We start from the raw sequence: 57,671 nt of genomic DNA on the forward strand, positions 1-57,671 counted from the left end.
TTTTCAGGCTGTACCGCTGCAACAGCCAGATCAGGCGATACTTCAACAGGCCAGCGATAGACACCGTGTCCACTCTTCTTGCCCAGACGCCCCGCCAGAGCGAGCTCCTGTTGCAGCAAAGACGGCAGAAAGCGGCGATCCTGCCAGAAGGCGTTAAATACCGAACAGGTAACGGCAAAGTTGACGTCCTGACCGATCAGATCGGTCAGCGCCAGCGGCCCCATAGGGAAACCGCCGCCGTCGCGTAGCGCCGCGTCAATCACTTCCGGCACGGCGACCTGTTCCTCCAGCGCACGCCAGGCTTCGGCGTAAAACGGGCGCGCCACGCGGTTGACGATAAAGCCCGGCGTGGAGCGGCAGCGTACCGGCTGTTTGCCCCAGGCGCTCACGCACTGGCAAAGCTGCTCCACCACTTCCGTGGAGGTGGCAAGGCCGCTGACGACCTCGACCAGCTTCATCACCGGCGCCGGGTTAAAGAAATGCAGCCCCGCCACCCGTTCCGGGTGCTTAATGCCCGCCGCAATGGCGGTAATGGAGATAGACGAGGTATTACTGGTCAGCAGCGTCGACGGCGAGCAAATCTCTGCCAGCTCGCTGAACAGCGCCTTTTTAATCTCAAGACGTTCGGACGCGGCCTCAATGATTAACTGCGCATCGGCTAGTTGTGTTAATTCGGTTGCTGACGTAATGCGTGCCAGCAGCGCCTGCGCCTGCTCGGCGCTGACTTTGCCGCGGCTAACGCGGGCGTTGAGGCGCTCGGCAATGCCGTCGATAGCGCGGGTAATCGCCTCAGACGAAATGTCATACAGCCGCACCGCGTGTCCGGCACTGGCCGCCACTTCGACGATCCCGGCCCCCATGGTGCCGCCGCCAATCACGGCGATGGTGTGAAGAGTCTGGCTCATGGCTTATTTCCCGCTGAACTGTGGCTGACGTTTGGCGAGGAAGGCGCTGACGCCTTCGCGATAGTCGTCGCTGCGACCGGCCATGCGCTGGTAGTCGCGCTCAAGCTCAAGCTGCTGATCCAGCGTATTGGTTTCGGAAAGCTGCAAAGCTTTCTTAATTAACCCCAGCCCATAGGTCGGCTGCGTAGCAAAATGACGCGCCATGGCTAACGCGGTGTCTTTCAGTTCAGCGTCATCCACCACCTGCCAGATCATCCCCCACTGCGCGGCCTGTTCGGCGCTGAGGTTATCGCCCAGCATCAGTAAACCTACGGCGCGAGCGCGGGTGGTCACACGGGGCAGCAGCCAGCTACCGCCGCAGTCCGGCACCAGGCCAAGCTTGCTGAAGGCCATCACAAACTTCGCCGAACGCGCGGCCAGCACGATATCGCAGCCCAGCGCTAACGTTGCACCCGCCCCGGCGGCCACGCCGTTAACGGCGCAGATAACCGGCTTCGGCAGCGCGGCTAAACGACGCACCAGCGGGTTGTAAAAGCGTTCCACCGACATGCCCAGATCCGGCGCGGGGCCGCTTGGGTCAACGTTACGGTCATTCAGATCCTGTCCGGCGCAAAAACCGCGACCGGCACCGGTAATCAGCAGGCAGCGAATGGTGTCGTCACGTTCGGCCTGTTTCAGGCAGTCGGCGAGCTGCTGGTGCATCACGTCATTAAAGCTGTTGAGTCGGTCCGGGCGGTTCAGGGTGATGGTCATGACGCCCTGTTCCACTTCGCTGAGAATGAATGCGTCCACGATTAGCGTCCTTTAAATTCCGGGGTACGTTTTTGTAAAAAAGCGGCGATACCTTCACGGCGGTCGTCGGTGCCGCTCAGCACGGTAAACAGCTGGCGTTCCTGTACAAGACCGGCCTGAAGGCTCACCTCGTGCGCCAGACGCAGCGACTGCTTTGCCGCACGCAGCGCCAGCGGCGAGTGGCGAGCGATGTTTGCAGCCAGCTTCAAGGCATATTCATCAGAGAGGTTCGCCGGGTGAATGTCGCTCACCAGCCCAGCCTGCTGTGCGCGTTCGGCATCAATGCTTTCGCCGCTCAGCACCATCCGGTTCGCCAGCGCTTTACCAACGCTGCGGATAAGCCGCTGCGTACCACCCGCCCCCGGCATGGTGCCGAGAGTAATCTCCGGCAGGCCAAAACGGGCGTTATGGCCGGCAATCACCAGATCACAAAGCAGCGCCAGCTCGCAGCCCGCCCCCAGCGCATAGCCGTTCACCACCGCTATCAGCGGCTTGTTGAAGGCATCGATGCGCGCCCACAAACGAGGACGAATATCGTCGAAGGTGGCGGGCAAGTCTTTTTCCGCTATTTCGTTGAGATCGGCACCGGCAGCGAAATAGCACGGGTTACCGCTAATCACGCAGACGCTCACGCAGGCGTCTGCAGCCGCACTTTCCAGCGCGTCGGCTATCTGCGTCAGCAGCGCGTTGTTTAACGCATTACGCGCCTGCGGACGGTTCAGGGTCAGTTGCAGCACACGGTCATGACGGGTAATCAGCAGTTCGCTCATGCCGTCCCCCGCGCGTCAAAGTCGACCACCACATCCGCGCTTTTGGGCAGCGCCTGGCAGCTCAGCACATAGCCCGCCGCCACTTCATCGGCTTCCAGGCTATAGTTGGCGGCCATTGCCACTTCGCCCTGCACCACTTTGCATTTACAGGTGGCACAGACGCCGCCTTTACAGGCAAACGGCAGGTCTGCGCCCTGACGCAGCGCCGCATCAAGAATGCTGTCATCTTCGGCGTTCAGCGAAATCAGGCGATCGCGGCCGTCCTGGCGAATAGTCACCGTGCGGCCTTCAGCCTGCACGCCGGTGGCGCGTTTCACGCTGGTGCCCGGCGTATTGAAGCGCTCAAGGTGAATAGATTTTTCCGGCACGCCCAGTTCACGCAGCGCCACTTCGGCTTCGTCCATCATCGCCGACGGGCCGCAGATAAACGCATCATCAAAACGGCTGAAATCAAGCAGCGTTTTGCCCAGCGCATGCAGCTTGTCGCCGTCAATGCGCCCTTGCAGCAGGTCGCTGTCCATCGACTCCTGGCTGAACAGATGCACCACCTGCAAACGCTGCGGGTAGCGGTCTTTCAGGTCGGCCAGCGCCTGACGGAACATCATGCTGTGGCTGCTGCGGTTGCCGTAAATCAGGGTGAACTGACTGGCCGGTTCGGTCGCCAGCGTCGCTTCAATAATCGCCATCATCGGCGTAATGCCGGAACCGGCGGCAATCGCCAGATATTCCGCTTCACGCTCGGCCTGCGGCTGGTAGCCAAAGTGCCCCTGCGGCACCATCACCTCAAATTCCATACCCTGCTGAATATCGCTCTGGGCATAGCGGGAGAAACGGCCGCCGTCGATGGCTTTGACCGCCACGCTGATTTCTGACGGCGAACGGCTGCGGCAGATGGAGTAGCAGCGGCGTAACTCTTCCCCGCCCAGGCGGGTTTTCAGCGTCAGGTGCTGGCCCGGACAGAAGGCGTACACGCTACGCAGCGCGTCGGGAATGGCAAAGGTAATGGTGACCGAATCACGGGTTTCCGGCTCAACGTTTGCCACGGTAAGCGAATGAAATGTTGTCATCGCAGCCTCAAATACATTTAAAGTAATCAAAGGGTTCACGGCAGCTATCGCAGCGATACAGCGCTTTACAGGCCGTGGAACCGAATTCACTAATCAGTGAGCTGTGGGTGCTGCCGCAGCGTGGGCAGACCACATCCTTTGGCATCTCGCCGGCGTGGCAGGCATGGGCATGCGGCGGGCTGATACCATACTGGCGCAAACGCTCGCGGGCATCAGGGCTCATCCAGTCGGTGGTCCATGGCGGATCGAGCTGTAGCACAATATGTACCGTCGTGTAGCCATGCGTGGTCATCACCGTACGAATCTCACCCAACAGGTGCTCGGTAGCCGGGCAGCCCGAGTAGGTTGGCGTAAAGCCAATCACCCAGCCGTCGCCGAGGCGTTCAACCCGGCGTACCATCCCCAAATCGGTAATGGTCAGCACCGGCACTTCCGGGTCGGGGATCGCGCTTAACAGTCCCCACACGGTGCGCACTTCGGCGGGCGCGATATCGGCAAGACGTTGCATAGCCACCTCCTGTTACCACTGCTGTCCAGGGTACGAACGCTGTAAATACTGCATTTCTGCCAGCATCGGACCGAGATGCTCACTGTGCAGCCCCTGCTTACCGCCGCTGCGGAACGCCGCCTCCTGGGGAATTTGCAGGCCGGAATCAAGCAGCGCGGTGTGGACCGTTGCCTGCCATTCCGCCTGGAGCGTGCGCGGATCGACGGCGATTTCCTGCTCGCTCAGGTCAATTTCCAGCGCATCGGCAACGAACAGTTCACCGGTATAGCGCCACAGGTTATCGACTGCCTGCTGCATACGCTGCGTCGAGAGCGCGGTGCCGTTGCCCAGACGTTCCAGCCAGCCGCGGCTGAAGCGCTGGTGATAACGCACCTCTTTCAACCCTTTGGCCGCAATGGCGGCGAGCTGCGCGTCGCGGCTATAGACCAGACGGCTGAACAGCGCCACGTGCCAGACGTCGATAAAGAACTGGCGGGCAATGGTGTCGGCAAAGTTGCCGTTCGGCTGTTCAACCAGCAGCAGATTGCTGAACTGGCGTTCATCGCGGCCGAAGGCCAGCGTGTCTTCGTCGCCGTTACCGTTCAGTTCGGCGGCGTAGCTGAGAAAATTGCGCGCCTGTCCCAACAGATCGAGACCGATATTGGCCAGCGCCAGGTCGATTTCCAGCTCCGGTGCGTGGCCGCACCATGCGCCTAAACGCTGTGCCAGGATCAGGCCGTTATCGCCCAGACGCAGGGCATAGGTTGCAACGGGATTGAGAGTCGTCATCGTTGCCTCACATATGTTCCATGCCGTCCGGCACGGTGTAGAACGTCGGGTGGCGGTAGACTTTGCTTTCTGCCGGGTCGAAGAATTCATCGCGATCTTCCGGCTGCGAGGCAACGATTTCACTCGCCTTCACGACCCAAATAGAGCAGCCTTCGCTGCGGCGGGTGTAGGCATCACGCGCGTTTTCCAGTGCCATTTGGTCATCGGCGGCGTGCAGGCTGCCCACGTGGCGGTGCGACAAACCCTGTTTGCTGCGGACAAACACTTCGTATAACGGCCAGTATGTTTTGCTCATCTTTTTTTTCCTCAGGCGGCATCGCGAGCGCGTTGTTTTTCGGCATGAGCCAGCGCGGCTTCGCGCACCCATGCACCCTCTTCCCAGGCCTTACGCTTGGCGCCCAAACGTTCGTGATTGCAGACACCACGACCGTTGATGACCTCATTAAATTCCTGCCAGTCGATCTCACCGAATCGGTATTTCCCCGTCGCTTCATCAAGCTGCAGATCGGCATCCGGCACGGTCATGCCGAGGATTTCAACCTGCGGAACGGTGTTATCCACAAAGCGCTGGCGCAGTTCGTCGTTGGAATGCAGTTTGATTTTCCACGCCATACTGCGGGCGCTGTTCGGCGAGTTGTCGTCGCTCGGCCCGAACATCATCAGCGCGGGCCACCAGAAACGGTTGATCGCATCCTGGAGCATCTGCCGCTGTTCTTCGCTGCCCGCCGCCAGCGCCATACAGGCTTCAAAGCCCTGACGCTGGTGGAAGCTTTCTTCTTTGCAGATTTTGACCATCGCCCTGGCATACGGGCCGTAGGAGGTGCGGCACAGCGCCACCTGGTTGACGATCGCCGCGCCATCGACCAGCCAGCCGATCACACCGATATCCGCCCAGCTCAGGGTTGGGTAGTTGAAGATGGAGGAGTATTTCATCTGCCCGTCGAGCATCTTCTGGTACAGATCCTCACGCGCGCAGCCCAGTGTTTCCGCCGCGCTATAGAGGTACAGGCCGTGTCCGGCCTCGTCCTGTACTTTTGCCAGCAGAATGGCCTTACGCCGCAGCGTGGGTGCGCGGGTTATCCAGTTGCCTTCTGGCAGCATGCCGACGATTTCCGAGTGCGCATGCTGGCCAATCTGGCGGATCAGCGTCTTACGGTATGCATCCGGCATCCAGTCCTGCGCCTCGATGGCGGTGTCCTGCGCGATGCGCTGGTCAAAGCGTTGTTCTTCTGTCACGTCATCACCTTATGATTCCGATAATTTAAACAAATCAATTTTTATGAATCACTTTGTTTTGTAAAAGTTACATCTTAGTTAAATAAATCCACAAATTTTGTTTGTTGATTTTGCGATACTTGTCGCAAATGGTTTTTGTTTATTCAGTAATAACAGTTATATAACCAATGAAGACAAAGTGTTCGCGATCTCATTGTTAATAAATTATTAAAATCCCTCTTGCATTTTGTGATTCACAAAATAACTATTTAAAGAGAAATTACGGAACACATCTGGAGATTAACGATGCAGCAGTTAGCCAGCTATTTATCCGGCGCCTGGCAGACCGGCCGGGGCCGCACCCGTACTATCCACCACGCCATCAGCGGCGAACCGCTTTGGGAAGTGACAAGCGAAGGACTGGATATGGCGCAGGCGCGCCGCTTCGCCATCGAGCACGGCGGCAAAGCGTTACAGGCAATGAGCTTTATTCAGCGCAGCGCGATGCTAAAAGCGGTGGCGAAGCATTTAATGGAACTGAAAGCCGATTTCTATGCCATATCCGCGCAAACCGGAGCAACACGCGGTGACAGCTGGGTCGATATCGAAGGCGGCATCGGCACGCTTTTCACTTATGCCAGCCTCGGCGGGCGTGAGCTGCCGGATGATGTGCTGTGGCCGGAAGATGAGCTGATTCCGTTGTCCAAACAGGGCGGTTTTGCCGCACGCCACGTGCTGACCTCCAAATCCGGCGTTGCGGTACATATCAACGCCTTTAACTTCCCCTGCTGGGGGATGTTAGAAAAGCTGGCGCCGACCTGGCTTGCCGGCATGCCCGCGATCGTTAAACCGGCGACCGCCACCGCGCAGCTGACGCAGGCGATGGTCAAAGCCATTGTCGACAGCGGGCTGGTGCCGGACGGCGCAATAAGCCTGATCTGCGGCGGCGCGGGCGATCTGCTGGATAATCTGGATAGCCAGGACGTAGTGACCTTTACCGGCTCTGCGCATACCGGACAGCAATTGCGCGTGCATCCGAATCTGGTGGAGAAATCTGTGCCCTTCACCATGGAAGCGGATTCGCTGAACTGCTGCGTACTGGGCGACGATATCACCCCGGAGCAGCCGGAGTTTGCGCTGTTTATTCGCGAAGTGGTGCGCGAAATGACCACCAAAGCCGGGCAGAAATGTACCGCCATTCGCCGCATTATCGTGCCGCAGGCGCAGGTGAAAGCCGTCAGTGAAGCGCTGATTGCCCGCCTGCAAAAGATAGTAGTGGGCGATCCGGCGCAGGAAGGCGTGAAGATGGGCTCGCTGGTGAATAACGATCAGCGTCAGGACGTGCAGGATAATGTGAATCGTCTGGTTGAAGCCGGATGTGAGGTGCTGCTGGGCGGAAAGGCAGATCTGAGCACCGCTGGAGCTTTCTTCCCGCCAACGCTGCTGTTTTGTCCGCAGCCGGATGAAATTACCGCGGTACATGCAATTGAAGCCTTTGGTCCGGTCGCCACGCTGATGCCGTATCAGAATACCGAGCATGCCATGACGCTGGCGCGCGCTGGTGAAGGCAGTCTGGCAGGAACGCTGGTGACGGCGAGCGGCGAACTGGCGCGAGAGTTTATCCTCGGTGCAGCCCGCGCCCACGGGCGTATTCAGGTGCTGAACGAAGAATCCTCGGCGGAATCGACCGGCCACGGCTCTCCACTGCCACAGCTGGTCCACGGTGGGCCTGGACGTGCAGGCGGCGGTGAAGAGCTGGGCGGTCTGCGTGCGGTGAAACACTACATGCAACGCACTGCCATTCAGGGCAGTCCAACCATGCTGGCCGCCGTTAGCCAGCAGTGGGTACGCGGCGCGCAGGTCACGGAAGATCGCATTCACCCGTTCCGCAAATATTTCGAAGAGATCCAACCGGGCGATAGCCTGCTGACTCCGCGCCGCACGCTGACCGAAGCGGATATCGTCAATTTTGCCTGTTTGAGCGGCGATCACTTCTACGCTCATATGGACAAAATTGCAGCGGCCGAGTCTATTTTCGGCGAACGCGTGGTGCACGGCTATTTCCTGATTTCCGCCGCTGCCGGTCTATTTGTAGACGCGGGCGTTGGCCCGGTTATCGCCAACTACGGTATGGAAAATCTGCGCTTTATCGAGCCGGTTAAGCCGGGCGACACTATCCAGGTGCGTTTAACCTGCAAACGCAAAACGGTGAAACTTCAGCGCAATGCCGAAGAAAAAGCGACTGGCGTGGTGGAATGGGCGGTGGAGATTTTCAATCAGCACCAGCAGGCGGTGGCGCTGTATTCCATTCTGACGTTGGTTGCGCGTCAGCATGGGGATTTCCCGGCTTAAGAACCCGGTGTCGCTTCGCGCGACCAGACTTGAAACAAAAAGCAAAAAGCCTGCTTAGTTTCCTGAGCAGGCTTCTTAAATATGGCTCCTCTGACTGGACTCGAACCAGTGACATACGGATTAACAGTCCGCCGTTCTACCGACTGAACTACAGAGGAATCGTTGTGGAGGCTTATCTTAGCGGCGAAAAAATTTTTGTCAAACCTCATTTCTTCGAATGCGAATCAATTGATGCTTCTCTCGACAGTTTGTTGCATTTACAGACATTTTAAATAGAAAAAACTTTGCAGCTTTTTTGATTCTCCCTCATCATTTGAAATGAGGTTTCAACTTTCTTCGTTAAGGTCCACTTTGAACGTCTCCGCTGCCTTACGCCAGGTCGCTTCCCGCACGCCCTGGTATGCCAAACGCAAGAGTTATAAGGTTCTCTTTTGGCGCGAAATCACTCCGCTGGCTGTCCCCATTTTCCTGGAAAACACCTGTGTGCTATTGATGGGTGTTCTGAGTACCTTCCTGGTAAGTTGGTTGGGAAAAGAAGCAATGGCCGGTGTCGGACTCGCCGACAGTTTTAATATGGTCATCATGGCATTTTTCGCCGCCATCGATCTGGGTACCACCGTAGTTGTAGCATTTAGCCTCGGGAAACGAGATCGTCGACGGGCCAGAGCCGCAGCCAGACAATCGCTGGTGATCATGACAATTTTTGCTACCGTGCTGGCAGCGGTCATTCACTATTTTGGTCAACAGATTATTGACGTTGTTGCAGGTGAAGCAACGCCAGACGTTAAAGCTTTGGCACTTACCTATCTGGAGCTGACGGTGCTCAGCTACCCGGCGGCAGCCATTGCGCTGATCGGCAGTGGCGCACTACGTGGAGCCGGAAATACTAAAATACCGTTGTTGATTAACGGCGGTATGAACATCCTGAATATCATCATCAGTAGCATCCTGATTTACGGAATCTTTTCCTGGCAAGGTCTGGGATTTGTGGGAGCAGGCCTGGGACTGACCATTTCGCGCTACATCGGGGCGATTGCCATCATCTGGGTACTGATGATTGGTTTTAACCCCGCGCTGCGAATTCCCTTCAAAAGCTATTTTAAGCCACTCAATCTCGCCATTATATGGGAGGTCATGGGGATCGGCATTCCGGCAAGTATCGAGTCAGTGCTGTTCAATGGCGGTAAACTTTTGACGCAGATGTTTGTTTCAGGCATGGGAACCAGCGTTATCGCCGGGAACTTTATTGCATTTTCTATCGCCGCGCTTATCAATTTACCGGGGAATGCTTTAGGTTCCGCGTCGACAATCATTACCGGCAGGCGTCTGGGAAATGGCCAGATTGCCCAGGCTGAAATCCAGCTACGGCATGTGTTCTGGCTGTCGACGATTGGGCTAACGGCAATTGCCTGGCTAACCGCACCTTTCGCCGGGGTGATGGCCTCATTTTATACCCACGATCAGGATGTAAAAGAGGTCATAGTCATCCTGATTTGGCTCAACGCAGCATTTATGCCGATATGGGCAGCCTCCTGGGTGTTACCAGCGGGCTTTAAAGGTGCGCGAGATGCACGTTTTGCTATGTGGGTATCGATGCTGGGCATGTGGGGCTGCCGCGTAGTCGCGGGCTACACTCTGGGTATCGTATTAGGATGGGGAGTGGTCGGCGTTTGGTTAGGTATGTTCTTCGACTGGGCCGTGCGCGCTGCGTTATTTTACTGGCGTATGGTCACAGGCCGCTGGTTGTGGAAATACCCACGCCCCGAACGCGAAAAGTGCATAAAACAACCGGTTGCGTCTGAATAATCGGCGAAATGAGGAATATTTCAGCAAACGATCGTATTTATCCATTCAGGCTTTGACAACGCTGAGCGGCATCGCTAATATTCGCCTCGTTCAAACGATTCCTCTGTAGTTCAGTCGGTAGAACGGCGGACTGTTAATCCGTATGTCACTGGTTCGAGTCCAGTCAGAGGAGCCATATTTAAGAAGCCTGCTCAGGAAACTAAGCAGGCTTTTTGCTTTTCTGCGATCCCATTAGCCAGGTAGAGCGCTTCACTTCACACCCAGACTTTTCCATACTGGCGACGATAGAAGCCCGTTTCTCACGGGCTTTTATTGTTAAATCTGATAATCAATCACCGCTTCATCTGGCTCCATCGCCTGACGCTTAATTTCATCGACGGATAACCCTGCGTTGCATAGCTCGATGAATCGCCAGACGTAGTTGCGCTGCAGTTGTCCGCGTTTAAGCCCTAGCCAAACGGTATTTGCATCAAACAAATGCCGGGTATCCAGACGGGTTAACGTCCCCTCTTCCTGCTCGCCGCTGGATTGCTCTGCCACCAGCCCAATCCCCAATCCCAGTGACACGTAAGTTTTAATCACATCCGAGTCCTGGGCACTGAGAATAATATCAGGTATCAGCCCCTTGCGAGCAAACGCCTCATCGATGCGGGAACGCCCTGTAATCCCCTGACGATAGGTAATTAACGGCCAGTGAGCGATGGACTCCAGCGTTAGCGGAGAAGCCTTCACTAATGGATGGTCATGAGGAACAAGCAGGCTGTGGTGCCAACGAAACCAGGGAAAAGCCACCAACAATGGATCGCTGCTCAGCCGCTCACTGGCAATTCCGATATCTGCCCCGCCATTTTGTAGCAGGACATCAATCTCCTGTGGTGTGCCCTGAATAAGTTCCAGACGCACCTCAGGGAACAGCTCACGAAAGGCTTTTATCACCGCAGGCAAGCTATAGCGTGCCTGGGTATGCGTGGTGGCAATCGTCAGAACGCCGGACGTGTCATTGGTAAACAGATCCGCCAGTCGACGAACATTGCTGGCCTCATTCAGAATACGCTCGGCAATGATCAGCAAGGCTTTACCCGGTTCAGTCATGCCCAACAGACGTTTACCGCGACGGATAAAAATTTCGATGCCAAGTTCATCTTCAAGTTCACGAATGTGTCGGCTGACGCCCGACTGCGAGGTGTACAGTATATTCGCGACCTCCGTCAGGTTGTAATCCTGACGGGCCGCCTCGCGGATTATTTTGAGTTGCTGGAAATTCACGTTTCACTCCGGGCACATCAGACATTACGCTATTGTTAAAGTCTGATGCCCGGCATAACAAATAATAAAAACCTGCATCTTATTCCTCGTGGGAATAAGGTTTAGCTGACCAGTTGCAATTCGCGATTTTCCAGCGCCGGACGGCTAACCAGCGACAACAGGATCTCCTTCACTGCCTGCGCCTGGGGCGACAAGCTCCCTCTGGCTGATACGTTCAACGATAATGGCAGATTCATCGATGGGGTTGTGATGCGCGCCATCCAGCCGTTCGCTGTATTGCATAATGAACGGGCGGCCGACTCGGGCAACACTGTGACGCCCATACCACTGGCAATGGCGGCCGTCAGGGTGGAGATAGATTCAATTTCGCCAATCACTTTAGCCGTTAAGCGACGTAGCGAAAAAGCTTCATCCACGCGCAGGCGAACCGCGCTGTAATCCCGTGGCAAGAACAAATTCATCTGCGCCACCGCGGCTAAATCGACGCTTTGCCCCGGGCACTCACGCGTGCCGACCAGATACAGATCCTCTTTAAGCAACGGTTGACTGCTGATGCCCGCCACGGGTGAACGCTCATAGAGCACTGCCATATCTAATTGCCCGCTGAGCAGCTTGTCATTCAGCACTGCCCCACTGTTTTCATGCAGATAGACCTGCACATCGGGCAGTTCGGCACGTAGCGTCTGTAATAACGGCATGGTAATGGATGACGCTGCTGTCCCCGGCGAAAGGCCGATAGAGACCTGGCCTGTCAAGGTCTGTCCCACGTTATTAACCGCAAGTTGCGCCTGTTCACACTGACGTAAAATCGTCCGGGCGTGGGTATATAACACTTTTCCTGCTTCCGTCGGCGTGACGCCACGCTTGGTACGAATCAGCAATTGCTGATCAAGCTCACCTTCCAGCGTAGCGACCTGCTGGCTCAGCGCGGGTTGCGCAATGTGCAATACTTCCGCTGCCTGGGTCAGGCTACCAATATCGACGATTTTCACGAAATATTTCAGTCGTCTAAAGTTCATTTTGCCTCCTGTCGGAATACCAGAACCCGTGCTGGCAGTCATTGAATTCAGGATTGCAAGATACTTGCCACTTTCGTCTAAAACGGTGTTTTATGGTTAAAGCCGCACAAAGTCAGGAGTAAAAGCGAAGGAAGATCATTCTGCACACCGAAATATCTCATTCAGGCTGCCCTGGAAGAGGTAGACACGCACCAGAATGGGGCAAAAGCATAAAAAGACGGAAAGATCGCCGCTTTGCTGATTTTGTCAGCAAACGAACACACAAATGTATTTACCCCTTTGACAAGCCTCACCACCCTCGCTAATATGCGCCTCGTTCAAACGATTCCTCTGTAGTTCAGTCGGTAGAACGGCGGACTGTTAATCCGTATGTCACTGGTTCGAGTCCAGTCAGAGGAGCCATATTTAAGAAGCCTGCTCAGGAAACTAAGCAGGCTTTTTGCTTTTATGCTATTGCTCATTGCGCATTGCGCATATCAAAGCCACAGCTCAGTCTGGCCAACACTTCATTCATAATGACCGCAGGTATTTGTTCCAGGCGCTTGCCGTTCCGAGGTTCAATATCAATAGTTCTGGACTGATCACGGCGAATAACGCCCGTCGTTTTAGTGCCCGCATCATCCAGTTAAACGCTAACACCAGCAGCATGAGCAAGGTTTCCGCCACTGGTGACAGGAACTGAGGTGTCCGATTCTCACTCACAACAGACATGGTCAGATGTCATTCCAACCAGCACATGCCAAAAGCAGACTCCTTTTCCCGTCTAATATCCACATCATAAGATTTTTATAAAAAACAATGCGTTAATACGTTCAACGTAATACAATTATATTTCCAATTGTAATGATAACCATTCTCATATTACTATAATCGCGTGATAATTAACTTTTGATACATTCCGCATGTCTGACCACGCCACTACCACTGCTTCCTTTACGCTCGAGTCGCTTTATGGCGCACATCACGGCTGGCTGAAAAGCTGGCTGACGCGCAAACTCCAGTCCGCCTTTGATGCAGATGACATTGCCCAGGACACTTTTCTACGGGTAATGGGCAGCGGGTCGCTCTCGACGATCCGCGATCCGCGCTCCTTCCTGTGCACTCTCGCCAAACGGGTAATGGTCGACCTGTTTCGTCGAAACGCGCTGGAAAAAGCCTATCTGGAGATGCTGGCGCTGATGCCGGAGGCGCTCGCGCCTTCGCCCGAGGAACGTGAGAGTCAGCTCGAAACCCTGCAACTCATCGACAGCATGCTTGACGGGCTGAGCGGAAAAACACGCGAAGCGTTTCTCCTTTCGCAGCTGGATGGTCTGACCTACAGCGAAATAGCGCTAAAGCTTGGTGTTTCGGTCAGTTCAGTGAAAAAATATATGGCAAAGGCTATCGAACATTGTCTGCTGTTTCGTCTGGAGCACGGTCTGTGAACGCTTCTATCACCGATTCTCGCCGTCAGGCTTTGCGCTCGGCATCACACTGGTATGCCGTATTGAGCGGCGAGCGTGTCAGCCCACAGCAGGAAGCGCGCTGGCAACAATGGTATGAAGAGGACAAAGATCATCAGTGGGCCTGGCAACAGGTTGAAAACCTGCGCAGCCAGCTCAGCAGCGTTCCGGGCGATATCGCCAGCCGGGCGCTGCACGATACGCGTCTTACACGTCGTCATGTCATGAAAGGGCTACTGCTGCTGCTCGGCGTGGGCGGCGGCTGGCAGCTCTGGCAATCTGAAGCCGGAGAAGGTCTGCGCGCAGACTACCGCACCGCCAAAGGGGCTGTCAGCCATCAGCGGCTGGACGATGGCTCGCTGCTGACGCTCAACACGCAAAGCGCCGCGGACGTTCGTTTTGATACGCGTCAACGCGCTGTCCATCTCTGGTACGGCGAAATTGCTATTACTACCGCAAAAGACGCGCAGCAGAGACCTTTCCACGTTGTGACCCGCCAGGGCCAGCTCACCGCGTTAGGCACAGAATTTACCGTCTACCAGCAGGACAACGTCACACGCGTTACCGTTCAACAACACGCGGTTGAAGTCTTACTGGCAAACCGTCCGCAGGAAAAACGCATCGTCAGCGCTGGCGAGAGCCTGCAGTTTAGCGCGTCTGAATTTAGTGCAATTACCTCAGCGGATGATGAAAGCGCCGCCTGGACGCAGGGCATTCTGAGCTTTAGCGATAAACCTCTGGGTGAAGTGATTGCCACGCTGAGCCGTTATCGCAACGGCGTGCTGCGTTGCGATCCGGCGGTGGCCGGGCTGCGCCTGAGTGGCACGTTCCCGCTGAAAAATACCGATGCGATTCTGGATATTATTGCCCAGACACTTCCAGTGAAAATTCAGACTATTACGCGATACTGGGTCAATATTTTGGCACTGTAAGAAAAATAATTCTCATTTTCATTGTCCTTTTTCCCCTTCTCATTCGACTCATAGCTGAACACAACAAAAATGATGATGGAGAAGGTATGACGCCTTTACGCGTTTTTAGCAAAACAACACCTTTGGTTAACGCCATTCGCCTGAGCTTGCTGCCGCTGGCTGGGCTCTCGTTATCCGCTTTCGCAGCGCAGATTGATATTGCACCAGGCTCACTCGATAAAGCGCTAAACCAATATGCCGCACGCAGCGGAATTACCCTGTCTGTTGATGCCAGCCTGACGCGCGGCAAACAGAGTAACGGTCTTCACGGTGACTACGACGTCGAAACCGGTCTGCAACACCTGCTGAACGGTAGCGGCCTGCAGGTGAAACCACTGGGTAATAACAGCTGGACACTTGAGCACGTACCAACACTGCAAGAAGATTCCCTGACCGTGGTGGGCGACTGGCTGGGGGATGCGCGCGAAAACGACGTATTCGAACATGCCGGCGCGCGTGACGTTATCCGCCGTGAAGATTTCGCCAAAACCGGCGCGACGACCATGCGCGAGGTGATGAACCGCATTCCTGGCGTTACCGCCCCGGAGAACAACGGTACCGGTAGCCACGATCTGGCGATGAACTTTGGTATTCGCGGCCTGAACCCGCGCCTGGCCAGCCGTTCAACGGTACTGATGGACGGTATTCCGGTGCCGTTTGCCCCTTACGGCCAGCCGCAGCTTTCCCTGGCACCCGTTTCGCTCGGAAATATGGACGCCATCGATGTGGTACGCGGCGGCGGTGCCGTACGTTACGGGCCGCAGAGCGTGGGCGGCGTGGTGAACTTTGTCACCCGCGCCATTCCGCAAGACTTCGGGATCGAAGCCGGCATGGAAGGCCAGCTCAGCCCAACGTCCTCACAAAATAATCCCAAAGAGACGCACAACCTGATGGTGGGCGGCACGGCGGATAACGGTTTTGGTACCGCCCTGCTTTACTCCGGCACCCGCGGCAGCGACTGGCGCGAGCACAGCGCGACGCGCATCGACGATCTGATGCTGAAAAGCAAATATGCGCCGAATGACGTGCATACTTTCAACAGCCTGCTGCAATACTACGACGGAGAAGCCGACATGCCCGGCGGCCTGTCGCGCGCGGATTACAACGCCGACCGCTGGCAGTCCACGCGCCCTTACGATCGCTTCTGGGGGCGCCGCAAGCTGGCAAGCCTCGGCTATCAGTTCCAGCCGGACAGCCAGCATAAATTCAATATTCAGGGCTTCTACACCGAAACCCTGCGTAGCGGCTACCTGGAACAGGGCAAACGCCTCACCCTTTCACCGCGTAACTACTGGGTACGCGGCATTGAACCGCGCTACAGTCAGAGCTTTATGGTGGGTCCTTCCGCGCACGAAGTGGGCGTGGGATACCGCTATGTGAGCGAGTCGACGCATGAAATGCGTTACTACACCGCCACCAGCAGCGGACAACTCCCGTCCAGCGCTAGCCCATACGATCGCGACACCCGTTCCGGCACCGAAGCGCACGCCTGGTATCTGGATGACAAAATCGACATTGGCAACTGGACTATCACACCGGGTATGCGCTTTGAACATATCGAGTCATACCAGAACAACGCCATCAAAGGCACACATGAAGAAGTGAGTTACAACGCCCCACTTCCGGCGCTAAACGTGCTTTATCACCTGACTGATAGCTGGAATCTTTATGCAAACACTGAAGGCTCATTCGGCACCGTACAGTACAGCCAAATTGGCAAGGCTGTGCAAAGCGGCAATGTGGAACCGGAAAAAGCGCGAACCTGGGAGCTCGGAACCCGATACGACGATGGCGCGCTGACAGCGGAAATGGGGCTGTTCCTGATTAACTTTAATAATCAGTACGACTCCAACCAGACCAACGACACCGTAACCGCACGGGGTAAAACGCGCCATACCGGGCTGGAAACCCAGGCCCGCTATGACCTCGGCACGCTGACGCCAACGCTCGACAACGTTTCGGTCTACGCAAGCTATGCGTATGTGAACGCCGAGATCCGCGAGAAAGGCGACACCTACGGCAACCAGGTGCCGTTCTCGCCGAAACACAAAGGCACATTGGGCGTGGACTATAAACCGGGTAGCTGGACGTTCAACCTGAATAGCGATTTCCAGTCCAGCCAGTTTGCGGATAACGCCAACACCGTGAAAGAGAGCGCCGACGGCAGTACTGGTCGCATCCCTGGCTTTATGCTCTGGGGCGCACGCGTAGCTTATGATTTTGGTCCGCAAATGGCAGACCTGAACCTGGCGTTCGGCGTGAAGAATATCTTCGACCAGGCGTACTTCACCCGCTCTTATGACGACAACAACAAAGGCATCTACGCAGGCCAGCCGCGCACGCTGTATATGCAGGGGTCGTTGAAGTTCTAATTCACACCGATTTCGTTGGCCGGGTAAGCGCAGCGCCACCCGGCTTTCAGGAGCACCGATGTTCACATTTATCCGCACACTTTTCGCCGCTCTGCTGCTGGTCACCAGCCACGCTTTTGCCGCCACGGTTCAGGACGAACATGGCACCTTTACGCTTGATAAAACGCCACAGCGGATAGTGGTACTGGAGCTGTCGTTCGCGGACGCGCTGGCTGCCGTCGATGTCAGTCCGGTCGGCATTGCCGACGATAACGATGCCACGCGCATTCTTCCCGAAGTTCGCGCCCATCTGAAACCCTGGCAGTCTGTCGGCACGCGTGCGCAGCCGAGTTTAGAAGCCATTAGCGCGCTGAAACCGGACCTGATCATCGCCGACAGCAGCCGTCATGCGGGTATTTACAGCGCCTTACAGCAAATAGCACCGGTGCTGCTGCTTAAGTCCCGCAATGAAACCTACGCTGAAAATCTACAATCTGCGGCCATCATCGGCGAAGTCGTGGGAAAAAAGACACAGATGCAGTCACGTCTGGCGCAACACCAACAACAGATGTCAGCGTGGGCCAGCCAGTTGCCAAAAGGCACGCTGGTGTTATTTGGTACGTCCCGGGAGCAGCAGTTTAACCTTCATACGCAGGGGACCTGGACCGGGGGCGTCCTGACCTCTCTGGGGCTGAAGGTACCTGCGGCGATGGCTGGTGCGTCTATGCCGTCCATCGGCCTGGAACAGCTGCTGGCGCTCAATCCTGCATGGCTGCTGGTCGCACATTATCGCGAAGAGAGCATCGTGAAACGCTGGCAGCAAGACCCGCTGTGGCAGATGTTAACGGCTGCGCAAAAACAGCAGACGGCGTCGGTCGACAGTAACGCCTGGGCGCGGATGCGCGGCATTTTTGCGGCCGAACGTATTGCCAGCGACACGGTAAAAATCTTCCATCACCAGCCTTTATCCGATGTGAAATGACAGTTCTCAGACATCCGGCGTTGCAATGGGGGCTACCCCTTGCCGCGCTTATCGCAGTTTTCTGGCTGAGTCTGTTTTGCTACTCGGCCATTCCTGTTTCTGGCGTTGACGCCATTCGCGCCCTGCTGCCGGGCCACGCGCCGACGCTTCCACAAACGCTGGTGCAAAACCTACGTCTGCCGCGAAGCCTGGTCGCCATTCTGATCGGCGCAAGCCTGGCTCTCGCGGGAACGCTGCTGCAGACTTTGACGCATAATTCAATGGCATCTCCTTCGCTGCTCGGTATTAACAGCGGCGCGGCGCTGGCGATGGCACTGACCAGCGCGCTCAGCCCCGTGCCCGTCGCGGGTTACTCCATCGCCTTTATCGCCGCCTGTGGCGGCGGCGTAAGCTGGCTGCTGGTGATGACCGCAGGCGGCGGATTTCGCCATACCCAGGACAGAAACAAACTGATCCTCGCGGGTATCGCGTTCTCGGCGTTTTGCATGGCCCTGACCCGCATCACCCTGCTGCTGACGGAAGATCACGCCTACGGCATTTTTTACTGGCTCGCGGGAGGCGTATCCCACGTACGCTGGCAGGAGTTCTGGCAGCTTTTCCCGGTGGTGGCAGCTGCTATACCGGTGGTGTTGCTGCTGGCCAATCAACTGAATCTGCTTAACGTCAGCGACAGCACCGCCCGTACGCTGGGGGTGAATCTGCCGAAGCTGCGTTTAATCATCAACATTCTGGTGCTGCTTCTGGTCGGTACCTGCGTCAGCGTGGCCGGCCCGGTGGCTTTTATCGGTCTGTTGATGCCGCATCTGGCTCGCTTCTGGGTAGGATTCGACCAGCGCAAGGTCCTGCCGATGAGCATACTGATGGGCGCCACGCTGATGCTAGTGGCGGATGTTCTGGCCCGCGCGCTGGCCTTCCCTGGCGAATTACCCGCGGGGGCTGTGGTGGCTCTGATTGGTGCGCCCTGCTTTGTCTGGCTGGTTAGGAGGCGTGGTTGAAAATTGTGTTAGTCATTTTTATCGCCCTCGCACTGGCAGGATTTTCGCTGCTGTCTCTGCAAATGGGGGTGATCGCCGTTCCCTGGCGCGCCCTGCTGACCGACTGGCAGGCCGGGCGTGAGCATCATTACGTGTTAACGGCGTACCGCCTGCCGCGACTGCTGCTGGCGTTGTTTGTCGGTGCAGCCCTCGCGGTGGCAGGCGTTCTGGTACAAGGGATCGTTCGTAACCCTCTGGCGTCGCCGGATATTCTCGGCGTAAACCATGCCGCCAGCCTTGCCTCTGTGGGCGCACTGCTTCTCGTACCGTCACTGCCGGTGATTGCTCTGCCGCTGCTGGCCTTTGCCGGTGGCATGGTGGGCCTGATCCTGCTGAGAATGCTGGCGAACACCAGCCAGCCGATGAAGCTGGCACTCACGGGTATCGCGCTGTCTGCCTGCTGGGCCAGCCTGACGGACTGGCTGATGCTTTCGCGCCCGCAGGATGTGAACAGCGCTCTGCTGTGGCTAACCGGCAGCTTATGGGGCCGTGACTGGAGCTTTGTGAAGATTGCCGTCCCGCTGCTGATGTTGTTTCTGCCGCTGAGCCTGGGTTTTTGCCGCGATCTCGACCTTCTGGCACTGGGCGATGCGCGCGCCACCACGCTCGGTGTGTCGGTGCCGCGTATCCGGCTCCTGGCTTTGCTACTGGCCGTCGCCATGACATCTACCGGCGTGGCCGTCTGCGGCCCAATTAGTTTTATTGGTCTTGTGGTGCCGCATATGGTGCGCAGTATTACCGGTGGGCGTCACCGCTGGCTGCTGCCCATATCGGCCATGACAGGTGCGTTGCTGCTGGTGGTTGCCGACCTGCTGGCGCGAATTACTCATCCCCCGCTGGAGCTTCCGGCTGGCGTACTGACCGCCATTATCGGTGCACCGTGGTTTGTCTGGCTGCTTGTGAGAATGCGATAAATGACATTACGAACTGAAAATCTGACGGTCTGTTACGGTACAAACAAGATCCTTGATGGCGTTTCACTCGCCCTACCAGCGGGGAAGACAACCGCCCTGCTCGGCCCTAACGGCTGCGGGAAATCGACGTTGCTAAACTGTTTTTCACGGCTGTTAGCGCCGCAATCCGGTGGCGTATTTCTCGGCGATAATGCCATCAACACGCTCTCATCACGCCAGCTAGCCCGCAGGCTGGCGCTGCTGCCCCAGCACCATTTAACGCCAGAGGGGATCACCGTCCAGGAGCTTGTTTCGTACGGTCGCAACCCGTGGTTGTCACTCTGGGGGCGCCTCTCCGTTGAAGACAATGCGCGGGTCCAAGATGCTATGCACCAGACCCGGATCCAACATCTTGCCGACCGACGGTTAACCGATCTTTCCGGCGGTCAGCGCCAGCGCGCCTTTCTGGCGATGGTCCTGGCCCAGAATACACCCGTCATACTACTCGATGAGCCAACCACCTATCTCGATATCAATCACCAGGTGGAACTGATGCGGTTGATGGGCGAACTCCGGGCTCAGGGGAAAACGGTGGTCGCAGTGCTGCACGACCTTAATCAGGCCAGCCGGTACTGCGATCATCTGGTGGTAATGGCGAACGGACATATTATGGCGCAAGGCACACCAGAAGCGGTGATGAACCCTGGATTGCTGAGAACCGTATTCAACGTGGATACGGAAATACACCCCGAACCAGTATCTGGTAGGCCGATGTGTGTAGTTAGGTAAATGACACAAGCTGTAATGTTACCATGGTCTCAACAGGTCGCCTGTCATATCACTTGCGCTGTGATGACTTCACTCTGCCCAGGTAACATTTCAACTGTTCTGAGCTGAATAATATTGCAGCGTTCTGTCATCAATCATCATGCGTTTAGGACCAGTCAAAACCATGTTAATCATCGGTTCATAAACTGCAGACAGGCGGTGTTCAGGGATTACTCTCGGCACCATAGCAACCCGTGAAATGCAGGTTTCGGTAAGCTGATTATCCGTGGCTAATGCAAGTTCTCGTAACTTCGGTAATTTTTGCATTTAACGAGTGATAACACGTCGCTATAATGCGGGCATTCTCAGCGCTTCAACAATGATATTAAACGCAGCCGAGGATTTCAGCCGGCTGGTGTAATACAGATAATACCCCGGGAAAGTGATAGTGAAGTCGTCCAGAACGGTGAGCAGTCGGCCAGAGGCGATATCATCCTGCACTAATGCCTGCGGAACATAAGCCAGCCCGTAACCGTCAAGACAGGCCTGATGAACCTGATTGATGCCGTTAACGATAACCTGCCCCTGAACGCGCAACTTTTGCTCTTGCCCGTTAATTAAAAACGTCCACGGCAAATTCTGTCCATGAGTGGGTAACTGTAAATTGATACACGGCAGCGTCAGCAATTGTGCGGGAGTTGTCGGGAAATCCTGTTCCTGCAGACACTGAGGCGAGGCTACGACCACCATACGGTGTTCCGCGCTAATCGGAATGGCCACCATATCCTGGGCTATCAGGCCACCTCGCCGTACACCGGCATCAAAACGCTCTTTGGCGATATCAACCAGGCCATAATCCGTGATCAGTTCCAGGTGAATATCAGGATAGTTCTTCAAAACCGGCGCCAGTTTCGGCCACAGAACCTGCTGGATAGCGTATTCATCGGCGGATATACGTATTTTTCCCGCGGGTTTATCCCGCAAGTCAGCAAGCTGATCAAGACCGGTAGAAATTTCTTCGATAGCCGGGCCAATCAACTGTGCCAGACGCTCTCCCGCCTCCGTCAGAGTCAGGCTCCGCGTCGTGCGATTAAGTAACTTTAGCTGCAGACGCGCTTCAAGATTCCCGATAGTCTGACTCACCGCCGACTGTGATGTCCCTGATTTCACTGCCGCCCGCGTGAAGCTTCCCTCCTGAACAACCGTCAGGAAGGTGATCAGGTCGTTAAGATTCTCTTTCATTGATTAATAAGCCACGCTAATAACTGACATCAAATTATCCACGCTAATCAAATGAACTGTCCAGTTCTATCATCATTTCACCGTCACAACACACGTCGACTCCGGGGGGACAAAATGATGAAATCCATTCGCTTTACCAATGCCGAAATCACCATGGCGGGGAATCTGTTCCTGCCCGAGAATTTTAACGAATCCGCATGCTATCCAGCTATTGTGGTCGTTCACCCGAGCAGCGGCGTCAAAGAACAAACGTCAGGCCTGTATGCTGAAGAACTGGCGCGTCATGGCTACATTACCCTGGCGTTTGATGCCGCTTATCAGGGTGAAAGCAGCGGAGAACCTCGTCAGCTTGAAAACCCATATCACCGGGTGGAAGATATCAGCGCAGCTATAGACTATCTGGTGGCTCAGCACTGCGTCGATGAGCAGCGAATCGGTGTCGTTGGCATCTGCGCTGGCGGCGGCTATGCCATTCACGCCACCATGCTGGATCGCCGAATTAAAGCACTTGGCACCGTCAGCGCCGTTAACTATGGCGACATGTATCGCCAGGGATGGGAAGGCAATCAACAGCCTGCATCATCCCTTGAACTTCTGCAAATGGCTGCGGAACAACGTACTGCGGAGGCAAAAGGCGCAGCCACTGGCTATCTGCCCACCACCCCAAGCTCCGTAGAGGAGGCACAAAACAGGGATTTTGCTGAGGCTTATGAGTATTACCGTACGCCACGAGCGATGCACCGAAACGCACCCAGTCGATTCACCACTCGTAGCCTTGCTCAGCTGGTTACCTATGATGCCTTCAACCTCGCCAATATTTTTTTGACTCAGCCCATGCTGGTAATTGCGGGCAGCGAGGCGGAAACGCGCTGGATGACGGAAGAGATTTATCAGCGAGCCGCAAGCCAGAATAAAAACCTGCATATCGTTAATGGTGCTACCCATATCGCCATGTATGACCAGCCTGAATATGTGTCGGAAGCGGCAGTCAAATTTGTCTCTTTCTTCGCAGAACACCTGTAGACCCACGCCTTGCCCACCGGGCTACCACTGACCAGAGAACGACATCATGAAATATACCCTTATCACCGGCGCCAGTTCAGGCATCGGCAAAGCCCTTAGCTATCAGTTCGCTTCTCGCGGCTACAACCTGATTCTCACCGCCCGGCGCGAGGACGAGTTGCAGAAACTTAAACAGGATATTGAAAGCCGGTATGCGGTGCAGGTCATCACAAAACCGTGCGATCTGGCTCAGGAAGGCCAGGCAGAACACCTGTATCGCCAGTTGGCTGATTTCGATCTCGTTATGCTTATCAATAATGCGGGGTTTGGCGATTTCTCCATGCCCTGGGATATCGATTTAGCGAAAGCGACCCGGATGCTGGATTTAAATGTTAAGGCCCTGACCACGCTCTCCCTTCTGTATACACGGGATTATGCCGATCGGGAGGCGACGCTGATTAACGTGTCATCCGTCGGCGGTTATTCACTCTTTGATATCGCCGTTACCTATTGCGCGACTAAGTTCTTTGTTGCCGCATTTACCGAGGGACTGGCGCAGAATCTGCGTGACAAGGGCAAAAAAATGCGGGCTAAGGTGATCGCGCCAGGTCCAACACAGAGTGAATTCGTTGTTCATTCTTCAGACAATGGTGGCATCAGTGGCGATGGATTGTTTGCCGAGGACTCATTCATTACCGCGGAAAAGCTGGCGGATTACACATGGCAACTGTTTGACAGCGACAGTACGGTGGGCATCGTCAATACCGACCGCCAGTTGATGCTTAAGTCACCCGTCTATCCTTACATTAACGTCCCGCATTAATGCTCAGAACGTCGCCATTAACTTGAGGAACTCCTGCTATGTCTCATGAACAAGTCGTTTCATTCCGGCACAACAGCTGGCAAGTTGCCGCCACTCTCCGCTTACCTGAGGGATTTGATGCCAACCAGAAATACCCGGCGATTGTTTGCGCCCATCCTATCAGCAGTTGTAAAGAACAGACATCCGGCGCAGTCTACGGCCAGAAGCTGACTGAAGCTGGATTTATTACTCTTGCTTTCGATGCCTCTACCCAGGGTGAAAGTGGGGGTGAACCACGCTTTAGCGAAAATCCATCCACCCGCGTGGAAGACTTTCGCTGCGCGATAGACTATCTGGTGACTTTAGCCTACGTGGATGAAGATCGTATTGGGGTTTTAGGCGTTTGTGGCGGCGGTGGATATGCCGTTAGCGCCGCTACCATTGATCACCGTTTCAAAGCCGTTGCCACTGTGGTTGCCGCCAATTATGGGCGCATTATGCGTGAGGGGGATTCCAGTCCGGATGCCGCGCTCAGAACGATTGACGCGCTGGGTAAACAACGTACTGCTGAAGCTCGGGGAGCCGCTGCTCTTGTTGTCGGTTATATTCCTGACAATGCAGAAGCGTTGGCGAATGCGAACATCAACGATATCGACCTCATTGAGGCAGTTGATTACTACACGACCCCGCGCGGGCAAAAGCCAGGCTCGCCTAACAAACTGCGACTTACCAGCACCGCACCGGCCTTAAACTGGGATGCTTTTGCCTTTACGGAAAAGCTACTGATACAGCCATTACATATTGTTATTGGCGATGTTCCTGGTGGTTTTGGTTCTTATCGCGACGGTTATGAACTTTATCAGCGCGCGCGCTCCGTTGAGAAGACGCTGCAGGTTGTGAAAGGGGTATCTCACTATGATCTGTATGATCGTCCGGAAGCGACTGCACAAGCGCTGTCGGAGATTATTCCATTCTTTAATAAACATTTAGGCACATAAGTGGCATAACCTTTTGTTTACGCGCATTCTTAGCCATTACCCGGCCGTGCAAGCCATGGTCGGGTGTTAAAAATTGGCCTCATTCTGCTGCCTGGAAGCGAGAAAAAAGTCAGCGCTAATCTCTGAAATAATAATCCAGGTGTCGAGCCATTCTGCAGAGCATAGTAAACGTCAGATTCGTGCCAGAAGCGGACGTTAATGCTCTGAATGAATACCGGAGCTGCTCAGCTCAGTATCAGGATGTGATAAAGGAGCCAGTATCATTTTGGCAACCGATATGGCGGATGAAATAGTCAGTTCCAGTATTCGTATTTCGCTGTTATGACGGCTTTATATTTGTCCACATCCTGTTTACCCGTCTGATCGACTGGGACAATCATGATGTTCATATTGGCGCGTGTGCATTCTCCATGCGAGTTCCACTCCTCGCACGTGGACAGGTTTTTTTCGATGGTGAAATAGGTCTGGGTCTTGCTCAGGGTCAGCTCACGGCCCTCGTTATCATAGGTATACTCTTCTATGGTTGAGGGGGACTGGGTTTTGATCAGGCGATGATTGTCATCATAGCTGTATACAATCGTATTGTTATCTATCGGCAAACTTCCTTTGCTTACCATCCTTGCCAGCAACCCTGATGAATTGAAAACGTAATCTATTTTGCTCACTGTGGTTTTGTCTTTATCTTCTGCTTTTGTGGCCGCGATAGTCGAGCGTGTAACTGCGTGGCTGATTAATCCTTTATTGTTAAGCAGGTACATTCCCTCCAGAGTCTGCTGGTATAGCTGTGTGGTCTTCTTACTGTTGTTATCGACTATGACCCCGTTTGCATCCATCTGGATGCGCCAGCCAAAGTCCGTTCTGTTCAGCTGAATTTCATTGGTAGCCGTGAATACTGCTTTCGGGCCTCTTGAGGTTTTGACCTCTTTTACACTGCCGCCAATTAGCTCACCGCACTGACTGAAGTTGCCTTGAACCGATGCACGAAGATACCCATCAGGACTATCAATAGTCATTTCAACCGATTTGGGGATTTCTGTTCTTGTCTGCTGGCTCATGAGAATGAAGTTGTTCAGTTTGTTTTTAGCGATGGTTTCCGCTGTGCATTGTGCTGCATAAGTCTGGAACGTGCAGAGGGATAAGAGAGTAATAAACAGATTTTTATTATTGAAAAGCATTATTTGTTGTCCTCAGGAACCGATCAATTATCTGAATGAACCATTTAGCTTGCCAGGAAAGAGGGCCTTTTCTATGGACAGGTCGAAATCGAGGATCGCCTCATCTGTATGTAGCAGCACAGGAAACTGTGCCTTTAGGCTCAACAATCGGCACGTCTTCCCAACACGGATGAAACAATGCACGATTCCAGTCCGGCCTGAGACGACCACGTTTTTTAAAGCGCTCACTATTACATGCAAGCCTGTTGCGCGTGTGATTCGACTCACTTGTCAATCAATGGCTTCACTGTAATCTGGCGACATGCTTTGTACAAGAACGTCTGCTCCTCGCTCAAAGTTGCCCCTCAGCTCCACGCCAGCTGCTGAACAAACGCATCCGTGTAAGTGCACAATTTTCATGTGGCACTAAAGCAGTGTGTTCCCATCGACATTCAGTCAGCTTTATACGCCTGCCACTCGCGCCAGACATTCTCAGGATCAATATCGCGGTAGCCACGCTCTCTGATTATATCCTCGGCTGCTTCGGCCGGCAGGCGGATGGCTGTAGCGCCATCGCGAATGGACTCAACCTCATCGCGGGTCAATTCCCGTCCTATGTCCTGTTCTTTATCAATCAGGACTACGATCAACGCAGGGATAAAAACAATCTTCATACTGACAAGCCTCTGAAATATTCGCATCCCACTGTATCACTGACAGTTTTGATATAATTCAGTAATCGTCAATTTATTACCAGGATGGGAATCATTCATGACATTACAAATCCGTGGCCACACCGGCCGACGCGATGTTGCTTAATGCGCTGGGCTACCGCACGCACTTTGAACAAAAGGCACTGGAGCTTCGCTTATATGTCTACGGAGATAACAGGCGTGCGATTCGTGCTTATGAGCGATGTGGTTTCACTGAATCTCCGTATGCCATTATGAAAGTGGGTTTATAGCTTCCCCAAATACAGTACTCCTAATGCTCCGCCTGAAATCAGAACACTCCTGACAGGCCACGATTCCACCAGATTCAGATTTTTCATTCATCTTATTTTTCATGTTGCCATCAGATGAGGGAGATAATCGTTTTCACTTCCCGTCTGTCGCGGTAATCTCATAACGGTCGTTAATATTGCGACTGCAATGTGTGTAACCCAACTCAAATACTAATAACTAAAAAACAGTACAGACAGGATAACTATGGATTCCACCCTCACCTCCACGGGTCCCCAACAGGACGCCTCTTCGCTTAACCGCGCCCGACGCGCTGCGCTTGGCAGCTTCGCGGGTGCCGTGGTCGACTGGTATGATTTTCTGCTTTATGGCATTACTGCCGCACTGGTCTTTAACCGCGAGTTCTTCCCGCAGGTCAGCCCAGCGATGGGGACACTTGCCGCATTTGCTACCTTTGGCGTCGGATTTTTGTTCCGTCCGTTAGGCGGGGTGATCTTCGGCCACTTCGGCGATCGTCTGGGCCGTAAACGTATGCTGATGCTTACCGTCTGGATGATGGGTATTGCCACTGCGCTGATCGGGATTATTCCCTCTTTTGACACCATTGGCTGGTGGGCTCCTGTGCTGCTGGTGACACTACGCGCCATTCAGGGATTCGCCGTTGGCGGTGAATGGGGCGGCGCAGCGTTGCTCTCGGTCGAAAGCGCGCCGAAAAATAAAAAAGCCTTCTACAGCAGCGGCGTCCAGGTTGGTTACGGCGTCGGACTGTTACTTTCTACCGGTCTGGTCTCGCTGATTAGCTCGCAAACCACCGATGAGCAGTTCCTGAGTTGGGGCTGGCGTATTCCATTCCTGTTCAGCATCGTGCTGGTATTGGGCGCGTTGTGGATGCGTAACCGAATGGATGAATCGGCCGAATTCGAACAGCAGCAGCAGGCACCGCAACCAGAGAAAAAGAGACTACCGGTAGTCGAGGCATTAATCCGTCATCCAGGTGCGTTTTTGAAAATTATCGCTCTGCGCCTGTGTGAACTGCTGACGATGTATATCGTCACCGCGTTTGCCCTTAATTACTCCACGCAGAATCTGGGTTTACCTCGTGAACTGTTTCTGAATATCGGCTTGTTGGTGGGTGGACTGAGCTGTCTGACCATCCCCTGCTTTGCCTGGCTCGCCGACCGCTTTGGTCGCCGGCGCGTTTACATTACTGGCGCACTGGTCGGGACGCTTAGCGCATTCCCGTTCTTTATGGCGTTAGAAGCGCAATCCATTTTCTGGATCGTGTTCTTCGCGATTATGTTGGCCAACATTGCACACGATATGGTGGTCTGCGTACAGCAGCCTATGTTTACCGGTTTGTTTGGCGCAAGCTATCGTTACAGCGGCGCAGGCGTTGGTTATCAGGTAGCAAGCGTAGTTGGCGGCGGTTTTACCCCCTTCATTGCTGCTGCACTGGTAACATTCTCCGGCGGAGACTGGCACAGTGTAGCCATTTATCTGATGGCGGGTTGTCTTATTTCCGCGACTACAGCATTGCTGATGCGGGATAAGCAGCACGGTTAAGCCAGGGTGCGGAGGCCGTCCGGTCTTCGCACAATCTTCCTCAACGTCTGACTTTTGTTTCACATTCCTGTGACATACTATCGGGAGAGCAGTACATCTGTGGAACAAGGAGACAGACATGAACAATAAGGGCTCCAGCCTGACCCCGGCTCAGGCACTGGATAAACTGGACGCGCTGTACGAGCAGTCGGTTAAAGCACTGCGTAGCGCCATTGGTAAGTATATTGAAACAGGGACGCTCCCTGATGTAATCGCCCGCCATAACGGTCTTTTTGTTTACCCATCACTGTGTGTCACCTGGGATGGCATCGCCACCAATCCCCCGAAAACCCGAGCCTATGGTCGTTTTACCCATGCGGGCAGCTACACCACTACGATTACCCGCCCGTCGCTTTTTCGTCCGTATCTTGAAGAACAGCTCACGCTGCTGTATCAGGATTATGATGCGCATATCTCCGTCGAGCCGTCGCAGCATGAAATCCCCTATCCCTATGTGATTGACGGTTCAGAACTGACGCTGGATCGCTCAATGAGCGCCGGATTAACGCGCCATTTCCCCACCACTGAATTGTCGCAGATTGGTGACGAAACGGCAGACGGGATTTTTCATCCGGCGGAATTTTCTCCGCTGTCTCACTTCGATGCCCGACGCGTGGATTTTTCGCTGGCGCGACTACGTCATTACACGGGAACGCCGGTTGAACATTTTCAACCTTTTGTGCTGTTCACCAACTACACCCGCTACGTCGATGAGTTTGTGCGTTGGGGTTGCAGCCAGATCCTCGACCCGGACAGCCCATATATCGCGCTTTCTTGTGCGGGCGGGATCTGGATCACCGCCGAAACCGAAGCGCCAGAAGAAGCCATCTCCGATCTCGCCTGGAAGAAACACCAGATGCCCGCCTGGCATTTAATCACGGCTGACGGTCAGGGGATCACGCTGGTCAATATCGGCGTTGGCCCGTCTAACGCCAAAACCATTTGCGATCATCTGGCCGTACTGCGCCCTGACGTCTGGCTGATGATTGGTCACTGCGGTGGTCTGCGTGAAAGCCAGGCGATTGGCGACTATGTTCTGGCCCACGCTTATCTGCGTGACGATCACGTTCTGGATGCCGTACTACCGCCGGATATTCCGATTCCGAGCATTGCGGAAGTACAACGCGCCCTGTATGACGCCACCAAAGAAGTCAGCGGTATGCCCGGTGAAGAAGTTAAACAGCGCTTGCGTACCGGTACTGTCGTCACCACCGACGATCGTAACTGGGAGCTACGCTATTCCGCTTCTGCGCTGCGTTTCAACCTCAGTCGCGCGGTGGCTATCGATATGGAAAGCGCCACCATCGCCGCTCAGGGATACCGTTTCCGCGTTCCGTACGGCACGCTGCTGTGCGTTTCCGACAAGCCGCTGCACGGTGAGATCAAACTACCTGGTCAGGCCAACCGTTTTTATGAAGGTGCTATTTCTGAGCATCTGCAAATAGGTATCCGGGCTATCGATCGTCTGCGTGCTGAAGGCGACCGACTGCACTCCCGTAAATTACGTACATTCAACGAACCGCCGTTCCGTTAAGACCTGAAGGTTAACTATGCACAACTCAACTCCTCTTTCCGCCCTGCGCAACCTGCTGATAGCGCAGGGGCTGGATGGCATGATTGTTCCGCGCGCCGACGCTCATCAAAGCGAAGATTGTACGCCGCATGACAATAAACTGGCCTGGCTGACCGGATTTAGCGGCTCTGCCGGCCTCGCGTTGGTCCTTCGGGATCGCGCGTTAATGTTTGTCGATGGACGCTATCAGGTCCAGGTACGCAATGAAGTCTCGCTGGATGATTTTGAAATTCATCATTTACACGATGAACCGCTGGCCGACTATTTGCAGTCTCACGTTGCAGCGGGTACACGTATCGGCTTTGAACCGCTGCTGATGGTCAACAGCCAGTTTGAAGCCTTGTCGGCAACTCATTGCGAGCTGGTACCTCTTGAGCAAGATCCTTTTGACCAGGTGTGGCTTGACCGACCGGCAGCCCCCTGCGGCATCATTCGTGAAATGCCCATTGAAATCAGCGGGGAAAACAGCACGCAAAAGCGTGCCCGCGTCGTGGAACAACTCGCTCAACATGAGGCTGACGTACTGGCAATTACCCTGCCGGATAACATTGCCTGGCTGTTGAATGTACGCGGTTCAGATCTGGCTATGGTGCCAGTACCGTTTTCGTTTGCCCTGCTCCATCGCAGCGGTGAGCTGGAATGGTTTGTGGATAGCAACAAAACGCAGCAACTCCCCGTATCACTGCTGAACACGCTCACGCTGGCCCCGCAAGAGAGTTTCCTGGTACGTTGCCAGCAACTGGCCAGTGGGAAACGCTTCCTGGTCGATAAAGACTACGCCCCGGTTGCGTTGCATTTTGCCATTGAAGAACACGGTGGCAACGTCTTATGGGCCCCTGATCCCATCACCTTGATGAAAGCCCACAAAAATGACGTTGAACTGGCGGGCTATCGGGAATGCCATGAACAAGATGGCGCAGCCTGGGTTAATTTCCTTGCCTGGCTGGCCCATGAAGTCCCTTTGCGCGAAGCGGCTGGCAATCCGGTCACCGAACTGGAAGCCCAGGCAAAGCAACTGGAATTTCGCCAGCAGCAGCCGGGATTTATTGAGCAAAGCTTCAGCACGATATCGGCCTCTGCCAGCAATGCGGCGATGTGTCATTACCACTCCAGTGAAAAAACCAATACGCCAATTACCTCGCAGGCCATGTATCTGAATGATTCCGGCGGCCAGTACCACAATGGTACGACGGATACGACGCGTACCTTCGCGTTTGGTCCACAGGATCCGCAACGTCGTCTGCATTACACCGCCGTGCTGAAAGGCTTTTTGTCGCTTATTTCACTGCAGTTTCCCAGCGGCACTCAGGGCCATCAACTGGATGCCTTTAGCCGTCGGGCGTTGTGGGATTTAGGTCTGGATTTTGATCATGGAACAGGACACGGCGTAGGCCACCAGTTGCTTATCCATGAACAACCCCATCGCATTGCCAAGAAAGTAAACCCCTGGCCTCTGGTCGCGGGCAATATCATCACTATCGAACCGGGTTACTATCTGGCCGGGCAATATGGGATCCGTATTGAGAACCAGGTGGAAATAATCAACAGCCGCCCTGGCTTCTGTCGTTTCTCAACGCTGACGCTGGTGCCGATTGATTTGAATCTGGTTGAACTGCATCTGTTGAGTGAAGCTGAAAAGCAATGGATTGATGATTACCACCAGCAGGTCAGAGAGACGTTATCCCCTCGCGTGAATGCAGAGGCTCGTCCGTGGCTGTTCGCCGTCACCGCGCCGATTCGCGTTCAGGCTAATTAATGCAATAAAAAAGGCAGCCCGTAGGCTGCCTTAGTTCTCCCCAATTTCTTACTGCTTAGCTGTTACGGATGTACTCATCCATTTCAGTTTTCAGGTTATCGGACTTAGTACCGAAAATCGCCTGAACACCGGAACCAGCTACCACAACGCCCGCCGCACCCAGTTTCTTCAGGCCAGCCTGATCCACTTTGGCAACGTCAGCCACGCTGACACGCAGACGGGTGATACACGCATCAAGGTTAGTGATGTTTTCTTTACCGCCGAACGCCGCAACCAGAGCCGGAGCCATTTCGCCTGACGCACCTGCTTTGCTGTCTTCGGTGGCATCTTCACGACCCGGAGTTTTCAGGTCCAGCGCTTTGATCAGCACACGGAAGATGGTGTAGTAAACAATCGCATAACCGATACCGACAATCGGGAACAGCCACAGTTTGCTGCTGTTACCGGAAAGAACGATAAAGTCGATCAGACCGTGGGAGAACGACGTACCGTCACGCATACCCAGCAGGATACAGATCGGGAATGCCAGACCAGCCAGAATCGCGTGGATGATGTACAGGATCGGCGCCACGAACATGAAGGAGAACTCGATCGGCTCGGTAATACCGGTCAGGAACGAGGTCAGCGCCGCGGAGATCATGATACCGCCCACTTTCGCGCGGTTTTCTGGTTTAGCAGAGTGCCAGATAGCGATAGCAGCCGCCGGCAGACCGTACATTTTGAACAGGAAGCCACCGGACAGTTTGCCCGCCGTCGGGTCACCCGCCATATAGCGAGGGATGTCGCCGTGGAACACCTGACCTGCAGCGTTGGTGTATTCACCGATCTGCATCTGGAATGGAACGTTCCAGATATGGTGCAGACCAAACGGCACCAGGCAGCGTTCAATGAAGCCATAGATACCGAACGCCACGACCGGGTTCTGGTATGCAGCCCACTGGGAGAACGTCTGAATAGCAGTACCGATTGGTGGCCAAATGAAGGACAGAACCACACCTGTGAAGATAGCAGCCAGACCAGAAATGATAGGAACGAAGCGCTTACCCGCAAAGAAGCCAAGATACTCAGGCAATTTAATACGGTAGAAGCGGTTGAACATATACGCTGCAATCGCACCGGAGATAATCCCCCCGAGAACACCCGTATCAGCAAGGTGTTTAGCTGCGATCTCTTCAGCAGGTAAATGCAGAACCAGCGGCGCAACTACAGCCATGGTCTTAACCATGATGCCGTAAGCAACAACGGATGCCAGTGCAGATACACCGTCATTATTAGTGAAGCCTAATGCAACACCGATAGCAAAAATCAGCGGCATGTTCGCAAAAACAGAACCGCCCGCTTCTGCCATTACGTGCGATACAACGGCTGGCAGCCAGCTGAAGTTAGCGGAACCGACGCCCAGCAGGATACCTGCAATTGGGAGTACGGATACCGGCAGCATCAGCGATTTACCGACCTTTTGCAGGTTAGCAAATGCATTCTTAAACATAATTAGGAGTGCTCCTGAGTATTTGTGCTTTTCTACGTTCTCACGCATTAGCGAGGGGGGAGAACCTCGCCGTGTACAGGGCATCTAAGTACCCTTTATTTATTACACAGAGTAAAATAATTCAGTTTGTTTTTGTTTGACGGCTATCACAGTTCAGTCGTGAATGGCCGCAAAATCCGCACATTCCGATAAAATGCGTTTCTGAATGTGTCAAGCTGGTTATTCACCGCCCATTTTGTGGCGGTGAACTTTACTCGCATTAGTGATTAATTACGAGCTTTAAAAAAAGTCAGTTAACGAACAGATTGCAGGCGAGAAGCGTCGATGTGAAACAGGCGGGCAAAGTTATCAGTGGTTGCCTGCGCCAGTTCTTCAACGGCAACACCTTTCACTACGGCCATGTACTCTGCAACGTCACGAGTCATGGCGGGCTGGTTCTCTTTTCCACGATGCGGTACAGGCGCAAGGTAGGGAGAATCCGTCTCGACCAATAACCGGTCCAGAGGAACATAGCGGGCGGCATCACGGAGCTGCTCTGCATTTCGGAACGTGACGATGCCGGAAAACGAGATATAGAATCCAAGGTCCAGTAATTTGCCCGCCGTTTCTCTGTCCTCTGTAAAACAGTGTAGTACGCCGCCACAATCCGTCACTTTTTCTTCGCGCAGAATAGACAGCGTGTCGGCTCGCGCATCGCGGGTATGCACGATAACTGGCTTCTGTAACTCACGGCCAATCTGAATATGGTGGATAAAAGATTCCTGCTGGCGCACCTTTGTTTCCGGCGTGTAAAAATAGTCCAGCCCGGTTTCTCCCATCGCCACAACCCCCTCTTCGGCGGCAAAACGACGCAGCTCCTCAACATCATAGGTTTCATCCTGATTTAACGGATGCACGCCGCAGGAAAAAACCACATTGTCACGCTCACCAACCAGTTCACGCATACTGCGGTATCCTGGCAAGGTGGTTGCAACGGCAAGACAGAATTTCACATCGCGTGCGGCCGCTTTCGCCAGCACGTCGTCCACGTCCTTATGCAGAGATTGATAATCCAGGCCATCAAGATGGCAGTGTGAGTCGACTAAAAACATAATGTCTCTCTCAAAGATGGGGAACAGGCAGTACGGTGCCTGGTTGCAGGTAATGCTCAATACGAAGAATAAGATCGGTTAATACCAGCTCGCGGTTTACGCCCGTCACGTTCAGCAACTGCTGACGGCAATGACAAACGTCACCGAGTATCGCCTGTATCTGGGCAACGGATAACCGTTCTGCGATGGAAGATATCAGGTCCAGGGCATCGGGATTGGTTAAATGGGCAATCCCATACGGACGTTTCAACGCATCCGTAAACAACGTTGCCAGCCAGTGTAAACGGGCGGCAGCCTGATCGTGGTTTAACGCCGCGAGCAAGATATACCAATCACCGGCGTTTAATGTATTCACCAGTGCCGCACAAAAATCTGTACGGTGTGCCCAGCTTTCAGCCTGTAACAGCGTGAGTGCCGCGCCTGGCGAACCGGCACTTAGACGTAACGCGCTAAGCAGCGCTTCTGACGACGCAGTCACTTCACGAGCAAGCCAGGAGATAGCATACGACTCCGGAGGTGGCGCAAGATGATGTAACCGACAACGGCTGCGTAATGTCGCCAGCAAACGAGCTGGCTCTGTGCTGGCGAGGAAAAACCAGGTCTGTGCCGGGGGTTCTTCCAGCGTTTTCAACAGGGCATTGGCGGCAGCATCGGTTAACTGGGCGGCATCAGGGATCCACACGACCTTCGCACCGCCGAGACGCGAATGCTCGTACAGCTTTTCACTGACTTCGCGTACAGCATCAACCCCCAGCGTGCTTTTGCCTTTTTCCGGCAGCAGCGAATAGTAGTCAGGGTGTGTCCCCGCCTGCATCAGCTGACAGCCACGGCACTGTCCGCAGCTTTTATGTCCTTCCGGCTGCTGGCACATTAAATAGCGGCTGAGGGCGTAAATAAGCGCGTCGTCGCCCATTCCGGGTAACGCCTGAATCAGTAACGCATGGTGACCACGACCCGCCTGGTAGCTGGCCACCAGTTTTTCAAAATCCGGTCGTAACCATGGGTACCATTTCATGCGCCCTGCTCCTTCACCCATTGGGTGATGGTATTGCGAATATCAGCCATCACAGCCTCCAGCGGCTGCGTAGCGTCTATAGTGCGAATGCTGGCGTCTTTGGCAGCCAGCTCAAGATAGCGCGCGCGGGTACGATTAAAGAAATCGAAAGATTCCTGCTCAATACGATCCAGCTCGCCGCGTGCGCGTGCACGCTTCAACCCGACTTCTGGCGTCACATCCAGATAGATAGTCAGGTCCGGGCGAAAATCGCCGAGCACTGCATCGCGCAGGGTTGCCAGCATGTATTGATCGATACCACGTCCACCACCCTGATACGCCTGGGTAGACAGATCGTGACGATCGCCAATTACCCACGCGCCTTTCGCCAGCGCAGGTTTAATAACGGTTTCGACCAGCTGTACGCGCGCGGCGTAAAACATCAGAACTTCGGCTTTGTCAGTGATAACCTCGTCACCCACCGACTTAATGTCCAGCACCAGGCTTCTTAGTTTCTCAGCCAGCTGCGTGCCGCCAGGTTCGCGGGTGAAAACCATGTCGCGAATACCGAGTTGCTCAAGTGTCTCTACCACTACGTTACGCGCGGTGGTTTTTCCGGCGCCTTCCAGGCCCTCGATGACGATATAGTTACTGCCCATTTTTTTCCTTAAGCACTTTCAGGTAATCCTGCACGGACCGGTTGTGGCTGGCAAGATTGGTGTTAAACGTGTGGCCACCTTTACCGTCAGCCACAAAATAAAGATACGGCGTTTTTGCCGGATGTGCCGCGGCCTGCAATGATGCCTCTCCCGGCATGGCAATCGGGCCAGGTGGCAGTCCTGTAATGGTATAGGTGTTATAAGCGGTCGGGCTGTCTAAATCCACGCGCGACAATTTGCCATTATACCGTGACCCCATACCGTAAATCACCGTCGGATCGGTTTGTAAACGCATACCGATACGTAAACGGTTAACAAACACCGAAGCAACCTGGTCACGCTCGCTGGCAACCGCAGTCTCTTTTTCAATAATAGAAGCCATGGTTACCAGCTGGTTTTTGTCCTGATAAGGCAGGCCGTCAGCTCGCCCTTCCCAGACAGTATCCACCGCTTTAACCATTTTCTGATGCGCGCGTTTTAGCAACGCTACGTCAGTAGTATTGGCGGTATACATCCAGGTATCTGGCCAGAACCAACCTTCCACCCATTGCGGGTTTTCCAGCTTCAGCGCCTGGGCCACGGTCTCATAGCTATCGTCGCTTAACGTATGTTTGATATACGGGGCATCGCGCAGCTGTTTCAGGTAATCGCTTAGGCGCATCCCTTCAACCAGACGTAACGGGAACTGCGCCTCTTTTCCGCTTTCCAGCAGTTGCAGCATATCCCGAACCGTCATGTCGGGTGTAAAACGGTAGGTTCCGGCCTTAAAATGCGACAGTTCGGGTTCCACACGCAGCAGCCATTGGAACACGCGCGGACGGTTAATAACCTTGTCCGCATACAGCTGTTCGCCAAGGGCCAGGCGGCCCGTCCCCGCTTTCAGCGTAAAAATCGTCTCTTCTTTAATCAATAATTTACTGTCCGCCAGATGGCGAACTTTCCACATTCCCACTCCCGCGGCAATGCCCAGCACAACCAGCAATAACAGGACAACAAGTAACAGTTTTTTCATGACTAATTCGGGTGCTCACAAAGTGGGGCTAAAAAATCGAATAACAAACGTGAAGACAGCAATGTGTCGCCACAGGCACACACGGGAATAATGGGCATTAACGCGTTACAGACGACGATTTCATCAGCCTGCATAACCTCCTCCAACCCGGCATACACTTCGACAATACTGAATGGCGATTGTGCCAGCATCCGGATACAGAATTGTCGCATAATGCCGTTTACTCCGGCCTGATCCAGGCGGGGCGTGTAAACCACATCACCTTTACGCCAGAACAAATTAGCCGCACAGCATTCCGTAACCCATCCCTCGCTGTCAAGAACCAGTGCTTCATCTGCGTCCGTCTGTTCAAGATGAGAGCGAATCAACACCTGCTCCAGTCGATTCAGATGTTTAAGCCCGGCAAGCAGTGGATTACGTCCCAGACGTACTGGGCTTAGCGCCAGCATAATGCCATCTTGCCGCCAACGATCGTAATGAACGGGCCAGGCTGAAACGGAGAGGATGCGTGTGGCGCTGTGACAACTTTTGCCACTGTAGCCCCGGCCTCCACTGCCACGGCTGATAATCACTTTCAACACCCCGCGTACGTGCCCTTTCGCCAGCATTTTCATTTCATTTTGCAGCTCGGACCAATTTTCAAAAGAGATCAGCAGTTTTTGGCAAGCGTCTTGTAAACGCTCAAGATGCGCTGCAAAGAGAGAGATTTCGCCGTCGATAATACAGGCAGTGGTAAAACAGCCATCACCAAATTGGGTCGCTCGATCGCTTGCTAACAGCATATTCTGCTCGCAGCCATTAATTAAGAACATGGTGGCTCCTTATTTCTGGTCCGCTAGTTTGGCAGGATGAGTAACACAGGACAAGGGCGGAAAACCGAATAAAAAAAGGCCCGACAAGCGGACCTTTTCAATTTGCTATCGATGCTAGCGCATCTCCTAACGGGCTTAAATCTTTTTAAAGATCAAAGAGCCGTTGGTACCACCGAAGCCAAAGGAGTTACACAGTGCATACTCCAGACCACTAACCTGACGCGCTTCGTGAGGTACGAAGTCCAGATCACAACCTTCATCCGGGTTATCCAGGTTGATGGTTGGCGGAATAGCCTGATCGCGCAGCGCCAGAATAGAGAAAATAGACTCTACCGCGCCCGCCGCACCCAACAGGTGTCCGGTCATAGATTTGGTGGAGCTTACCATTACACGGCTTGCCGCATCACCAAAGACAGATTTCACTGCCTGGGTTTCTGCTTTATCGCCTGCAGGCGTAGACGTACCATGCGCGTTGACATAGCCAATCTGACCCGCTTCGATAGCGGCATCACGCAGCGCGTTGACCATTGCCAGCGCAGCGCCTGCACCGTTTTCCGGTGGTGACGTCATGTGGTAAGCATCACTGCTCATACCGAAGCCAACGACTTCAGCATAGATTTTTGCACCGCGCGCTTTCGCATGTTCGTACTCTTCCAGTACAACCATGCCTGCGCCGTCGCCCAGCACAAAGCCATCACGTTCTTTGTCCCACGGACGGCTTGCCGCTTGCGGGTTATCATTACGTGTAGACAGCGCACGTGCCGCGCCAAAACCACCCACGCCCAGCGGCGTACTGGCTTTTTCTGCACCACCCGCAACCATCGCGTCCGCATCGCCGTATGCAATGATACGTGCAGCATGACCGATGTTATGCACGCCTGAAGTACAGGCGGTTGCGATGGAGATGCTTGGCCCTTGCAGGCCGTACATGATGGTCAGGTGACCTGCCACCATGTTAACAATCGTCGACGGAACGAAGAACGGGCTGATCTTACGCGGTCCACCATTTACCAGAGAGGTATGGTTTTCTTCGATAAGACCGAGACCGCCAATACCAGAGCCGATAGCGGCGCCAATACGGTGGGCGTTCTCTTCCGTTATTTCGAGGCCAGAATCCTGCATGGCCTGAACGCCAGCGACAATTCCATATTGAATGAAAGCATCCATCTTGCGCTGTTCTTTGCGCGAGATAATGTCTTCACAGTTAAAATCCTTTACTAAGCCAGCAAATTTCGTTGCATAGGCGCTAGTATCGAAATGGTCGATCAGGCTGATGCCACTCTGACCGGCAAGGAGAGCTTTCCAGGTAGACTCTACGGTATTGCCGACAGGAGACAACATGCCCAGTCCGGTCACAACTACACGACGCTTAGACACGGTTGTCCTCCAGGGAGGGAAAATAATTCAAGTGGGATAAAAAGATAAAACTCAGGCGGTCGAATGACCGCCTGGAGATGTTCACTTACGCCTGGTGGCCGTTGATGTAATCAATGGCAGCCTGAACGGTAGTGATTTTCTCAGCTTCTTCGTCCGGAATCTCAGTATCAAACTCTTCTTCCAGAGCCATTACCAGCTCAACGGTGTCAAGAGAATCTGCGCCCAGGTCTTCAACGAAGGAAGCATTGTTGGTTACTTCTTCCTGCTTAACGCCCAGCTGTTCGCCGATAATTTTCTTAACGCGTTCTTCGATAGTGCTCATACTCTTAAATTTCCTATCAAAACTCGCTTTCGCGATGGTTTTCGTAGTGTATAAAATGTTGAAAAATTTGCAACTAAATCCCGGCAGGTCTTACCACGATTTTGCGCTATTTTGAGGCCATTCACCCTAATAACGCAAATATTTTTCAATCGTGGTTAAACCATGTACATCCCGCCGTTGACGTGCAAAGTCTCACCTGTGATGTAACTTGCTTCGTCAGAAGCTAAAAATGCAACCGCACTGGCGATTTCCTGAGCGCCGCCAAGGCGACCCGCAGGAACCTGCGCCAGAATACCCGCACGCTGATCATCAGACAGCGCACGCGTCATGTCCGTTTCAATAAAGCCCGGAGCAACAACGTTTACAGTAATGCCACGAGACGCAACTTCGCGCGCCAGTGATTTACTGAAGCCGATCAGACCCGCTTTCGCCGCAGCGTAGTTAGCCTGACCCGCATTTCCCATGGTACCAACCACAGAACCGATAGTGATAATACGCCCATGACGCTTTTTCATCATAGCTCGCATTACCGCTTTTGACAGACGGAAAACAGATGACAGGTTGGTTTCGATGATATCGTTCCACTCGTCATCTTTCATGCGCATTAACAGGTTATCACGAGTAATCCCGGCATTATTGACCAGGATATCGACTTCACCAAATTCTGCGCGAATATTTTCCAGAACAGATTCGATAGATGCAGGATCGGTCACATTCAACATCAGACCTTTACCATTTGCACCTAAATAATCGCTAATGGCCTGCGCGCCGCTTTCGCTGGTAGCAGTACCGATAACTTTCGCGCCACGGGCAACGAGTGTCTCAGCAATTGCGCGGCCAATGCCACGGCTTGCACCGGTAACCAGCGCGATTTTTCCTTCAAAACTCATGGTCTTCCTCTTTTATTGCTCTAGCGCCGCAGACAGTGCCGCCGGCTCATTCAGTGCCGAAGCAGTCAGGGTGTCAACAATACGTTTCGTCAAACCGGTCAGAACTTTACCCGGACCGACTTCATACAGGTGCTCTACGCCCTGGGATGCCATAAATTCAACGGTTTTAGTCCACTGAACCGGGCTATACAGCTGACGAACCAACGCATCGCGAATTGCATCTGCCGTGGTTTCACACTTCACATCGACGTTGTTCACGACCGGAACAGTCGGCGCGTTAAAGGTGATTTTCTGCAGCTCAACGGCCAGTTTTTCAGCAGCAGGCTTCATCAGCGCACAGTGAGACGGCACGCTAACTGGCAGTGGCAGAGCACGTTTCGCACCCGCAGCTTTACAGGCAGCGCCCGCACGTTCAACCGCTTCTTTATGACCCGCGATAACCACCTGGCCTGGCGAGTTGAAGTTAACCGGAGAAACAACCTGACCTTCTGCTGACTCTTCACATGCTTTAGCGATAGACGCATCATCAAGACCGATAATCGCTGACATACCGCCAGTGCCTTCTGGTACAGCTTCCTGCATGAACTTACCGCGCAGTTCTACCAGACGTACGGCATCAGCAAATGCGATCACGCCTGCGCAGACCAGCGCAGAATATTCGCCCAGGCTGTGACCCGCCATCAGCGCAGGTGTTTTACCACCCTGCTGCTGCCATACGCGGTAAAGCGCGACAGATGCGGTCAACAGCGCTGGCTGCGTCTGCCAGGTTTTATTCAGTTCTTCGGCCGGACCCTGCTGAGTCAACGCCCACAGATCATAGCCCAGCGCAGCTGATGCTTCAGCAAATGTTTCTTCAACAATTGGGTAGTTTGCTGCCATTTCAGACAACATCCCAACGGTCTGGGAACCCTGCCCCGGAAACACAAATGCAAATTGCGTCATGTTTAAATCCTTATACTAGAAACGAACCAGCGCGGAGCCCCAGGTGAATCCACCCCCGAAGGCTTCAAGCAATATCAACTGCCCAGCTTTAATACGCCCGTCGCGGACGGCTTCGTCCAGCGCGCACGGTACGGAGGCAGCAGAGGTATTACCATGTCTGTCGAGCGTCACGACAACATTATCCATCGACATACCCAGCTTTTTCGCCGTCGCGCTGATAATGCGCAGGTTAGCCTGATGCGGTACCAGCCAGTCCAGCGCAGAACGGTCGAGATTATTGGCTTCCAGCGTTTCATCAACGATGTGCGCAAGCTCGGTCACCGCGACTTTAAATACTTCGTTACCCGCCATCGTCAGATGAATCGGGTTTTCTGGGTTCACGCGATCGGCGTTAGGCAGCGTCAACAGTTCGCCATAGCGACCGTCAGCGTGCAGATGCGTGGAGAGAATGCCTGGCTCTTCTGATGCGCTCAGTACAACCGCGCCCGCCCCATCACCGAAAATGATGATCGTTCCGCGATCGGTTGGATCACAGGTGCGCGCCAGAACATCAGAGCCAACGACCAGAGCATGCTTAACTGCGCCAGATTTAACATACTGGTCGGCAACGCTCAGGGCGTAAGTGAAACCAGCGCAAGCGGCTGCAACGTCAAACGCCGGACAGCCTTTGATCCCTAGCATACTTTGGATCTGGCACGCCGCGCTTGGAAATGCGTGAGTGGATGATGTGGTAGCAACCACAATCAGACCAATTTGCTCTTTGTCGATGCCCGCCATTTCAATCGCACGGTTTGCGGCGGCAAAGCCCATCGTCGCAACTGTTTCATTTGGCGCTGCAATATGGCGTTCACGGATACCTGTACGAGTGACGATCCACTCATCAGATGTCTCAACCATTTTTTCCAAATCGGCGTTAGTACGCACTTGTTCAGGCAGATAGCTGCCAGTACCAATAATCTTCGTATACATGTACGCTCAGTCACTTTTTGGTTATATACCGCCACGAGCAAATCGCTGATACGTTGGCCACATTCACAAACGCACCGTTATCTGTGTGCTCGTGAGGTTGCGCTTTCGCCACCGTCCAGCAGTTCGAATCCAGCTGGGTATACAGATTCCAGGCGAGCGGCAATTCGCTGAGGAACTTGTCGCTGCACCGCCTGCACTGCCTGTTCAATCGCGACTTCAAATGCTCGCTGATTGGCCGCACCATGACTCTTAATCACCGTGCCGCGCAATCCTAACAGACAGGCGCCATTATACTGGTCGGGGTTGAGGTGACTAAATCGCCTTGTCAGGCTTTTTTGTAACCAACGTTTTAATAACAGAAGCCACCACGACCGTTTTTTGCCCTCACCCTGAGATTTCAGCAGTGAAAGGAACATTCTGACAACACCTTCCATCGTCTTTAATGTGACATTACCTGTAAAGCCGTCACAGACCAACACATCGGTTTTGCCAGTCAGTAACTCATTGGCTTCAAGATAGCCGATATAATTAATGGAAGGGATTGTTTTTAGCACAGCTGAAGCATCTCGAATACTGTCGAGACCTTTCGTTTCTTCTTCGCCGATGTTGAGTAACGCTACGCGAGGATTGGCAATGCCAACAACCTCTTCTGCCAGCACGGAACCCATGACGGCAAATTGCACCAACATCGTGCTATCACAATCTACGTTGGCGCCCAAATCCAACACCACCGTTTTGCCCTTTTGCTGATGCGGTAACACCGTCACCAACGCCGGACGCTCAATCCCCTCAAGGGGTTTGAGCAATAACTTCGCAAGTCCCATCAGTGCGCCCGTATTACCGGCGCTGACACAAGCTTGTGCCTGACCTTCTTTCACGAGCTCCAGGGCAACACGCATTGAGCTTCCACGACTGGCGCGAATAGCTTGCGAGGGCCGGGCATCACTGGCAATAACTGACTGAGCAGGGATAATCTGCAGACGCGAACGTTGTTCGAAGTCAGCTTTGGCAAGTAATGGCGTGATTGTATCGGGATCCCCGACTAAAAGAAGTGTGAGTTGCGAATTAGAATTCAGTGCCTGCAATGCTGCAGGCACTGTCACGGTAGGGCCAAAATCTCCCCCCATGACATCTAACGCCAGGGTTAGACGTGTCAAGGTATCGTCGCTGCCCGGTTAGGTGTTTCCCCAGTTACCCGGGGAAAGCCTCACTAAGCTTCATCACGCGTTCACTCTTTGTCTTTCTCACCAGGGGTAGGAAAGCCATTGAGTCATGCGTGATTACTTAGCGATTACCTTACGGCCACGGTAGAAACCGTCGGCAGTGATGTGGTGACGCAGGTGTTGTTCACCAGAAGTTTTGTCTACAGACAGGCTGGTGACTGCGGTCAGAGCGTCATGAGAACGACGCATGCCACGTTTGGAACGGGTTGGTTTATTCTGTTGTACGGCCATGGACCTTACTCCTCAATTACTTACGCTTTAAGCTGGCTAATACGGCAAATGGGTTTGGTTTTTGCGCTTCATCAGGCAATTCGCCAAAGACCATGTCCGCCTCGGACACTTCACAGTGTTCAGAATCATGCACCGGAACTACCGGCAAGGAGAGGATAATCTCATCTTCAACCATTGCAAGCAGATCGATTTCACCGAATTCGTTAACCTCAATCGGCTCATACGCTTCCGGGAGTGCTTCAGCCTGCTCGTCAGAACGGACAGGACTAAAACAATATGTTGTGTGAACATGAAGTGGGAACGGTTTCCCGCAACGCTGACATTCGAGCGTAACCGATACCTTCGCATCACCGGTTATAACGGCGAGACGCTGGTTATCGATAGCGAACGACATGGAGCATTCCACATCACTGTCCACACTGACTACAGAATCGGCGACGCGCTCAACCAGATCAGAAGTATAGATACCTTCATAATCGAGGCGTTTTTGAGCCGTACGAACCGGATCAAGAGTCAGGGGTAATTTTACCTTTTGCATAGGGCGCGCATATTAACTTTGTAACGTCATATAGTCAAAGAAAAAGGCAGCCTGTGGTTGCCTTTTGCCAATAATTCGCACACATTGCGGGTCATCGACTTAAAATCGCTCAAGACAAGCCACTACAGCCAGCTTGTAGGTCGAAGTCCATAGTTTAAAATGGCTCTCATCAATACGCTATATGCGAGGGAAAAAATATGCCTCAACTTATTCTTGCTTCCACCTCTCCCTGGCGTCGCGCTTTACTCGAAAAACTGGCAATTCCGTTCGAATGCGCAGCACCAGAGGTTGATGAAACACCATTACCAGGCGAGGCGCCGCGTCATCTGGTGTTGCGACTGGCGCAGCAAAAAGCACAATCACTCGCCCACCGTTATCCCTCGCATCTGATTATTGGCTCCGATCAAATTTGTGTTCTTGATGGTGAAATAACCGGTAAACCATTAACAGAAGAAAATGCGCGCCAACAGTTACTCAAAGCCCGTGGCAATATTGTGACGTTTTACACCGGACTGGCGCTCTATAATTCTGCGACCGGACATTTACAAACTGAAGTAGAACCTTTTGACGTCCATTTCCGTCATTTAAGCGAGGCGGAAATTGACGATTATCTGCGCAAAGAGCGTCCGCTCCATTGTGCAGGTAGTTTCAAAAGTGAAGGGTTAGGTATTGCACTCTTTGAACGCCTGGAGGGTCGTGACCCAAATACCTTGATAGGTTTGCCGCTGATCGCGTTGTGTCAAATGCTGCGGCGGGAAGAAATGAACCCGTTGAACGCCTGATTAATCTGCATGATGTCGACGCGATGCGTCTTATCAGGCCTACGGTCCATCACACGATTGTAGGCCTGATAAGCAACGCGCATCAGGCTTTGCTGCGTAATACCTCGAGGCAGCGCTTCAACTGCTTATCCATTGGCGCTTCAATACGCATCACTTCTCCCGTACCCGGATGAGTAAACTTCAACGCTGCGGCATGCAGGAAAAGTCGGTTCAACCCCGTATCCGCCACTTGCTTATCGAACTCACGGTCACCGTAGCGATCGTCAAAAGCAATTGGATGACCGGCATACTGGGTATGCACACGGATCTGGTGCGTACGTCCGGTCACCGGGCTACAGCGCACAAGTGTGGCAAACGCATAGCGCTCTTCCACTTTAAAACGTGTTTCTGACGGTTTGCCTTCCTGATTCACCCGCACGATACGCTCACCGCTTTGCAGAATGTTCTTTAACAGCGGCGCCTGCACGGTTTTGACATGCGACTGCCATTGGCCACGAACCAGCGCGAGGTAATCTTTCTGCATGCCTTTTTCACGCAGTTGTTCATGCAATGAACGCAAGGCTGAGCGTTTTTTGGCAACCAGCAGCACACCGGAGGTATCCCGGTCGAGGCGATGCACCAGCTCAAGGAAACGCGCTTCCGGACGCAACGCACGTAATCCTTCAATGACGCCAAAGCTTAACCCGCTTCCGCCATGCACGGCCGTACCTGAAGGTTTGTTAAGCACCAGAATGTGGTCATCTTCATATAAAATGACATCGGTCAGCGCCGCAACCTTCTGCAGGTTTGGCGAAATGGCCTCTTCTTCACGTTCAGCGACACGCACAGGTGGAATACGCACAATATCCCCATCTTCGAGTTTGTACTCGGGTTTAATGCGTTTTTTATTCACCCGCACTTCGCCTTTACGCAAAATGCGATAAATCATACTTTTCGGCACGCCCTTAAGCTGGGTGCGCAAAAAGTTGTCGATGCGTTGCCCTGCTTCGTCGGCAGTAATGGCAACTGTTTTTACGGCTGGAGTCTCTGTTTTCATGGGGGCCGATTTTAAATAGCCATCAAGATTCGCGCCACACATTTTTCTATGCTTATATTAACTGCTATACCTTATTACTTAAGTTTGACATAGCCGATTTGGTGGTTATTAAAGCAATCACTACGCGGAAGTGAAAAAACTGTGAGTAACCGGGTGATAAATGGCAAAAGTCATCTTGCTATAACAAGGTTAGCAGTGGAATAATGCGGTTGTTTCCGTGTTGAATCTTGTTAAAACAAGAACTTTTCCGGAATGACCCAATTTTGCCCGACCGATCATCAACGCAGCAATGGCGTAAGACGTATTGATCTTTCAGGCAGTTAGCGGGCTGCGGGTTGCAGTCCTTACCGGTAAGTGCTCTATGGATTTCACATTGTAGGAAGGCGGCAAGTCTGGATACCCCCAGGTTCTTACTCCTGTAAGTGACCAGGGTGAGAAGATAAAGCCAACGCACCGACAGCGTGAAAGACGACAAGCACAATGGAAGCTTCTCTGGAGAGTAACACCCAGACTGTTCCCCTGATAATTGCGCTGTGTTTCCGTATGAAATACAGGCAACCGACACTCTGCGCCTCTTTGAGCTGACGATAACCGTGAGGTTGGCGACGCGAATAGACACGAGGCCATCGGTTCACACCCGGAAAGGCATTACTCTGCCCGCAGCTTAGTCGTCAATGTAAGAATAATGAGTAAGTTACGATGAAAAGAATGTTAATTAACGCGACTCAGCAGGAAGAGTTGCGTGTCGCCCTTGTAGATGGGCAACGTCTGTACGATCTGGATATCGAAAGTCCTGGACACGAACAGAAAAAAGCCAACATCTATAAAGGCAAAATTACCCGTATTGAACCGAGTCTGGAAGCTGCTTTTGTTGATTACGGCGCTGAACGTCACGGTTTCCTCCCGTTAAAAGAAATTGCCCGCGAATACTTTCCCGCTAACTACAACTCCCATGGTCGCCCCAACATTAAAGACGTGTTGCGTGAAGGTCAGGAAGTCATCGTTCAGATCGATAAAGAAGAACGCGGCAACAAAGGCGCTGCGCTGACTACCTTTATCAGCCTGGCGGGTAGCTATCTGGTTCTGATGCCGAACAACCCGCGCGCGGGCGGCATCTCCCGTCGCATTGAAGGCGACGACCGTACCGAATTAAAAGAAGCGCTGGCAAGCCTGGAACTGCCTGATGGCATGGGGCTTATCGTGCGTACCGCAGGGGTAGGCAAATCCGCCGAAGCGCTGCAGTGGGACCTGAGCTTCCGCCTGAAGCACTGGGAAGCGATTCAAAAAGCCGCTGACAGCCGCCCTGCTCCGTTCCTGATCCATCAGGAAAGCAACGTTATCGTGCGTGCCTTCCGCGACTATCTGCGCCAGGACATCGGCGAAATCCTCATCGACAACCCAAAAGTCATGGAGATGGCGCGTCAGCACATCGCGGCGCTGGGTCGTCCGGATTTCAGCAGCAAAATCAAACTGTACACCGGCGAAATCCCGCTGTTCAGCCACTATCAGATCGAGTCTCAGATTGAGTCCGCGTTCCAACGCGAAGTGCGTCTGCCGTCCGGCGGCTCAATCGTTATCGACAGCACTGAAGCACTGACCGCTATCGATATCAACTCCGCACGCGCAACCCGCGGCGGCGACATCGAAGAAACAGCGTTCAACACCAACCTTGAAGCAGCCGATGAAATTGCACGTCAGCTGCGTCTGCGCGACCTCGGCGGTCTGATTGTAATCGACTTCATTGATATGACGCCGGTTCGTCACCAGCGCGCGGTTGAAAACCGTCTGCGCGAGGCCGTACGCCAGGACAGAGCACGTATTCAGATCAGCCATATTTCTCGCTTCGGTCTGCTGGAAATGTCCCGTCAGCGTCTGAGCCCGTCACTGGGTGAATCCAGCCATCACGTGTGCCCGCGCTGCTCCGGTACTGGTACCGTACGTGATAACGAATCACTGTCGCTGTCTATTCTGCGTCTGATCGAAGAAGAAGCACTGAAAGAAAATACGCAGGAAGTACACGCTATTGTTCCTGTGCCGATCGCTTCCTACCTGCTCAACGAAAAGCGTACCGCGGTAAATGCAATCGAGACGCGTCAGAATGGCGTGCGCTGTGTGATCGTGCCAAACGATCAGATGGAAACCCCGCACTATTCTGTGCTGCGCGTACGTAAAGGGGAAGAAACGCCGACCCTGAGCTATCTACTGCCGAAACTGCATGAAGAGGCAATGGCATTGCCGACGGAAGAAGAGTACGTCGAGCGTAAACAGCCTGAGCAACCGGCGCTGGCTACCTTCGCCATGCCAGACGTTCCGCCAGCCCCTGCTCTGCAGGAACCTGCCGCGAAAGCCGCCGCGCCTAAAGCAGCGGCAGCGACCGCAGCCGTTGCCGCACAGCCCGGTTTGATTAGCCGTTTCTTTGGCGCACTGAAGTCCATCTTCGGTGGTAGCGAAGAAGTGAAACCGGTTGAACAACCTGCGCCGAAAGCTGAAGAGAAAACCGAACGCCAGCAGGATCGTCGTAAACCGCGTCAGAACAATCGTCGCGACCGTAACGATCGTCGTGATAACCGTGATAATCGCGGTGACCGTGACAACCGTAACGAACGTTCAGAAAACGGCGAAAACCGTGAAGATAACCGCCGTAACCGTCGTCAGTCACAGCAGCAAAATGCGGAAGCTCGCGATAACCGCCAGCAAACTACTGACGTTGCAGACAAAGCGAAATCTGGCGATGAGCAGCAGACTCCGCGTCGCGAACGCAACCGCCGTCGTAACGATGACAAGCGTCAGGCTCAGCAGGAAGTTAAAGAGCTGAACCAGGCTGAACAACCTGTGCAGGATGCCGAGCAGGAAGAGCGCGTACGTCAGCCTCAGACTCGCCGTAAACAGCGTCAGTTGACTCAGAAAGTTCGTTTCACTGACAGCCCGGCGGTTGAAACCGAAGTGGCAACTGCCGCAGTAGTTGCTGAAACCGCTGCCGCTCAGCCAACAGAACAGCCTGCACCAGCACAACGCACCGAACTGGCGAAAGTTGATCTGCCAGCCGTCGTTGCGACTGAGCAGGAAGACAACAGCGACGCGCGTGACTCCAATGGTATGCCGCGTCGTTCCCGTCGCTCCCCTCGCCATCTGCGCGTCAGTGGACAGCGTCGTCGTCGTTACCGTGACGAGCGTTATCCGGTTCAGTCACCAATGCCGTTAACTGTCGCCTGTGCATCTCCTGAATTAGCGTCCGGTAAAGTTTGGATCCGCTACCCTGTCGCACGTCCTCAGGATCAGCAGGTTGAAGAACAGCGCGAACAAGAAATGGTCCAGCAGCAAGCCGCACCTGTCGTCGTAGAGCCTCAGGTTGCTGCAGCTGCCGTGGAACACATTGTGGATGCCCCTGCGCCAGTTGAAGCCGTGCAGCCAGAGATTGTCGTAGCTGAGCCTCAGGCCCCCGTTGTTGAAACCACACAGGTTGAAACCACGCATCCGGAAGTCATTGCGACCCCGGTCGAGGAACAACCACAAATTATCGCTGCATCTGATGCGCCCGTTGCAGAAGAAATCGCCGCTGAAGCCGAACCTGTGGCTGACGTTGTGACTGCGCCGGTTGTCGAAGAGCCTGCAGAGGTAGTTATTTCCCAGCCAGAAGTGGTTGAAGAGATTGCCGAAGTTGTGGAAACAGCGCCAGTTGTTGAAGAAGTTGCTGCACCGCAGGAAGTTGTTGCAGCGCCAATTGTAGAAGCGACTGTCGTTAAGCCTGTAGTTGTCGCAGCCAGTGTTGATGCTGAACACCTTCACAGCCATGCGACCGCACCGATGACCCGCGCCCCGGCACCGGAATATGTACCAGAAGCGCCGCGTCATAGCGACTGGCAGCGTCCGGCATTCGCCTTTGAAGGCAAAGGTGCCGCAGGTGGACACAGTGCAACGCATCAAGCGACTGCGCCAGCAACACGTCCTCAGCCTGTCGAGTAAGCCATAATCAATATCAAAGCCGGCCTTCGGGTCGGCTTTTTTATATCTGATCTACGCCTTTCATCCCCGTCAGCTGCGGCATAACATCCTTCATTAAGGCCAGAAACTTGCGTAAGCGAATCGGATAGTAACGCGCCCACGGATAAACCAAATGTACAGGCAACGGCGCCGCATGCCACTCAGGTAGCAACGCAACCAGACGTCCGTTGGCAATATCCTCCGCCACCATCCAACTTGAAACAATAGTCACTCCCAACCCTGCCAGCGCGGCATTCCTTGCGACATAAATACTGTCGGTACTTAATCTGGGTGAAATATTCAACGTGACTGGCTCATTACGCAATTGGTGCAACAACGAAACGCTATGTTGATAAAACGTATTCACGGCAATCCAGGGCAGCGCTGATAACTGCTCAGGATGAGAAAGCTCGCAGTATTGTTCCAGCAGCCCAGGGCTCGCCACCATACTACGGGGAACTTCAGCCAGTAAAACGGCAACCGTGGCCGGATCCACCTCGGCACCAACCCTGATAGCGCAGTCAATATTATCGCTCAGAAAATCAACGGTTTTATCGTTGAGCATCCACTCTACTGCTACCTGGGGATAGCGCGAAAGAAACTGCAAAAGCGGCTCAAGCAGTTGTTGTTGCCCGAACGCATGCGGTGCACGGACTCGCAACGTCCCCACCGGTTCATCTTCCGTGACATTAAGTCCATCTTCCAGCGCCAGCCAGGCATCAATAATCTTCTTGGCATGCTGGTAGCCTCTTTCGCCGTCGTCGGTCAATTTCATCGCATGCGTGGTACGCATGATCAGTTTCACACCCAGCAGAGTTTCCAGGGATTGCAACCGTCGGCTTACGGTCGCTTGCGTTGTCCCCATCTGTTTTGCCGCTGCCGAAAGCGATCCTGCTTCGACAATACGCACAAACGTACGCATCAGCTCCACCCTGTCTATACGCTCATTTTTTATCATTTTCAGTTTCATCATACGCCTGACGTATAACTGTTTTACCACTGCGCTCGCTACCACGCCACTCGCTGAAGGATAAAAATAGCCGCACATCCTGTGATTGAGGAATCATTTGTGAACACATATATCGCACTTTCCCGTTGGGTCACTTTCGTTCTGGCAGTAGGTGCCGGATTCAGTGTCGCTGCTATCTACTATGCTTAACCCCTTCTGCCTTTAATGGGTCAGGATCTGAACTTAAGTATTACCGGCATGGGGTTGGTCCCGACGCTGACCCAGGCGGGATACGCGCTGGGTATTTTGTTTTTATTACCATTGGGCGATCGTTATGACCGCAGGACATTAATCCTGCTGAAAAGTATCTCTCTTACTGTGCTGCTTCTGGCATGCAGCTTTACCGGGCAGTTGCATTCACTGTTAATAGTGAGCCTGTTGATGGGCATGGCGGCAACCATGGCACAAGATATTGTGCCTGCGGCGGCAATACTGGCGCCCGAAGGCAAACAGGGAAAAACGGTGGGCACCGTAATGACGGGCCTTCTGCTGGGAATTTTACTCTCACGTACCGTCAGTGGACTGGTCGGTGAGGCGTTTGGCTGGCGTGAGATGTATCAACTTGCTGCCGTTAGCATTGCCGTAATTACCGCGATTATGTGGAAAGCACTGCCTCGTTTTACGGTCCATTCCACGTTGAGCTATCCATCATTAATGCTCTCGATGGTGCAACTTTGGCAACAATATTCCACCTTGCGCCGCGCAGCACTGGCACAAGGCTTTCTGTCCATTGCTTTTAGCGCCTTCTGGTCTACGCTGGCGGTGATGTTATCTGAGCATTACCACCTGGGTAGCGCTATAGCGGGTGCTTTTGGTATCGCGGGAGCAGCCGGAGCGCTTGCTGCACCGATGGCGGGCCATCTTGCCGATAAAGTGGGTGCAGCAAAAGTGACGCAATTGGGTGCTTTTCTGGTAACGGTATCTTTCGCACTGATGTTTTTGTTACCCGCCCTGCCCGTTCAGGGGCAGTGGCTGCTTATCGCCCTTTCTGCGGTAGGTTTTGATCTCGGATTGCAATCCAGCCTGGTTGCCCACCAAAACCTGGTCTATAGCCTGGAGCCTCAGGCACGAGGACGATTAAACGCTCTGCTGTTTACGATGGTGTTTATCGGTATGGCGCTGGGTTCCGTTCTCGGGAGTCAGGTCTATGCGCTTGCCAATTGGGAAGGTGTGGTGACGCTGGCAACCTTCAGCAGTGCGATCGCGTTGGTCATAAGACTGACGGGGAACCTGTCGCTTAGTAAAGCGTCGGTTGCCTAAAAAAATGCCCGCTCCGGGGTGTTAAAGGAGCGGGCAGTCAAACATACCCAGTTTCAAGATATGTTCAAAAAGGGTTATTACCGATTAAGCTGGAACAACGACATTCCCTGCATATCGGTAAACGCTTTATAAGAAGCCTGAAGTGCGGCCTGCTGCATGACGTAGGACGAAATCGCCGCATTCCAGTCGACATCCACCAGGTTACTCATCTGTTGGGTTTGCCCTAATGCACGATCGGCGCCCAGTGAATCCAGCGAGCTTAATTCACTAAGTTGCGTACCTAATTCTGCACGAACGGAAAGCACGTTATTCAGTGAGTTTTTCAGACCTCGATTGGTTTTATCGATAGCTGCTGCGGCTTTGTCCTTTGCCACATCATTACCTGCAATAGGAATTTTTAGCTCTTTAATCGCGCTATCCAGCATTTTGAACAGGTTCTTTTCCTGAGTACCGCCACCTGGTTCCGGTACGGCGTTGCTGGTCAGGTTGGCGAAGATTTTATCGCCCGTATGGCCAATGACCATGGTACGGGAAGCATCAACCTGCTGGGTCACATTTGTGGCACCACCACTGTAGGAACCATCAGCCTGCGCAAACGGTGCGGATTCTGTTTTATATCCACCGAAAATATAGCGACCATTACCGTCGGTACTGTTTGCCAGGTTCATCAGTTGATCGCGGATCCCCTGCAGGTCGGTGGCCAGCGATGCACGGTCGTCATCGCTTAACGTTCCATTCCCGGCATAAACAATTTTTTCCTGCGCAGCCTGAATTGCCGTCGTCACCTGGCTCAGAACGTTCTCTTCCAGCGACACCTTTTGCGTCGCGAACGAGCGTGCCAGCGTATATTGGCTGTTCTGCGCCTGAGCCTGAGAAAGTACCACGGCCTGCGAGGCGGCAATCGGATCGTCTGATGGGTTGATCACGCGTTTACCCGTTGACATTTGCTCGCCGAACTTCATCCATTCAGCCTGAGAGTTAGTGATGCCACGCATATTCTGCTGGTACATCATCTGGGTGCTGATACGCATTGTGTCCCTCTCCCTTAGCGGATATTAATCAGTGCATCAAACAACGCATTCGCGGTCTGCAGCACTTGAGCGTTAGCCAGGTAATACTGCTGAAAACGCTGTAAATTACCGTACTCTTCGTCGAGGTTAACGCCGGAAATAGACTGCTGTTGGTTATAAAGCTGCTTGACCACATTATTTTGCGTGGTACTGCTAGTCTTCAGCGTCGCCGTTTTGTTGCCCACGTCGCTCACCAGTGTGGCGTAAGCGTCATTAAAGGTTTTTTTACCAACAGTTTCTTTGGTTTGCAGATCCAGCAGTTTCTGACCGTTACGGTTATCGCTTGCACCTGTATCCGCAGCAGGATCAGTGTTTTTCTCTGACGCCATGGCGATTTTCGACTCGTCGGTCACCTTGACTTTCATATCGACGATAACGTTTTCTACCGGTTTCAGAATAAAGCTGTCGTTATCATTAGCTCCGGTTGGATTAGCCTTAACCGTTACTTTCAGACCATCAATATCCAGTTTTCCGTCTGTACCAGGTTTAGCTTCAAACGTTGTGTTATCTGCCAGACGCGTCACCTGCCACTTACCGCCACTGAACACAATCTTATAGTCGGTAGCCTGTACTTTCGAACTGTCACCAACTTCTGCAGTTAATTCCGCTTTGCCAGTATTTTTAGCATTACTCAGTACAGACGGGCTGCCGATATCGAAGAAATTCTCACCCTTATCGCCGTTGGCATCAAAACCTTCTTTATGCTGGGCGTTAAATGCACTGGCAAATGCAAGCGCCAGTTGGCCTAGGGTATTACGCGTCTGATCCAGCTCCTGAGAACGGAAGGTGAGCAGTCCGCCCAGTGAACCGGTATTCAACAGTTTCTCAGGAATTTCAACAGCTCCGGCAACGCCATCAACGTAGGCCACCGTTGTACGATTAGGATCATCGCTGGAAGGCACTGCCGCCAGTTGACGTGCATTGCTGCCCTGCACCAGCGAATAGCCGTTGGCCATTGTCAGGTTGTAGGTGCCACCATCCTGAACGCTGACTTCAACACCGACAATCTGATTCAGTTCACTGACCAGCTGGTCGCGTTGGTCAAGCAGGTCGTTAGGAGATGCACCTGCGCCGACGCCTGTCATACGAGAAATCTGGTCGTTGAGGCTGGCAATTTGCTTCGAATAGTTGTTGATCTGATCGACGCTGGCTTTAATCGCGGTATTAACCTGCTTATCCTGATCGCGCAGATACTGATCGGTCGTTTTAAACTGATTTACCAATCCATCAGCTTTACCGATCAGCGCCTGGCGTGCCGCCGGATCTTCGGCGTTGCTGACCAGCGTTTGCAGGCTGGTAAAAAAGTCCTGCATTGAGGTCGAAATAGAACTGGTTTTGCTGGAGAGCAAATTGTCTATCTTTGACATTTGCTCATAACGCGTCGTCAGACCGCTGCTCTGGTTCTGCGCTGCTCGCAACTGGTTAGTGATAAAGGAGTCATATTCACGTTGTACACCAGAAACATAGACGCCATTGCCTACCCAGCCCCCCGCACCCAGCGTGCTGTTCGCTTGCGCCATAATTGTTGTTTGTCGGGTATATCCGGCAACGTTATAGCTGGAGATGTTATTACTGGCAGTATTCAACGCGGCCTGCGCTGCGCTGAGTCCACTCATCGCGTTATTAATCAAGCTGGACATGGAGGTTCCTTGTAATCCTTCAATACTCGTTATTATCGGCAGCAGGTCGGTAGACTTGAGCTATTTAAAAGAGATTATCGAGATTCGTGCTGTAGGTTTTACTCACCTTTTCGCTCATCGATTTCAACTGCTGGATCATGCTGGTTAATTTACGTGCATAGTTAGGGTCTGTGGCGTAACCCGCATTTTGCAATGCCTGCGCCCCCTGTTCGGCGGTCGCAGCAGCGGTCACCGCCGCATAGCGCGGGTTACGGGATATCAGACCGACATAATCCGACAACGCCTCAAGGTAAGAGCTATAGACGCGGAATCTGGCTTTCACCTTTTTCGCCTCACCGTTCTCATATTCAGTGGTGGTGATTTCAGTGGTTGGACCTTTCCAGCTTCCCGAAGCCTTCACACCAAAAATGTTGAAACTCGGTTCGCCATTCTCGCGACGAATTTGTCGCTGCCCCCATCCGGACTCCAGCGCCGCCTGCGCCAAAATCAGATGATGCGGGACCCCGCTCTGCTGACTGGCCAGCTTAGCCGGCAGTGACAGCTGGGCGAGGAAGTCTTTGCTGTCACCTGACAGCGGCTCATCATTGCTTTCTGTCGCCCGGGGGATGGCTTTGCGGACCAGTTGCGTCAGTGCCTGATTTTGATAGCTGGTCACCGTTTCCAGTGAAAACTTCATCGGCACCTGCGGCGCGTCACCCGCAGGTTGCGCTTGCCCTTCAGTCATCTGCTTGACCATCATTTCAGCCAGCCCCAGACCTTTGCCTGCGGTCATCTGCTGTGCAATTTGTTGGTCATACATGCTGGTATACAAGCGCGTTGAATCGCTGCTAAACATGCCATCTTTCGGCAGCGCTTCACGCATGCTTTTCAACATCATTTGCACGAACATCCCTTCAACCTGACGGGCGACCGGGCGGATATTCGCCGCCGGGTCCTGACCCGCTTTCGCTTTCAGTTCGTTCAGAGATTGCGCATCCCAGGCGGCACTGGTCAGCAGTTTGCTGTCACCAATCATTAGATGATTTCCAGTTTGGCGCGTAAGCAACCCGCGCTCTGCATCGATTGCAGAATGGACATCAGATCCATCGGCGTTGCCCCCAGTGCATTCAGCGCACGCACAACATTGTTCAGGTTGGCGCTGGAACGTACGCTTTGCAGCGAACCACCGCTTTGGCGCAGGTCAATCTGGGTTTGTGGCGTCACTACGGTTTGTCCACCGCCAAACGGTGTGTCCGGCTGGCTGACGTTCGCCTGGCGGTTCACCGTGATCGACAAGTTGCCTTGTGCCACGGCACAGCTATCCAGCGTTACTTCGCGGTTCATGACGACAGATCCGGTGCGTGAGTTGATAATCACTTTCGCATCCTGCGGCGTGACGTTCACCTCCATATTCTGGATATCAGCAAGGAAACGCACCTGCGAGCTGTTGCCGCTTGGCACGCGCACCTGAATAGTGCGGGCATCCAACGCCGTTGCGCTGCCAAAGCCACGCGAGCGGTTAATGGTGTCGGTAATCTGCTGCGCCATCGTGAAATCTTCATTATTCAGTTGCAGATTAATGGTGTTACCGCCGCCGAACTGGCTGGGTAATTCACGTTCGATGGTCGCGCCGTTGGTAATGCGTCCGCCATTGAGCTGGTTTACCTGCACGCTGCTGCCACCCGCAGCCGCGCCCGCACCGCCAACCAGAATATTCCCTTGCGCCAACGCATATACCTGGCTATCGACCCCTTTCAGCGGGGTCATCAGCAGCGTTCCGCCGCGCAGGCTTTTAGCGTTACCCATGGAAGAGACCACAACGTCAATAGTTTGCCCCTGACGACCAAAGGCCGGGAACTGCGCGGTGACCATTACCGCTGCCACGTTTTTCAACTGCATATTGGTGCCGGTGGGCACGGTGATCCCCAACTGCGACAGCATGTTGTTGAGCGTTTGCGTGGTAAACGGCGTCTGGGTGGTCTGGTCACCTGTACCATCCAGACCCACCACCAACCCATAACCAATCAGCGAGTTTTCCCGCACGCCCTGCACGCTGGTCAGGTCACGAATACGGTCGGCATGCGCGAAGGCGGTTACCAGCACCAGTGCCATTCCAACAAAAAATTTAAACACGGGGTACCTCGCTTACATCGGCGACAAATTAAGGAAGAAACGCTGCAACCAGCCCATATTTTGCGCTTCATTGATGTAGCCGTTGCCGACGTACTCAATACGCGCATCCGCAACCTGGGTTGACGGTACGGAGTTGCTGCCACTGATGGTGCGCGGGTTAACGACCCCGGAGAAGCGAATGAATTCAGTGCCCTGATTTATGGCGATCTGTTTTTCACCCACGACATGTAAG

At 53.7% G+C, this 57,671-nt stretch carries 52 protein-coding genes, 3 tRNA genes and 2 pseudogenes (2 of these 57 cut by a window edge); 20 read left to right on the forward strand and 37 right to left on the reverse strand.

The window, feature by feature from the left end; translation table 11 throughout:
- The 8 genes in view from OGV85_RS09620 to paaA are tightly spaced (at most 12 nt apart) and all read right to left on the reverse strand, a layout consistent with a single transcriptional unit that may run on beyond the window.
- Positions 1-905: the 5' portion of a 3-hydroxyacyl-CoA dehydrogenase gene (locus OGV85_RS09620; protein ID WP_061547872.1), read on the reverse strand. Its footprint begins 514 nt before the window's first position; the window shows 905 of its 1,419 coding nt (coding positions 1-905); the start codon lies at positions 903-905; its stop codon lies off the left edge, out of view.
- 3 nt (positions 906-908) lie between these two features.
- Positions 909-1,697: a 2-(1,2-epoxy-1,2-dihydrophenyl)acetyl-CoA isomerase PaaG gene (gene paaG / locus OGV85_RS09625; RefSeq protein ID WP_061547871.1), complete on the reverse strand. Its 789-nt coding sequence runs from the start codon at positions 1,695-1,697 to the stop codon at positions 909-911.
- A 2-nt stretch (positions 1,698-1,699) separates the two neighbouring features.
- The gene (paaF, locus tag OGV85_RS09630) at positions 1,700-2,467 is read right to left on the reverse strand and encodes a 2,3-dehydroadipyl-CoA hydratase PaaF (RefSeq protein ID WP_061547870.1); all 768 of its coding nucleotides are present in this window, start codon (positions 2,465-2,467) and stop codon (positions 1,700-1,702) included.
- Positions 2,464-3,534: a 1,2-phenylacetyl-CoA epoxidase subunit PaaE gene (paaE, locus tag OGV85_RS09635; protein WP_003030840.1), complete on the reverse strand. Its 1,071-nt coding sequence runs from the start codon at positions 3,532-3,534 to the stop codon at positions 2,464-2,466. Before paaE ends, paaF begins: the two co-directional genes overlap by 4 nt.
- A 7-nt stretch (positions 3,535-3,541) precedes the next feature.
- On the reverse strand, positions 3,542-4,042 hold the full coding sequence (gene paaD, locus OGV85_RS09640; RefSeq protein WP_061547869.1) for a 1,2-phenylacetyl-CoA epoxidase subunit PaaD: 501 nt from the start codon (positions 4,040-4,042) through the stop codon (positions 3,542-3,544).
- 12 nt (positions 4,043-4,054) lie between these two features.
- Complete coding sequence (gene paaC, locus OGV85_RS09645; protein ID WP_061547868.1) at positions 4,055-4,810, reverse strand: 1,2-phenylacetyl-CoA epoxidase subunit PaaC; 756 nt, start codon at positions 4,808-4,810, stop codon at positions 4,055-4,057.
- 7 nt (positions 4,811-4,817) lie between these two features.
- A complete protein-coding gene (gene paaB, locus OGV85_RS09650) occupies positions 4,818-5,105 on the reverse strand; it encodes a 1,2-phenylacetyl-CoA epoxidase subunit PaaB (protein WP_061547867.1) in 288 nt (95 codons plus the stop codon).
- 11 nt (positions 5,106-5,116) lie between these two features.
- Positions 5,117-6,046 carry a 1,2-phenylacetyl-CoA epoxidase subunit PaaA gene (gene paaA, locus OGV85_RS09655; RefSeq protein WP_061547866.1) on the reverse strand — a complete coding sequence of 310 codons (930 nt, stop codon included), beginning with the start codon at positions 6,044-6,046 and terminating at the stop codon, positions 5,117-5,119.
- Positions 6,047-6,331: 285 nt separating this feature from the next.
- On the opposite strand from paaA, the gene paaZ reads away from it, so the two are divergent.
- Positions 6,332-8,377 carry a phenylacetic acid degradation bifunctional protein PaaZ gene (paaZ, locus tag OGV85_RS09660; RefSeq protein WP_061547865.1) on the forward strand — a complete coding sequence of 682 codons (2,046 nt, stop codon included), beginning with the start codon at positions 6,332-6,334 and terminating at the stop codon, positions 8,375-8,377.
- A gap of 82 nt (positions 8,378-8,459) precedes the next feature.
- Here the strand turns inward: paaZ and OGV85_RS09665 are convergent.
- Positions 8,460-8,535, reverse strand: a tRNA-Asn gene (locus tag OGV85_RS09665).
- A 160-nt stretch (positions 8,536-8,695) separates the two neighbouring features.
- On the opposite strand from OGV85_RS09665, the gene OGV85_RS09670 reads away from it, so the two are divergent.
- Together OGV85_RS09670 and OGV85_RS09675 are read left to right on the forward strand one after the other, a co-directional pair.
- Positions 8,696-10,183, forward strand: a complete 1,488-nt coding sequence (locus OGV85_RS09670) for an EmmdR/YeeO family multidrug/toxin efflux MATE transporter (protein ID WP_003846749.1) — start codon at positions 8,696-8,698, stop codon at positions 10,181-10,183.
- 99 nt (positions 10,184-10,282) lie between these two features.
- Positions 10,283-10,358 (forward strand) — tRNA-Asn (locus OGV85_RS09675).
- A gap of 140 nt (positions 10,359-10,498) precedes the next feature.
- On the opposite strand, the gene cbl is transcribed toward OGV85_RS09675, so the two are convergent.
- A complete protein-coding gene (gene cbl / locus OGV85_RS09680) occupies positions 10,499-11,449 on the reverse strand; it encodes an HTH-type transcriptional regulator Cbl (RefSeq protein ID WP_003832224.1) in 951 nt (316 codons plus the stop codon).
- Between the two features lie 101 nt (positions 11,450-11,550).
- Positions 11,551-12,468, reverse strand: coding sequence for a nitrogen assimilation transcriptional regulator NAC (gene nac / locus OGV85_RS09685; RefSeq protein ID WP_286553475.1), 918 nt, complete (start codon positions 12,466-12,468; stop codon positions 11,551-11,553).
- A 326-nt stretch (positions 12,469-12,794) separates the two neighbouring features.
- Here nac and OGV85_RS09690 point away from each other — a divergent pair.
- Positions 12,795-12,870, forward strand: a tRNA-Asn gene (locus OGV85_RS09690).
- A gap of 55 nt (positions 12,871-12,925) precedes the next feature.
- On the opposite strand, the pseudogene OGV85_RS09695 reads toward OGV85_RS09690, so the two are convergent.
- A pseudogene (locus OGV85_RS09695) lies at positions 12,926-13,147 on the reverse strand (type II toxin-antitoxin system PemK/MazF family toxin); the annotation flags it as partial.
- Between the two features lie 223 nt (positions 13,148-13,370).
- Between OGV85_RS09695 and fecI the strand changes: the two are divergent.
- From fecI to fecE, 7 genes are all read left to right on the forward strand, one after another.
- Complete coding sequence (gene fecI / locus OGV85_RS09700; protein WP_003036312.1) at positions 13,371-13,892, forward strand: ferric citrate uptake sigma factor FecI; 522 nt, start codon at positions 13,371-13,373, stop codon at positions 13,890-13,892.
- Positions 13,889-14,842, forward strand: coding sequence for a ferric citrate uptake sigma factor regulator FecR (fecR, locus tag OGV85_RS09705; protein WP_061547863.1), 954 nt, complete (start codon positions 13,889-13,891; stop codon positions 14,840-14,842). The genes fecI and fecR overlap by 4 nt, the downstream gene beginning before the upstream one ends.
- Before the next feature lie 86 nt (positions 14,843-14,928).
- Positions 14,929-17,253, forward strand: a complete 2,325-nt coding sequence (gene fecA, locus OGV85_RS09710) for a TonB-dependent Fe(3+) dicitrate receptor FecA (protein ID WP_061547862.1) — start codon at positions 14,929-14,931, stop codon at positions 17,251-17,253.
- 58 nt (positions 17,254-17,311) lie between these two features.
- A complete protein-coding gene (locus OGV85_RS09715; protein ID WP_003036307.1) occupies positions 17,312-18,214 on the forward strand; it encodes a Fe(3+) dicitrate ABC transporter substrate-binding protein FecB in 903 nt (300 codons plus the stop codon).
- A complete protein-coding gene (gene fecC / locus OGV85_RS09720) occupies positions 18,211-19,209 on the forward strand; it encodes an iron-dicitrate ABC transporter permease FecC (RefSeq protein WP_057063885.1) in 999 nt (332 codons plus the stop codon). The genes OGV85_RS09715 and fecC overlap by 4 nt, the downstream gene beginning before the upstream one ends.
- On the forward strand, positions 19,206-20,162 hold the full coding sequence (gene fecD, locus OGV85_RS09725) for a Fe(3+) dicitrate ABC transporter permease subunit FecD (RefSeq protein ID WP_057063887.1): 957 nt from the start codon (positions 19,206-19,208) through the stop codon (positions 20,160-20,162). Before fecC ends, fecD begins: the two co-directional genes overlap by 4 nt.
- Complete coding sequence (gene fecE / locus OGV85_RS09730; protein ID WP_003036301.1) at positions 20,163-20,930, forward strand: Fe(3+) dicitrate ABC transporter ATP-binding protein FecE; 768 nt, start codon at positions 20,163-20,165, stop codon at positions 20,928-20,930.
- Between the two features lie 90 nt (positions 20,931-21,020).
- Here the strand turns inward: fecE and OGV85_RS24415 are convergent, their stop codons facing one another.
- On the reverse strand, positions 21,021-21,236 hold the full coding sequence (locus OGV85_RS24415) for an AraC family transcriptional regulator N-terminal domain-containing protein (RefSeq protein WP_061547861.1): 216 nt from the start codon (positions 21,234-21,236) through the stop codon (positions 21,021-21,023).
- Between the two features lie 21 nt (positions 21,237-21,257).
- Entirely contained in the window at positions 21,258-22,151 is an 894-nt protein-coding gene (locus tag OGV85_RS09740; protein WP_061547860.1) for a LysR family transcriptional regulator, read from the reverse strand.
- 114 nt (positions 22,152-22,265) lie between these two features.
- On the opposite strand from OGV85_RS09740, the gene OGV85_RS09745 reads away from it, so the two are divergent.
- The 3 genes from OGV85_RS09745 to OGV85_RS09755 are packed head-to-tail and all read left to right on the forward strand — an operon-like array spanning position 22,266 to position 24,953.
- Complete coding sequence (locus tag OGV85_RS09745) at positions 22,266-23,174, forward strand: alpha/beta hydrolase (protein WP_197472652.1); 909 nt, start codon at positions 22,266-22,268, stop codon at positions 23,172-23,174.
- Positions 23,175-23,220: 46 nt separating this feature from the next.
- Positions 23,221-23,976, forward strand: coding sequence for an SDR family NAD(P)-dependent oxidoreductase (locus tag OGV85_RS09750; protein ID WP_061547859.1), 756 nt, complete (start codon positions 23,221-23,223; stop codon positions 23,974-23,976).
- 38 nt (positions 23,977-24,014) lie between these two features.
- Complete coding sequence (locus OGV85_RS09755; RefSeq protein WP_049016427.1) at positions 24,015-24,953, forward strand: alpha/beta hydrolase; 939 nt, start codon at positions 24,015-24,017, stop codon at positions 24,951-24,953.
- Between the two features lie 293 nt (positions 24,954-25,246).
- On the opposite strand, the gene OGV85_RS09760 is transcribed toward OGV85_RS09755, so the two are convergent.
- Both OGV85_RS09760 and OGV85_RS09765 read right to left on the reverse strand, forming a co-directional pair.
- The gene (locus OGV85_RS09760; protein WP_057063890.1) at positions 25,247-26,128 is read right to left on the reverse strand and encodes a hypothetical protein; all 882 of its coding nucleotides are present in this window, start codon (positions 26,126-26,128) and stop codon (positions 25,247-25,249) included.
- A gap of 431 nt (positions 26,129-26,559) precedes the next feature.
- Entirely contained in the window at positions 26,560-26,781 is a 222-nt protein-coding gene (locus tag OGV85_RS09765; RefSeq protein ID WP_003036289.1) for a hypothetical protein, read from the reverse strand.
- 534 nt (positions 26,782-27,315) lie between these two features.
- On the opposite strand from OGV85_RS09765, the gene shiA reads away from it, so the two are divergent.
- From shiA to OGV85_RS09780, 3 genes are all read left to right on the forward strand, one after another.
- On the forward strand, positions 27,316-28,632 hold the full coding sequence (shiA, locus tag OGV85_RS09770; protein WP_003036285.1) for a shikimate transporter: 1,317 nt from the start codon (positions 27,316-27,318) through the stop codon (positions 28,630-28,632).
- A gap of 118 nt (positions 28,633-28,750) precedes the next feature.
- Positions 28,751-30,205, forward strand: a complete 1,455-nt coding sequence (locus OGV85_RS09775) for an AMP nucleosidase (RefSeq protein WP_016149940.1) — start codon at positions 28,751-28,753, stop codon at positions 30,203-30,205.
- Positions 30,206-30,221: 16 nt separating this feature from the next.
- The gene (locus OGV85_RS09780; RefSeq protein ID WP_061547858.1) at positions 30,222-32,000 is read left to right on the forward strand and encodes an aminopeptidase P family protein; all 1,779 of its coding nucleotides are present in this window, start codon (positions 30,222-30,224) and stop codon (positions 31,998-32,000) included.
- Between the two features lie 55 nt (positions 32,001-32,055).
- Here the strand turns inward: OGV85_RS09780 and ptsG are convergent, their stop codons facing one another.
- From ptsG to yceD, 14 genes are all read right to left on the reverse strand, one after another.
- Entirely contained in the window at positions 32,056-33,489 is a 1,434-nt protein-coding gene (ptsG, locus tag OGV85_RS09785) for a PTS glucose transporter subunit IIBC (RefSeq protein WP_003036277.1), read from the reverse strand.
- Positions 33,490-33,782: 293 nt separating this feature from the next.
- Positions 33,783-34,580 (reverse strand): metal-dependent hydrolase, encoded by a 798-nt coding sequence (locus OGV85_RS09790; RefSeq protein ID WP_003036276.1) that lies wholly within the window; start codon positions 34,578-34,580, stop codon positions 33,783-33,785.
- Between the two features lie 10 nt (positions 34,581-34,590).
- The gene (gene holB / locus OGV85_RS09795) at positions 34,591-35,595 is read right to left on the reverse strand and encodes a DNA polymerase III subunit delta' (protein WP_032948994.1); all 1,005 of its coding nucleotides are present in this window, start codon (positions 35,593-35,595) and stop codon (positions 34,591-34,593) included.
- Positions 35,592-36,233: a dTMP kinase gene (gene tmk / locus OGV85_RS09800; RefSeq protein ID WP_061547857.1), complete on the reverse strand. Its 642-nt coding sequence runs from the start codon at positions 36,231-36,233 to the stop codon at positions 35,592-35,594. Before tmk ends, holB begins: the two co-directional genes overlap by 4 nt.
- On the reverse strand, positions 36,223-37,245 hold the full coding sequence (gene yceG / locus OGV85_RS09805) for a cell division protein YceG (RefSeq protein WP_032948992.1): 1,023 nt from the start codon (positions 37,243-37,245) through the stop codon (positions 36,223-36,225). The genes tmk and yceG overlap by 11 nt, the downstream gene beginning before the upstream one ends.
- Positions 37,246-37,247: 2 nt before the next feature.
- Positions 37,248-38,057, reverse strand: coding sequence for an aminodeoxychorismate lyase (pabC, locus tag OGV85_RS09810; protein WP_061547856.1), 810 nt, complete (start codon positions 38,055-38,057; stop codon positions 37,248-37,250).
- Between the two features lie 135 nt (positions 38,058-38,192).
- Positions 38,193-39,434 carry a beta-ketoacyl-ACP synthase II gene (gene fabF / locus OGV85_RS09815; RefSeq protein WP_003036260.1) on the reverse strand — a complete coding sequence of 414 codons (1,242 nt, stop codon included), beginning with the start codon at positions 39,432-39,434 and terminating at the stop codon, positions 38,193-38,195.
- Positions 39,435-39,519: 85 nt separating this feature from the next.
- Complete coding sequence (gene acpP / locus OGV85_RS09820; protein ID WP_000103754.1) at positions 39,520-39,756, reverse strand: acyl carrier protein; 237 nt, start codon at positions 39,754-39,756, stop codon at positions 39,520-39,522.
- A 155-nt stretch (positions 39,757-39,911) separates the two neighbouring features.
- Complete coding sequence (gene fabG / locus OGV85_RS09825) at positions 39,912-40,646, reverse strand: 3-oxoacyl-ACP reductase FabG (RefSeq protein WP_003036255.1); 735 nt, start codon at positions 40,644-40,646, stop codon at positions 39,912-39,914.
- Positions 40,647-40,658: 12 nt separating this feature from the next.
- Positions 40,659-41,588, reverse strand: coding sequence for an ACP S-malonyltransferase (gene fabD / locus OGV85_RS09830; protein ID WP_008320343.1), 930 nt, complete (start codon positions 41,586-41,588; stop codon positions 40,659-40,661).
- 15 nt (positions 41,589-41,603) lie between these two features.
- The gene (fabH, locus tag OGV85_RS09835; RefSeq protein WP_003832181.1) at positions 41,604-42,557 is read right to left on the reverse strand and encodes a beta-ketoacyl-ACP synthase III; all 954 of its coding nucleotides are present in this window, start codon (positions 42,555-42,557) and stop codon (positions 41,604-41,606) included.
- Positions 42,558-42,634: 77 nt separating this feature from the next.
- Positions 42,635-43,714, reverse strand: coding sequence for a phosphate acyltransferase PlsX (gene plsX, locus OGV85_RS09840; RefSeq protein ID WP_003846798.1), 1,080 nt, complete (start codon positions 43,712-43,714; stop codon positions 42,635-42,637).
- Positions 43,715-43,837: 123 nt separating this feature from the next.
- Positions 43,838-44,011 carry a 50S ribosomal protein L32 gene (gene rpmF, locus OGV85_RS09845; protein WP_003036242.1) on the reverse strand — a complete coding sequence of 58 codons (174 nt, stop codon included), beginning with the start codon at positions 44,009-44,011 and terminating at the stop codon, positions 43,838-43,840.
- Between the two features lie 16 nt (positions 44,012-44,027).
- Entirely contained in the window at positions 44,028-44,549 is a 522-nt protein-coding gene (gene yceD, locus OGV85_RS09850) for a 23S rRNA accumulation protein YceD (protein ID WP_003036239.1), read from the reverse strand.
- A 197-nt stretch (positions 44,550-44,746) separates the two neighbouring features.
- Here yceD and OGV85_RS09855 point away from each other — a divergent pair, with 197 nt between their 5' ends.
- Entirely contained in the window at positions 44,747-45,331 is a 585-nt protein-coding gene (locus tag OGV85_RS09855) for a Maf family protein (RefSeq protein ID WP_061547855.1), read from the forward strand.
- 82 nt (positions 45,332-45,413) lie between these two features.
- Here the strand turns inward: OGV85_RS09855 and rluC are convergent, their stop codons facing one another.
- A complete protein-coding gene (gene rluC / locus OGV85_RS09860) occupies positions 45,414-46,367 on the reverse strand; it encodes a 23S rRNA pseudouridine(955/2504/2580) synthase RluC (RefSeq protein WP_181522598.1) in 954 nt (317 codons plus the stop codon).
- 699 nt (positions 46,368-47,066) lie between these two features.
- Between rluC and rne the strand changes: the two genes are divergently transcribed.
- Positions 47,067-50,330 carry a ribonuclease E gene (rne, locus tag OGV85_RS09865; protein WP_061547853.1) on the forward strand — a complete coding sequence of 1,088 codons (3,264 nt, stop codon included), beginning with the start codon at positions 47,067-47,069 and terminating at the stop codon, positions 50,328-50,330.
- 40 nt (positions 50,331-50,370) lie between these two features.
- On the opposite strand, the gene OGV85_RS09870 is transcribed toward rne, so the two are convergent.
- Positions 50,371-51,396: a LysR family transcriptional regulator gene (locus OGV85_RS09870; RefSeq protein ID WP_071593186.1), complete on the reverse strand. Its 1,026-nt coding sequence runs from the start codon at positions 51,394-51,396 to the stop codon at positions 50,371-50,373.
- 21 nt (positions 51,397-51,417) lie between these two features.
- Here OGV85_RS09870 and OGV85_RS09875 point away from each other — a divergent pair.
- Positions 51,418-52,617 (forward strand): annotated as a pseudogene (locus OGV85_RS09875) (MFS transporter).
- 77 nt (positions 52,618-52,694) lie between these two features.
- Here OGV85_RS09875 and flgL read toward each other — a convergent pair.
- The 5 genes from flgL to flgH all read right to left on the reverse strand — a co-directional run.
- Positions 52,695-53,648 carry a flagellar hook-associated protein FlgL gene (flgL, locus tag OGV85_RS09880; RefSeq protein ID WP_003036218.1) on the reverse strand — a complete coding sequence of 318 codons (954 nt, stop codon included), beginning with the start codon at positions 53,646-53,648 and terminating at the stop codon, positions 52,695-52,697.
- Between the two features lie 14 nt (positions 53,649-53,662).
- Entirely contained in the window at positions 53,663-55,327 is a 1,665-nt protein-coding gene (gene flgK, locus OGV85_RS09885; RefSeq protein WP_003036215.1) for a flagellar hook-associated protein FlgK, read from the reverse strand.
- A 64-nt stretch (positions 55,328-55,391) separates the two neighbouring features.
- Positions 55,392-56,342, reverse strand: a complete 951-nt coding sequence (flgJ, locus tag OGV85_RS09890) for a flagellar assembly peptidoglycan hydrolase FlgJ (protein WP_003036212.1) — start codon at positions 56,340-56,342, stop codon at positions 55,392-55,394.
- On the reverse strand, positions 56,342-57,418 hold the full coding sequence (locus OGV85_RS09895) for a flagellar basal body P-ring protein FlgI (protein WP_057063917.1): 1,077 nt from the start codon (positions 57,416-57,418) through the stop codon (positions 56,342-56,344). The genes flgJ and OGV85_RS09895 overlap by 1 nt, the downstream gene beginning before the upstream one ends.
- A gap of 33 nt (positions 57,419-57,451) precedes the next feature.
- Positions 57,452-57,671, reverse strand: the 3' portion of a protein-coding gene (gene flgH, locus OGV85_RS09900) for a flagellar basal body L-ring protein FlgH (protein WP_003036206.1). The gene runs 479 nt beyond the window's last position; only the last 220 of its 699 coding nucleotides appear in the window; its start codon lies beyond the right edge, outside the window; the stop codon is at positions 57,452-57,454.

Source organism: Citrobacter sp. Cf132 (genome assembly GCF_030333885.1).
Lineage (GTDB): Bacteria > Pseudomonadota > Gammaproteobacteria > Enterobacterales > Enterobacteriaceae > Citrobacter > Citrobacter freundii.

Excerpts from the sequence above, each read along its gene's own strand:
- paaF (WP_061547870.1), bottom strand. The coding sequence starts at position 2,467 with ATGAGCGAACTGCTGATTACCCGTCATGACCGTGTGCTGCAACTGACC.
- paaE (WP_003030840.1), bottom strand. The coding sequence starts at position 3,534 with ATGACAACATTTCATTCGCTTACCGTGGCAAACGTTGAGCCGGAAACC.
- paaD (WP_061547869.1), bottom strand. The coding sequence starts at position 4,042 with ATGCAACGTCTTGCCGATATCGCGCCCGCCGAAGTGCGCACCGTGTGG.
- paaC (WP_061547868.1), bottom strand. The coding sequence starts at position 4,810 with ATGACGACTCTCAATCCCGTTGCAACCTATGCCCTGCGTCTGGGCGAT.
- paaB (WP_061547867.1), bottom strand. The coding sequence starts at position 5,105 with ATGAGCAAAACATACTGGCCGTTATACGAAGTGTTTGTCCGCAGCAAA.
- paaZ (WP_061547865.1), top strand. The coding sequence starts at position 6,332 with ATGCAGCAGTTAGCCAGCTATTTATCCGGCGCCTGGCAGACCGGCCGG.
- OGV85_RS09670 (WP_003846749.1), top strand. The coding sequence starts at position 8,696 with ATGAGGTTTCAACTTTCTTCGTTAAGGTCCACTTTGAACGTCTCCGCT.
- nac (WP_286553475.1), bottom strand. The coding sequence starts at position 12,468 with ATGAACTTTAGACGACTGAAATATTTCGTGAAAATCGTCGATATTGGT.
- fecI (WP_003036312.1), top strand. The coding sequence starts at position 13,371 with ATGTCTGACCACGCCACTACCACTGCTTCCTTTACGCTCGAGTCGCTT.
- fecA (WP_061547862.1), top strand. The coding sequence starts at position 14,929 with ATGACGCCTTTACGCGTTTTTAGCAAAACAACACCTTTGGTTAACGCC.
- OGV85_RS09715 (WP_003036307.1), top strand. The coding sequence starts at position 17,312 with ATGTTCACATTTATCCGCACACTTTTCGCCGCTCTGCTGCTGGTCACC.
- fecC (WP_057063885.1), top strand. The coding sequence starts at position 18,211 with ATGACAGTTCTCAGACATCCGGCGTTGCAATGGGGGCTACCCCTTGCC.
- fecE (WP_003036301.1), top strand. The coding sequence starts at position 20,163 with ATGACATTACGAACTGAAAATCTGACGGTCTGTTACGGTACAAACAAG.
- OGV85_RS24415 (WP_061547861.1), bottom strand. The coding sequence starts at position 21,236 with ATGCAAAAATTACCGAAGTTACGAGAACTTGCATTAGCCACGGATAAT.
- OGV85_RS09740 (WP_061547860.1), bottom strand. The coding sequence starts at position 22,151 with ATGAAAGAGAATCTTAACGACCTGATCACCTTCCTGACGGTTGTTCAG.
- OGV85_RS09745 (WP_197472652.1), top strand. The coding sequence starts at position 22,266 with ATGATGAAATCCATTCGCTTTACCAATGCCGAAATCACCATGGCGGGG.
- OGV85_RS09750 (WP_061547859.1), top strand. The coding sequence starts at position 23,221 with ATGAAATATACCCTTATCACCGGCGCCAGTTCAGGCATCGGCAAAGCC.
- OGV85_RS09755 (WP_049016427.1), top strand. The coding sequence starts at position 24,015 with ATGTCTCATGAACAAGTCGTTTCATTCCGGCACAACAGCTGGCAAGTT.
- OGV85_RS09760 (WP_057063890.1), bottom strand. The coding sequence starts at position 26,128 with ATGCTTTTCAATAATAAAAATCTGTTTATTACTCTCTTATCCCTCTGC.
- OGV85_RS09765 (WP_003036289.1), bottom strand. The coding sequence starts at position 26,781 with ATGAAGATTGTTTTTATCCCTGCGTTGATCGTAGTCCTGATTGATAAA.
- shiA (WP_003036285.1), top strand. The coding sequence starts at position 27,316 with ATGGATTCCACCCTCACCTCCACGGGTCCCCAACAGGACGCCTCTTCG.
- OGV85_RS09775 (WP_016149940.1), top strand. The coding sequence starts at position 28,751 with ATGAACAATAAGGGCTCCAGCCTGACCCCGGCTCAGGCACTGGATAAA.
- OGV85_RS09780 (WP_061547858.1), top strand. The coding sequence starts at position 30,222 with ATGCACAACTCAACTCCTCTTTCCGCCCTGCGCAACCTGCTGATAGCG.
- ptsG (WP_003036277.1), bottom strand. The coding sequence starts at position 33,489 with ATGTTTAAGAATGCATTTGCTAACCTGCAAAAGGTCGGTAAATCGCTG.
- OGV85_RS09790 (WP_003036276.1), bottom strand. The coding sequence starts at position 34,580 with ATGTTTTTAGTCGACTCACACTGCCATCTTGATGGCCTGGATTATCAA.
- holB (WP_032948994.1), bottom strand. The coding sequence starts at position 35,595 with ATGAAATGGTACCCATGGTTACGACCGGATTTTGAAAAACTGGTGGCC.
- tmk (WP_061547857.1), bottom strand. The coding sequence starts at position 36,233 with ATGGGCAGTAACTATATCGTCATCGAGGGCCTGGAAGGCGCCGGAAAA.
- yceG (WP_032948992.1), bottom strand. The coding sequence starts at position 37,245 with ATGAAAAAACTGTTACTTGTTGTCCTGTTATTGCTGGTTGTGCTGGGC.
- pabC (WP_061547856.1), bottom strand. The coding sequence starts at position 38,057 with ATGTTCTTAATTAATGGCTGCGAGCAGAATATGCTGTTAGCAAGCGAT.
- acpP (WP_000103754.1), bottom strand. The coding sequence starts at position 39,756 with ATGAGCACTATCGAAGAACGCGTTAAGAAAATTATCGGCGAACAGCTG.
- fabG (WP_003036255.1), bottom strand. The coding sequence starts at position 40,646 with ATGAGTTTTGAAGGAAAAATCGCGCTGGTTACCGGTGCAAGCCGTGGC.
- fabD (WP_008320343.1), bottom strand. The coding sequence starts at position 41,588 with ATGACGCAATTTGCATTTGTGTTTCCGGGGCAGGGTTCCCAGACCGTT.
- fabH (WP_003832181.1), bottom strand. The coding sequence starts at position 42,557 with ATGTATACGAAGATTATTGGTACTGGCAGCTATCTGCCTGAACAAGTG.
- rpmF (WP_003036242.1), bottom strand. The coding sequence starts at position 44,011 with ATGGCCGTACAACAGAATAAACCAACCCGTTCCAAACGTGGCATGCGT.
- yceD (WP_003036239.1), bottom strand. The coding sequence starts at position 44,549 with ATGCAAAAGGTAAAATTACCCCTGACTCTTGATCCGGTTCGTACGGCT.
- OGV85_RS09855 (WP_061547855.1), top strand. The coding sequence starts at position 44,747 with ATGCCTCAACTTATTCTTGCTTCCACCTCTCCCTGGCGTCGCGCTTTA.
- rluC (WP_181522598.1), bottom strand. The coding sequence starts at position 46,367 with ATGAAAACAGAGACTCCAGCCGTAAAAACAGTTGCCATTACTGCCGAC.
- rne (WP_061547853.1), top strand. The coding sequence starts at position 47,067 with ATGAAAAGAATGTTAATTAACGCGACTCAGCAGGAAGAGTTGCGTGTC.
- OGV85_RS09870 (WP_071593186.1), bottom strand. The coding sequence starts at position 51,396 with ATGTGCGGCTATTTTTATCCTTCAGCGAGTGGCGTGGTAGCGAGCGCA.
- flgL (WP_003036218.1), bottom strand. The coding sequence starts at position 53,648 with ATGCGTATCAGCACCCAGATGATGTACCAGCAGAATATGCGTGGCATC.
- flgK (WP_003036215.1), bottom strand. The coding sequence starts at position 55,327 with ATGTCCAGCTTGATTAATAACGCGATGAGTGGACTCAGCGCAGCGCAG.
- flgJ (WP_003036212.1), bottom strand. The coding sequence starts at position 56,342 with ATGATTGGTGACAGCAAACTGCTGACCAGTGCCGCCTGGGATGCGCAA.
- OGV85_RS09895 (WP_057063917.1), bottom strand. The coding sequence starts at position 57,418 with ATGGCACTGGTGCTGGTAACCGCCTTCGCGCATGCCGACCGTATTCGT.